This is a genomic window from Amycolatopsis alkalitolerans (assembly GCF_006152065.1).
GTDB lineage: Bacteria > Actinomycetota > Actinomycetes > Mycobacteriales > Pseudonocardiaceae > Amycolatopsis_E > Amycolatopsis_E alkalitolerans.
The window spans coordinates 111,207-168,159 of sequence record NZ_VDFW01000005.1 but is presented as its reverse complement, the minus strand read 5'-3'; the positions used below and the strand labels follow the sequence as shown (position 1 = coordinate 168,159).

53 protein-coding genes and 1 pseudogene (2 of these 54 only partly in view) are annotated in these 56,953 nt (G+C 70.4%); 26 read left to right on the top strand and 28 right to left on the bottom strand.

Annotated features, from left to right (window positions below):
- Both FG385_RS08415 and FG385_RS08410 read right to left on the bottom strand, forming a co-directional pair.
- Positions 1–1,294, bottom strand: partial view of an MFS transporter gene (locus FG385_RS08415; protein ID WP_139096056.1) — the 5' portion only. Its footprint begins 26 nt before the window's first position; only the first 1,294 of its 1,320 coding nucleotides appear in the window; the start codon lies at positions 1,292–1,294; its stop codon lies beyond the left edge, outside the window.
- 30 nt (positions 1,295–1,324) lie between these two features.
- The gene (locus tag FG385_RS08410) at positions 1,325–2,083 is read right to left on the bottom strand and encodes a 3-hydroxybutyrate dehydrogenase (RefSeq protein WP_139096055.1); all 759 of its coding nucleotides are present in this window, start codon (positions 2,081–2,083) and stop codon (positions 1,325–1,327) included.
- A gap of 169 nt (positions 2,084–2,252) precedes the next feature.
- Between FG385_RS08410 and FG385_RS08405 the strand changes: the two genes are divergently transcribed.
- Positions 2,253–3,143 (top strand): bifunctional helix-turn-helix transcriptional regulator/GNAT family N-acetyltransferase, encoded by an 891-nt coding sequence (locus tag FG385_RS08405; protein ID WP_139096054.1) that lies wholly within the window; start codon positions 2,253–2,255, stop codon positions 3,141–3,143.
- Here the strand turns inward: FG385_RS08405 and FG385_RS08400 are convergent.
- From FG385_RS08400 to FG385_RS08375, 8 genes and pseudogenes are all read right to left on the bottom strand, one after another.
- Positions 3,082–3,657 (bottom strand): cysteine hydrolase family protein, encoded by a 576-nt coding sequence (locus tag FG385_RS08400; RefSeq protein WP_139096053.1) that lies wholly within the window; start codon positions 3,655–3,657, stop codon positions 3,082–3,084. The genes FG385_RS08405 and FG385_RS08400 overlap by 62 nt on opposite strands.
- A gap of 54 nt (positions 3,658–3,711) precedes the next feature.
- Positions 3,712–4,176, bottom strand: coding sequence for a DnaJ family domain-containing protein (locus FG385_RS08395; RefSeq protein WP_139096052.1), 465 nt, complete (start codon positions 4,174–4,176; stop codon positions 3,712–3,714).
- A 16-nt stretch (positions 4,177–4,192) separates the two neighbouring features.
- Entirely contained in the window at positions 4,193–4,792 is a 600-nt protein-coding gene (locus FG385_RS08390; RefSeq protein WP_139096051.1) for a class I SAM-dependent methyltransferase, read from the bottom strand.
- The gene (locus FG385_RS08385) at positions 4,792–5,799 is read right to left on the bottom strand and encodes an NAD(P)/FAD-dependent oxidoreductase (RefSeq protein ID WP_139096050.1); all 1,008 of its coding nucleotides are present in this window, start codon (positions 5,797–5,799) and stop codon (positions 4,792–4,794) included. The genes FG385_RS08390 and FG385_RS08385 overlap by 1 nt, the downstream gene beginning before the upstream one ends.
- Positions 5,800–5,850: 51 nt before the next feature.
- Positions 5,851–6,105 (bottom strand): hypothetical protein, encoded by a 255-nt coding sequence (locus FG385_RS34725; protein ID WP_235022449.1) that lies wholly within the window; start codon positions 6,103–6,105, stop codon positions 5,851–5,853.
- An 18-nt stretch (positions 6,106–6,123) separates the two neighbouring features.
- On the bottom strand, positions 6,124–6,285 hold the full coding sequence (locus FG385_RS34720; RefSeq protein WP_235022448.1) for a hypothetical protein: 162 nt from the start codon (positions 6,283–6,285) through the stop codon (positions 6,124–6,126).
- Between the two features lie 116 nt (positions 6,286–6,401).
- Positions 6,402–6,728: pseudogene (locus tag FG385_RS35575) on the bottom strand (alpha/beta hydrolase); the annotation flags it as partial.
- Entirely contained in the window at positions 6,725–6,955 is a 231-nt protein-coding gene (locus FG385_RS08375) for a hypothetical protein (protein ID WP_139096049.1), read from the bottom strand. The pseudogene FG385_RS35575 and the gene FG385_RS08375, both read right to left, overlap by 4 nt.
- A gap of 260 nt (positions 6,956–7,215) precedes the next feature.
- On the opposite strand from FG385_RS08375, the gene FG385_RS08370 reads away from it, so the two are divergent.
- The 3 genes from FG385_RS08370 to FG385_RS08360 all read left to right on the top strand — a co-directional run bounded on the left by FG385_RS08370 (position 7,216) and on the right by FG385_RS08360 (position 10,236).
- Positions 7,216–8,295: a transcription termination factor Rho, short form gene (locus tag FG385_RS08370; RefSeq protein ID WP_139096048.1), complete on the top strand. Its 1,080-nt coding sequence runs from the start codon at positions 7,216–7,218 to the stop codon at positions 8,293–8,295.
- A 353-nt stretch (positions 8,296–8,648) separates the two neighbouring features.
- A complete protein-coding gene (locus FG385_RS33810) occupies positions 8,649–8,999 on the top strand; it encodes a hypothetical protein (protein WP_160148746.1) in 351 nt (116 codons plus the stop codon).
- A gap of 64 nt (positions 9,000–9,063) precedes the next feature.
- The gene (locus FG385_RS08360) at positions 9,064–10,236 is read left to right on the top strand and encodes an acyl-CoA dehydrogenase family protein (protein ID WP_139096047.1); all 1,173 of its coding nucleotides are present in this window, start codon (positions 9,064–9,066) and stop codon (positions 10,234–10,236) included.
- Here FG385_RS08360 and FG385_RS08355 read toward each other — a convergent pair.
- On the bottom strand, positions 10,220–12,154 hold the full coding sequence (locus FG385_RS08355) for a S9 family peptidase (RefSeq protein WP_139096046.1): 1,935 nt from the start codon (positions 12,152–12,154) through the stop codon (positions 10,220–10,222). The two genes, FG385_RS08360 and FG385_RS08355, sit on opposite strands and share 17 nt — an antisense overlap.
- Before the next feature lie 9 nt (positions 12,155–12,163).
- Complete coding sequence (locus FG385_RS08350) at positions 12,164–13,561, bottom strand: MFS transporter (RefSeq protein ID WP_139096045.1); 1,398 nt, start codon at positions 13,559–13,561, stop codon at positions 12,164–12,166.
- Positions 13,562–13,585: 24 nt separating this feature from the next.
- Here FG385_RS08350 and FG385_RS08345 point away from each other — a divergent pair, with 24 nt between their 5' ends.
- Together FG385_RS08345 and FG385_RS08340 are read left to right on the top strand one after the other, a co-directional pair.
- On the top strand, positions 13,586–14,011 hold the full coding sequence (locus FG385_RS08345) for a MerR family transcriptional regulator (RefSeq protein WP_139096044.1): 426 nt from the start codon (positions 13,586–13,588) through the stop codon (positions 14,009–14,011).
- 120 nt (positions 14,012–14,131) lie between these two features.
- The gene (locus tag FG385_RS08340) at positions 14,132–15,364 is read left to right on the top strand and encodes a glycosyltransferase family 87 protein (RefSeq protein WP_139096043.1); all 1,233 of its coding nucleotides are present in this window, start codon (positions 14,132–14,134) and stop codon (positions 15,362–15,364) included.
- On the opposite strand, the gene FG385_RS08335 is transcribed toward FG385_RS08340, so the two are convergent.
- Entirely contained in the window at positions 15,357–16,193 is an 837-nt protein-coding gene (locus FG385_RS08335) for an SDR family oxidoreductase (RefSeq protein WP_139096042.1), read from the bottom strand. The two genes, FG385_RS08340 and FG385_RS08335, sit on opposite strands and share 8 nt — an antisense overlap.
- Positions 16,194–16,271: 78 nt before the next feature.
- On the opposite strand from FG385_RS08335, the gene FG385_RS08330 reads away from it, so the two are divergent.
- Positions 16,272–16,712: a MarR family winged helix-turn-helix transcriptional regulator gene (locus tag FG385_RS08330; RefSeq protein ID WP_139096041.1), complete on the top strand. Its 441-nt coding sequence runs from the start codon at positions 16,272–16,274 to the stop codon at positions 16,710–16,712.
- A 37-nt stretch (positions 16,713–16,749) separates the two neighbouring features.
- Here the strand turns inward: FG385_RS08330 and FG385_RS08325 are convergent, their stop codons facing one another.
- The 6 genes from FG385_RS08325 to FG385_RS08300 form a co-directional block, all read right to left on the bottom strand.
- On the bottom strand, positions 16,750–17,943 hold the full coding sequence (locus tag FG385_RS08325; RefSeq protein WP_235022447.1) for a glutamine synthetase: 1,194 nt from the start codon (positions 17,941–17,943) through the stop codon (positions 16,750–16,752).
- Positions 17,940–19,676 (bottom strand): IucA/IucC family protein, encoded by a 1,737-nt coding sequence (locus FG385_RS08320; protein ID WP_139096040.1) that lies wholly within the window; start codon positions 19,674–19,676, stop codon positions 17,940–17,942. Before FG385_RS08320 ends, FG385_RS08325 begins: the two co-directional genes overlap by 4 nt.
- Positions 19,673–20,953, bottom strand: a complete 1,281-nt coding sequence (locus tag FG385_RS08315; protein WP_139096039.1) for a lysine N(6)-hydroxylase/L-ornithine N(5)-oxygenase family protein — start codon at positions 20,951–20,953, stop codon at positions 19,673–19,675. The genes FG385_RS08320 and FG385_RS08315 overlap by 4 nt, the downstream gene beginning before the upstream one ends.
- A complete protein-coding gene (locus FG385_RS08310) occupies positions 20,950–22,329 on the bottom strand; it encodes a pyridoxal phosphate-dependent decarboxylase family protein (RefSeq protein WP_139096038.1) in 1,380 nt (459 codons plus the stop codon). The genes FG385_RS08315 and FG385_RS08310 overlap by 4 nt, the downstream gene beginning before the upstream one ends.
- A 355-nt stretch (positions 22,330–22,684) precedes the next feature.
- Positions 22,685–23,635, bottom strand: a complete 951-nt coding sequence (locus FG385_RS08305) for an LLM class F420-dependent oxidoreductase (RefSeq protein WP_139096037.1) — start codon at positions 23,633–23,635, stop codon at positions 22,685–22,687.
- A complete protein-coding gene (locus tag FG385_RS08300; RefSeq protein WP_139096036.1) occupies positions 23,632–25,701 on the bottom strand; it encodes a S9 family peptidase in 2,070 nt (689 codons plus the stop codon). Before FG385_RS08300 ends, FG385_RS08305 begins: the two co-directional genes overlap by 4 nt.
- A gap of 128 nt (positions 25,702–25,829) precedes the next feature.
- On the opposite strand from FG385_RS08300, the gene rocD reads away from it, so the two are divergent.
- Together rocD and FG385_RS08290 are read left to right on the top strand one after the other, a co-directional pair.
- The gene (rocD, locus tag FG385_RS08295; RefSeq protein WP_139096035.1) at positions 25,830–27,032 is read left to right on the top strand and encodes an ornithine--oxo-acid transaminase; all 1,203 of its coding nucleotides are present in this window, start codon (positions 25,830–25,832) and stop codon (positions 27,030–27,032) included.
- Positions 27,033–27,204: 172 nt separating this feature from the next.
- Positions 27,205–27,786 (top strand): phosphatase PAP2 family protein, encoded by a 582-nt coding sequence (locus tag FG385_RS08290; RefSeq protein WP_160148745.1) that lies wholly within the window; start codon positions 27,205–27,207, stop codon positions 27,784–27,786.
- Here the strand turns inward: FG385_RS08290 and zapE are convergent.
- Complete coding sequence (gene zapE, locus FG385_RS08285; RefSeq protein ID WP_139096033.1) at positions 27,683–28,699, bottom strand: cell division protein ZapE; 1,017 nt, start codon at positions 28,697–28,699, stop codon at positions 27,683–27,685. The two genes, FG385_RS08290 and zapE, sit on opposite strands and share 104 nt — an antisense overlap.
- Positions 28,700–28,740: 41 nt before the next feature.
- Between zapE and FG385_RS08280 the strand changes: the two genes are divergently transcribed.
- From FG385_RS08280 to FG385_RS08255, 6 genes are all read left to right on the top strand, one after another.
- On the top strand, positions 28,741–29,484 hold the full coding sequence (locus tag FG385_RS08280; protein WP_139096032.1) for a pyrimidine reductase family protein: 744 nt from the start codon (positions 28,741–28,743) through the stop codon (positions 29,482–29,484).
- A 9-nt stretch (positions 29,485–29,493) separates the two neighbouring features.
- Positions 29,494–30,018 (top strand): GNAT family N-acetyltransferase, encoded by a 525-nt coding sequence (locus tag FG385_RS08275; RefSeq protein ID WP_139096031.1) that lies wholly within the window; start codon positions 29,494–29,496, stop codon positions 30,016–30,018.
- Between the two features lie 14 nt (positions 30,019–30,032).
- On the top strand, positions 30,033–31,091 hold the full coding sequence (locus FG385_RS08270) for an ATP-dependent DNA ligase (RefSeq protein WP_139096030.1): 1,059 nt from the start codon (positions 30,033–30,035) through the stop codon (positions 31,089–31,091).
- 163 nt (positions 31,092–31,254) lie between these two features.
- Positions 31,255–32,817, top strand: a complete 1,563-nt coding sequence (locus FG385_RS08265) for an alpha/beta hydrolase (protein WP_139096029.1) — start codon at positions 31,255–31,257, stop codon at positions 32,815–32,817.
- 66 nt (positions 32,818–32,883) lie between these two features.
- Positions 32,884–34,179: a glycosyltransferase 87 family protein gene (locus tag FG385_RS08260; RefSeq protein ID WP_235022446.1), complete on the top strand. Its 1,296-nt coding sequence runs from the start codon at positions 32,884–32,886 to the stop codon at positions 34,177–34,179.
- 4 nt (positions 34,180–34,183) lie between these two features.
- Positions 34,184–35,077 (top strand): LLM class flavin-dependent oxidoreductase, encoded by an 894-nt coding sequence (locus tag FG385_RS08255; RefSeq protein WP_139096028.1) that lies wholly within the window; start codon positions 34,184–34,186, stop codon positions 35,075–35,077.
- Here FG385_RS08255 and FG385_RS08250 read toward each other — a convergent pair.
- Positions 35,007–36,059 (bottom strand): phosphotransacetylase, encoded by a 1,053-nt coding sequence (locus FG385_RS08250; protein ID WP_139096027.1) that lies wholly within the window; start codon positions 36,057–36,059, stop codon positions 35,007–35,009. The genes FG385_RS08255 and FG385_RS08250 overlap by 71 nt on opposite strands.
- A 97-nt stretch (positions 36,060–36,156) precedes the next feature.
- Between FG385_RS08250 and FG385_RS08245 the strand changes: the two genes are divergently transcribed.
- The gene (locus FG385_RS08245; protein WP_139096026.1) at positions 36,157–36,957 is read left to right on the top strand and encodes an IclR family transcriptional regulator; all 801 of its coding nucleotides are present in this window, start codon (positions 36,157–36,159) and stop codon (positions 36,955–36,957) included.
- Between the two features lie 9 nt (positions 36,958–36,966).
- Here the strand turns inward: FG385_RS08245 and FG385_RS08240 are convergent, their stop codons facing one another.
- Positions 36,967–38,292, bottom strand: coding sequence for an MFS transporter (locus FG385_RS08240; protein ID WP_139096025.1), 1,326 nt, complete (start codon positions 38,290–38,292; stop codon positions 36,967–36,969).
- A 280-nt stretch (positions 38,293–38,572) separates the two neighbouring features.
- Between FG385_RS08240 and sauS the strand changes: the two genes are divergently transcribed.
- The 3 genes from sauS to FG385_RS08225 are packed head-to-tail and all read left to right on the top strand — an operon-like array spanning position 38,573 to position 42,024.
- Positions 38,573–39,985, top strand: a complete 1,413-nt coding sequence (gene sauS, locus FG385_RS08235; protein WP_139096024.1) for an acylating sulfoacetaldehyde dehydrogenase — start codon at positions 38,573–38,575, stop codon at positions 39,983–39,985.
- 3 nt (positions 39,986–39,988) lie between these two features.
- Positions 39,989–41,137, top strand: a complete 1,149-nt coding sequence (locus FG385_RS08230; RefSeq protein WP_139096023.1) for a succinate--CoA ligase subunit beta — start codon at positions 39,989–39,991, stop codon at positions 41,135–41,137.
- Positions 41,137–42,024, top strand: coding sequence for a succinate--CoA ligase subunit alpha (locus FG385_RS08225; protein WP_139096022.1), 888 nt, complete (start codon positions 41,137–41,139; stop codon positions 42,022–42,024). The genes FG385_RS08230 and FG385_RS08225 overlap by 1 nt, the downstream gene beginning before the upstream one ends.
- A gap of 69 nt (positions 42,025–42,093) precedes the next feature.
- Here FG385_RS08225 and FG385_RS08220 read toward each other — a convergent pair whose 3' ends face one another.
- The 4 genes from FG385_RS08220 to FG385_RS08205 all read right to left on the bottom strand — a co-directional run bounded on the left by FG385_RS08220 (position 42,094) and on the right by FG385_RS08205 (position 46,909).
- Positions 42,094–43,368, bottom strand: coding sequence for a hydroxyacid-oxoacid transhydrogenase (locus FG385_RS08220; RefSeq protein WP_139096021.1), 1,275 nt, complete (start codon positions 43,366–43,368; stop codon positions 42,094–42,096).
- Between the two features lie 97 nt (positions 43,369–43,465).
- A complete protein-coding gene (locus tag FG385_RS08215) occupies positions 43,466–45,142 on the bottom strand; it encodes a cobaltochelatase CobT-related protein (RefSeq protein ID WP_327436819.1) in 1,677 nt (558 codons plus the stop codon).
- A 4-nt stretch (positions 45,143–45,146) separates the two neighbouring features.
- A complete protein-coding gene (locus tag FG385_RS08210) occupies positions 45,147–46,082 on the bottom strand; it encodes an AAA family ATPase (protein ID WP_139096020.1) in 936 nt (311 codons plus the stop codon).
- A gap of 11 nt (positions 46,083–46,093) precedes the next feature.
- Entirely contained in the window at positions 46,094–46,909 is an 816-nt protein-coding gene (locus FG385_RS08205) for an IclR family transcriptional regulator (RefSeq protein WP_139096019.1), read from the bottom strand.
- Positions 46,910–47,086: 177 nt separating this feature from the next.
- Here FG385_RS08205 and xsc point away from each other — a divergent pair, with 177 nt between their 5' ends.
- From xsc to FG385_RS08190, 3 genes are all read left to right on the top strand, one after another.
- Entirely contained in the window at positions 47,087–48,895 is a 1,809-nt protein-coding gene (xsc, locus tag FG385_RS08200; protein WP_139096018.1) for a sulfoacetaldehyde acetyltransferase, read from the top strand.
- A gap of 134 nt (positions 48,896–49,029) precedes the next feature.
- Positions 49,030–49,719 (top strand): hypothetical protein, encoded by a 690-nt coding sequence (locus tag FG385_RS08195; protein WP_139096017.1) that lies wholly within the window; start codon positions 49,030–49,032, stop codon positions 49,717–49,719.
- Between the two features lie 70 nt (positions 49,720–49,789).
- A complete protein-coding gene (locus tag FG385_RS08190; RefSeq protein ID WP_139096016.1) occupies positions 49,790–51,649 on the top strand; it encodes a TIR domain-containing protein in 1,860 nt (619 codons plus the stop codon).
- A 205-nt stretch (positions 51,650–51,854) separates the two neighbouring features.
- On the opposite strand, the gene FG385_RS08185 is transcribed toward FG385_RS08190, so the two are convergent.
- Positions 51,855–52,376, bottom strand: coding sequence for a COG4315 family predicted lipoprotein (locus FG385_RS08185; RefSeq protein ID WP_160148744.1), 522 nt, complete (start codon positions 52,374–52,376; stop codon positions 51,855–51,857).
- Positions 52,377–52,560: 184 nt separating this feature from the next.
- On the opposite strand from FG385_RS08185, the gene FG385_RS08180 reads away from it, so the two are divergent.
- The gene (locus FG385_RS08180; RefSeq protein ID WP_235022445.1) at positions 52,561–53,070 is read left to right on the top strand and encodes a sigma-70 family RNA polymerase sigma factor; all 510 of its coding nucleotides are present in this window, start codon (positions 52,561–52,563) and stop codon (positions 53,068–53,070) included.
- On the top strand, positions 53,067–53,681 hold the full coding sequence (locus FG385_RS08175) for an anti-sigma factor family protein (protein ID WP_139096014.1): 615 nt from the start codon (positions 53,067–53,069) through the stop codon (positions 53,679–53,681). Before FG385_RS08180 ends, FG385_RS08175 begins: the two co-directional genes overlap by 4 nt.
- Before the next feature lie 118 nt (positions 53,682–53,799).
- On the opposite strand, the gene ligD is transcribed toward FG385_RS08175, so the two are convergent.
- Positions 53,800–54,813 (bottom strand): non-homologous end-joining DNA ligase, encoded by a 1,014-nt coding sequence (gene ligD / locus FG385_RS08170; protein WP_139096013.1) that lies wholly within the window; start codon positions 54,811–54,813, stop codon positions 53,800–53,802.
- Between the two features lie 53 nt (positions 54,814–54,866).
- Between ligD and FG385_RS08165 the strand changes: the two genes are divergently transcribed.
- Positions 54,867–55,595: a TVP38/TMEM64 family protein gene (locus FG385_RS08165; protein ID WP_139096012.1), complete on the top strand. Its 729-nt coding sequence runs from the start codon at positions 54,867–54,869 to the stop codon at positions 55,593–55,595.
- Between the two features lie 20 nt (positions 55,596–55,615).
- On the top strand, positions 55,616–56,953 hold the 5' portion of the coding sequence (locus tag FG385_RS08160) for a serine/threonine-protein kinase (RefSeq protein ID WP_139096173.1). The gene runs 180 nt beyond the window's last position; 1,338 of the gene's 1,518 nt are visible here — the first part of the coding sequence; its start codon is at positions 55,616–55,618; its stop codon lies off the right edge, out of view.

Here is a 56,953-nt window from a genome sequence, read left to right as displayed (position 1 = left end):
CCGCGTCGTCGTGGAGTGACGTCCGGGTGGTCTCCCTGGCACTGACCACCGCGATCACCGTCAGCACGCACATCGCGACCACGTACAGCGAGACCGCCACCGTGCCGCCGGTGCCCTTGAACAGCGCCACCGCGACGATGGGCGCGATCGCGCCGGCCGCTATGGAGGACAGCTGTCCTCCCACGGAGAGTCCGGTATAGCGGACACGTGTCCTGAACTGCTCGGCGAAGAAGGCGGCCTGCGGGGCGTACATCGCCCCGTGCAGGACCAGACCGATCGTCACCGAAAGCACGATCAGGGCGGGCGACCGCGTGTTCAGCAGGGCGAAGAACCCGAAGGCCCAGCCCGCCATGCCGACCGCGCCGAGCAAGTACACCGGTTTGCGGCCGATCCGGTCGGACAGGGCGCCCCACATCGGGATCGTCACGAAATGCACGGCCGAGGCGATGAGCACCGCGTTGAGCCCGGTGGACTTGCTCAGCCCGAGCCCCGTGGTCACGTAGACCAGGATGAACGCGGTGACGACGTAGTAGGACACGTTCTCCGCCATCCGGGCGCCGATCGTGACCAGCACCTGCCGCCAGTTGTCGCGGAACACCTCGAGCACCGGGACGTGCTCGCGGTTCTCCGCCTTCTTCTGCGCGGCGAGGAAGACCGGCGACTCGGTGACCGTCAGCCGGATCCACAGCCCGATGATCACCAGCACCCCCGACAGCAGGAACGGGATGCGCCAGCCCCACGACGCGAAGGCGGCGTCGGACTGCACGGCCGCCAGGATCGCGAGCACCGCGGTGGCCAGCAGGTTCCCGCCCGGCGCGCCGCACTGGGGCCAGGAAGCCCAGAACCCGCGCCGCCGGTCGTCGCCGTGCTCGGACACGATGAGCACCGCGCCGCCCCATTCGCCGCCGAGCGCGAAGCCCTGGATCAGCCGCAGCAGGGTGAGCAGCACCGGTGCCGCCGCGCCGACCGTGGCGTAGGTCGGCAGGAAACCCATCGCCACGGTCGAGCCGCCCATCAGCAGCAGGCTGAGCACGAGCAGCTTCTTGCGGCCGACCTTGTCGCCGAAGTGCCCGAACACCAGCCCGCCCAGGGGCCGGGCGAGGAAGCCGATCGCATACGTAGCAAAGGAAAGCAGGGTTCCGGTCAGCGGGTCCTCGCCGGGGAAGAACAGTTTGTTGAACACGAGTGCTGCGGCGGACCCGTAGAGGAAGAAGTCATACCACTCGATGGTGGTGCCGATGAGGCTCGCGGCGACGACCTTCGCGATCGGCCGCCGCGCGTGGGGACTGGACAAGATCAACACTCCTTTGTGTCGCAGGGGTTTTCAGGCGGCGGTCCAGCCGCCGTCGAGGGGCAGGGACACGCCGGTGACATGGCGCGCGTGGTCCCCGGCGAGCCACCGGACGACATCGGCGACCTCGTCCGGGCCGATCAGGCGCTTGATCGCCGCGCGCTGCAGCAGCACCTGACCGACCACTTCGGACTCGGGCAGCCCGTGCACGGCGGCCTGGTCACGGATCTGGTCGCGGACCAGCGGGGTGTCGACGTAGCCGGGATTGACGCAGTTGCTGGTCACCCCGTGCGCGGCGCCCTCCAGCGCGGCCACTTTGGACAGTCCTTCGAGCGCGTGCTTCGCCGCCACGTAAGCGGATTTGAACGGGCTCGCGCGCAGGCCGTGCACGCTGGAGACGTTGACGATCCGCCCGTGGCCGCGCTCGTACATATGCGGCAGGACCTTGCGGATGAGCAGGAACGGTGCGGTAACCATGACCTGCTGCACGCGAGTGAAGACCTCGGGCGGGAACTCGGGCAGCGGCGCGACATGCTGGAAGCCCGCGTTGTTCACGAGGATGTCGATCTCGGCGGGCAGCGCGTCCACCGCGTCCGGGTCGGCGAGGTCGGTCGTATGCGCCCAGCCGCCGTACTCGGCGGCGACGCTTTCCACGGCCGCGCCGTCGATGTCCACGGCGTGCACCTTCGCGCCGGTGGCGGCGAGCGCGCGCACGCACGCACGGCCGATCCCGCCGCCGGCGCCGGTGACCAGGGCGATCCGCCCGTCGAGCCGGCTTTCGGAGGAACTCATAGCGACCGACGGTAAGCGGCGGTTCGCGCTGGGACCATGTGGCCGGCCACCACAGCCTGACCGCAGGATATGGCCTCCGGGTCCACCTCGTCGCTGGCGAGCGGCAGCGAACCCGCCCACGACGGGGCGTGACTGGATTTGGGACCAATTCTCTGACTAAAGTCAGGGAATGACGAGGATCGAGCAGGTCCGCCGGTTCAACCGGACCGTCACCCAGCGCATCGGGGCGCTCAACGACGCGTACCTGTCCCAGCGCCGGCCGCTCGGGCAGGCGCGTGTGCTGTGGGAGATCGGCCCGGACGGATGCGACGTGCGGGCGCTGCGGGCAAGGCTGGACGTCGACTCGGGGTATCTCAGCCGCCTGTTGCGCGCGCTGGAAAGCGACGGGCTCGTCGTGGTCGAGCGCAGCGGCGGCGACGGCCGCGTCCGCACCGCGCGGCTGACCGGCGACGGTCTCGCCGAGCGGGACAACCTCAACAGCCGCTCCGACGAACTGGCCACGTCGATCCTCGCCCCGCTCAGCGAAGCGCAGCGCGCCCGGCTGGTCACCGCGATGGCGGAGGTCGAGCGGCTGCTGGTCGCGTCGACGGTCGAGGTCGCGGTGACCGATCCGCGGAGCCCGGCGGCGCGGACGTGCCTGCGGGCGTACTTCGACGAGATCGGCGAACGCTTCGAAAACGGGTTCGAGCACGGGCGGTCACTGACCCCCGACGAGGCCGTGATGACCCCGCCCGCGGGCGCTTTCCTGGTCGCCACCCTGCACGGCGAACCCGTCGGCTGTGGCGGATTCTTGTTCCAGGACAACGATTCCGCGTATCTCAAGCGGATGTGGGTCGCCGGCACGGTCCGCGGCCTCGGGCTGGGGCGGCGGCTGCTCACGGAACTGGAGCGCCACGCCGTCGCGGGCGGCGCCCGCAGGGCACGGCTGGAGACCAATCGCGTGCTGAACGAGGCGATCGGGCTGTACCGGGCGGCGGGCTACCGCGAGGTCGAGCCGTTCAACGGGGAGCCGTACGCCCACCACTGGTTCGAGAAGGAGCTGGCCACTCCGCGCACGTGAGGATTTCCGCTCCCCTGCTGGGAAAGACGGTCTCGACGAGGAGTCCGTGCACCTTGGGATCCGGGTCGGCGCACCCGTCGCGGAGCACGGTCAGCTCGTAGCCCCGGTCCGACGCGTCGTACAGTGTGGCCGCGACCATGGCGCTCGTCGCGAGGCCGGTGAGCGCGAGCGAGCCCACCCCGTTGGCGCGGAGCACCAGGTCGAGATCCGTGCCCGCGAACGCGCTCGTGCGCCGTTTGAGCACGACGACGTCCCCTTCGGCGACCTCCAGCGCGATCTCCGTGCCTGGCGAGCCCTCGTGGAAGATGCCGCCGGGCTGGTCGAACGCGGGCTGGGAGACGGGGGTCAGGTCCGCCCCGTTGGACCGCAGCGCGGTGTGCACGAACACCACGAGCACCCCGGCCGCGCGGGCCCGGGGCAGCAGGCCGGTCAGCGGCGGCACCAGCGTCCGCGCGAACGGGTAGTTCTCCAGGATCCCGGCCTGAAGCTCGCCGACGATCAACGCGTTTCTCATCGTGCGAGCTTCTCCACCCGGCGGCCGACCGTCAACACACCTCGAGCCCGCCGGTCAGCGACGCCACCAGCGACGCCGCTTCGCCGGTTCCGGCGCCGGTTCGGGAGCCGGCGGCCTCCGCCGCGATTCCCGCCACCGCGCCACCACCTCGTCGGCGTCGACCGGCGCCACCGGGACATGCGGACCCGACGGGGCGCGGAGCCACTCGGCGATCCGCCGGTTCAGTTCGCTGACCGCCTCACGCACCAGGCGTTCGGCAGGCAGCGCGCGAACCTTGTCCGGCAGCTCGCCGATCTCCTTGCGCAGCCTTATCGACTCCGGCAACATCGCGTCCGCCGAGAGCCCTTCCGTGGCCATCTTCTGCCGGACCCACCACAGCTCGTCGTACGGCTTGTGCAGCCCTGGCAAGGGTTTTCCTGCTCCCGGCAGGTTGTCGAACTCGCCTCGCTCCTGCGCCTCACGGATCTGCTTGTCGACCCACGACTCGAAGCTGACCCCGGCCGGCTTCCGTTCGGTCATTGTTCAATTATGCCTGCTACGTCTCCGGCGACGGCCGCCCGCGCCTGACGGCCCGGAGCACGGTGTCCTCACCCGGCTGACCGTGCACGATCCGCGGGCGTTCCTCGGCCACCTCGATGGCCCATCCCTCGCCGAGTGACGCCCCGATCACCTTGGCGGTGAAGAACATTTCCGGCGGATGGTGCTCGTGATGGCGCATGGCGGGCCCGGCGTGGCCGACGATCAGCAGTGTCCCGCCAGGCGCGACGGCGTCCGCGAGCCGGGCGAACGCGGCCGCCCTGTCTTCGGGCGGCAACTGCAGGAAATGCCCGGTCACCAGGTTGAACCGCTTCGGCGGCGTCCACGAGGTGAGATCCGCGTGCACCCATTCGACCTGGACCCCGGCGGCTTCGGCATGCTCTGCCGCCCGCTTCAGCGCGATGGTCGCGAAGTCCGCACCCGTCACCGTCCAGCCGCGCGCCGCGAGCCACAGCGCGTCACCGCCTTCACCGCAGCCCGCGTCGAGCGCGGTGCCGGGCGGCAGATCCGCGACCTCCGCGACAAGCTGCGCGTTCGGCTGCCCGCTCCACAACTCCGTGCTGCGGTACCGCTCTTCCCAGGACTTCTCGTCGTACATCACGCCTCCACCCCGTGCCTGCGGTCACCGAGAACCCGTTCGGCCACCGCGCGCTCGGCGGGCGCGGTGAACCCGGTCTCGCGGGCGTCCTCGCCGAGCAGGTCCGCGTTGATCGCCGCGCCGGCGGTCATCCCGCTGCCGGCCGCGACGATCACCTGCGCCATCAGGTTCGCGACGTTCCCGGCCACCCACACCCCGGGCACCGCGGTCGCGCCGGCCGGGTCGGCCGCGACATAGCGGCCCAGGACTTGCCCGCCCATCTCCAGTTCCGTGGTCTCCAGGCCCAGGGACACCAGCACGTCGGCCCGCGCGGTGAACTTCGGCTCGACGACGACCGCCGCGCGGGGCACGACCTCGCCCGAGGCCAGCAGCACGCCGGTCAGCCGGTCGCCGGTCACGTCCAGCCCGGCGACCTCGCCTTCGACGATCCGGATCCCGCGTGCTGCGAACTGTGCCCGCTCCTCCTCGCTCGGCTCGGGAGCGGTGTGGCGGAACAGGATCACGTCCTCGGTCCACTGCCGCCACAGCAGCGCCGCATGCGCCGCCATCGGTCCCGTACCGAGGATCCCGACGGGCCGGTCACGCACCTCCCAGCCGTGGCAGTACGGGCAGTGCAGCACCTCCCGCCCCCAGCGCTCGGCAACGCCGGGCAGGTCGGGTAGCTCGTCGACGAGACCGGTGGTGACCAGCAACCGCCGCGCCCGCACCTCCCGCCCGTCGGCGAGGGTCACCAGGAAACCGCCGCTGTCGAGGGGTTTCGCCGAGGTCACCGTGCCGTCCGCGAACTCGCCGCCGTAGCCGGCGACCTCCGCGCGCCCGGCCGCGACCAGTTCGAGCGGCGGGGTGCCTTCGCGGCCGAGGTAGTTGTGCACTCCCTCGGCCGGTGCGTTGCGCGGCGAGCCCGCGTCGATCACCAGAACCGATCTCCGCGCCCGCGAAAGGGCCAGCGCTCCCGAGAGCCCGGCCGCGCCCCCGCCCACGACGACCACGTCGTATTTCGCCTTCACCTTGCGTGCCTCCCGTCAGTCCGCCTGCTCTGCGGCCGACTATCCGCACGCTCAATGAATCTGACAAACAAGTTTGCTGTTTTCGCAAAGACTCACAGGTGCCGGTGCAGCCGCCGCAGCGCGAGCGCCACCTGCAGTGGCCGCCGCCCGCAGGCTCGCCGCGCCCGCGACGGTGACGAGCGTCGTGAGCACCCACGGCCCGGCAGTGGCCGCCCGTTCCAGCGCCCGCACGTCGGGCACCGGTTCGGTGTCCGGCCCGACCGCCGCGGCCAGCATGGCCAGCCCGCCCAGCTCGTCGGCGTGCACGACACGCGGCCCCGGATCCTATTCGGTGCCCTCGGCCGCGAACCGCAACGCGGTCTTCGCCGCCGCCCACGACTCCGGCAGGCCGAGGACCTCCACCGCCGGGCCCACGCCGAGCCGCCCCCTCGACGGCAGCGCCTCGGCGTACCGCCGCACCATGGCTCCCCCGTCTTGCCGCGCCACGGCCCGCAAACCGTTACCCGGCAAGCCCATCCGCCGCGCCGCGTGCAGCCGGGACTCGGTCGGCTCGTCCGCGTCGCCGGATCGTGCCCGGCCAGGCCACGCGTCCGGTCCAGCACCCCGCGCGCGGCCGCGGCGGCCAGCCCGCCACCAGCCCTGCTTCCGGCGACCACCACCCTGTCCACGTCGGCACCGAGTTCGTCCGCGTGCTCGACCGTCCACACCAGACCCGCGTAACAGTCCTCGACCGGTGCGGGATGGGGGTTTTCCGGTGCGAGCCGGTAGTCCACCGACACCACGGCGAGCTCGAGCTCCGCGGCCCATTCGACCGCCTCGGTGATCCCGGGGCCCAGATGATCGCCGAGGATCATGCCGGCGCCGTGGATGAAGTACACCAGCCCGGTCGGGAGCACCGCGGCGGTGGGGCGGCAGATCAGCAGCGTCACGTCCGGCGCGCCGGGACGGCCTGCTCCTCGATCTCGAACCGCCCGCCTATCCGCAGCTCTGCCGGATCGACCCGCATTTCGGCGGCACCCGCCCGGCGCTCGCCGATCATGTCCGCGGTGAAGCTCGCCGGGATCCGCTGCCGCAGTACGGTCAGCGCGGCCGCCAGTTCGGGATCGAACGGGGGCGGCGAGCCCAGCTGCTCGTCGCTGGGAACGGTGCTCGTCATCGGGCCTCTCCCCTCGTCCGGGGCCACCGCGGCGTGGCCGAATAGCCGCTATTCTCGCCCGATCGCGGCGCGCCAGGCGGCGGGAGTCACCCGCCGGGTGGCGGCCGGTGCTTGCGCGAGGCTGCGGCGCCGGGTACCGTTCACGGCGTCTGCTTCTCGTGGTCGCGGGACTCTCCCCCACGAGGACCTTCCCGGAATTCTTCGTAATTCCTCGTGCCGTTCGCGGCTCTTCACTCATTTTCCCAGAAAGACAAACGCATATGACCAACTCCGATCAGTCCTCTGTGGACATCACTGGAATCCTCGACGTCACGGGCACCAGCGCCCGGATCCGCGCCGAGGGCTACGTGCCCGGGCCGGGCGACGTTCCGGTTCCCTGGAAGCAAGTGCGCGCGCTCGATCTGCGCCGCGGGGACACCGTCACGATGCGCGGCCACGAGGTCGCCGCCGTGAACGGGCAGCGCCCGAACTACCCGAGGCCCGCGTTCGCCGACCTCATTCCCTTGTACCCCAACGAAAGGTTGCGCCTGGAAACAGAGCCACACCAGCTGACGGCCCGGGTGACGGATCTCGTCATGCCGGTCGGCAAGGGGCAGCGCGCGCTGGTCGTCGCGCCGCCTAAGGCCGGCAAAACCTCCGTGCTGCAGGCGATCGCGCACGGGATCAGCAAGAACCACGCCGAATGCCACCTGATGCTCGTCCTGGTCGGCGAGCGTCCCGAGGAGGTGACCGACCTGGCGCGCGCGGTGCCCGGCGAGGTCGTCGCGGCCACCTTCGACCGCCCGCCCCGCGAGCACATCGCGCTCGCCGAACTGGCCATCGAACGCGCCAAGCGGCTTGTCGAAATGGGGCGGGACGTGGTGGTGCTGCTCGATTCGCTGACGCGGCTGGGCCGCGCGTACAACCTCGCCGCGCCCGCGACCGGCCGGATCCTGTCCGGCGGCGTCGATTCGACCGCGCTGATCCCGCCCAAACGATTCCTCGGCGCCGCCCGCAACATCGAGGACGGCGGCTCGCTCACGATCTTCGCGACGGCACTGGTCGAGACCGGCTCGGTCGGTGACACGGTGATCTTCGAGGAATACAAGGGAACCAGCAACGCCGAACTGCGTCTCGATCGGGCGATCGCGGCCCGGCGGACGTATCCGGCCGTCGACATCCGGAAATCGGGCACCCGCAAGGAGGAGCTGCTGCTGAGCCCGGCCGAGCTGGCGGCGACGCGGGGCCTGCGCCGCGCCCTCGACAACCGGGAAGGCCCGCAGGCGATCGACGTCCTGCTCGACGGCCTTCGCCGCACCCAGACCAACGCCGAGTTCCTCGGCCAGCTAGCCACGAAATGAGCGCCGTGCCAAGGTTGGGGCATGCCCCGGCTCGGTATCCGCATCTCCCACGACGTACCCGCCGCCCGCCTGGTCGATCTCGCCCGCCGTGCCGAGCGGGCCGGGCTCGATGAGGTGTGGGTGGTCGAGGACTGCTCTCTACGCCGGTGTCCGCGGGCCGAAATCCCTTGCCGTGGGCGGAAAGCACGCCGACGGGACACTGCTCGCCGAGCCCGCGGCGGCCGAGTATGTCGGCGCCACACGGGAAATCGTCGGGCCGGAACACGCGATCGCCGCCTACAACTGGTTCCCCCTCGACCGGGACTCGCAGCGAGCCGTTCGAACAGCAGGTGCAGCTGCCGCGGCGAGATGTAGTGCGCGGCCGCGATCCGCACCGGGCCCAGCGCGGGATCGCCGAGGTTTTCCTCGATATAGGCCTGAATCTCCCCGAGCAGCACCTCGCGGCGCCCGGGCAGCCGGTGCCCGAGGTCGGTCCGCAACATGGTCACCACGAGGTCCATCACGTTCCGCACCGCGGCCCGCCCGTACCCGCCGAGCGACTCCAGGTTCCGGTTGAGGCTGATCGGCATGCCCCAGACCGCGGCCGGCTGCCCCGGTTCGCCGGATTCGCCCCGCAGGTCGTCGAGTTCCTGAACGCCGCGGGCGCGCGGGCGCGCCAGCTGCATCTGCCGACTACGGCGTCACCGGCAACGGCCACGGGCTGACCTTCGAAACCAACTCGGACGAGACCGTGAAACCCGTCATCGACTGGATCCTCGAGGAGACGTCGTGAGCGAACTGCACATCAGCGACGAGTTCGACAGCGTCCTCGCCCGGCTGGACGAGATCACCCCGGTGCTGCGTGAGGACGCCGAAAAGGGCGAGGAACTGGGCCGGCTCACCGACGCCGTCGTCGATGCCCTGTCCGGAAGCGGCGTGTTCAAGGTCGGCCTCCCGCACGAGCTGGGCGGGTACGAGTTCTCACCGCGCCAGATCGTCGAGACGATCGCGAAGATCAGCTACGCGGACGCGCCGGCGGGCTGGTCGGTCATGGCGGTGCAACTGGTCAGCGGCACCACGGCCGCCTACCTGGGACCCGAGGGAGTGGCGGAGCTGTACCCCGACGTCCCGGGCGGGCGGTACCCGCTGATCGCCGGCCAGGGCACGCGCATGGGCACGGCGGTGCCGGCCGAGGGCGGCTACCGGATCAGCGGGCAGTGGGGCTTCGCCTCCGGGATCTCGATGGCCAGCCATATCCACACCGCCGCGTTCTGCGAGGAGACCGGGCAGGCACTGGTGTTCACGCTGCCCAAGGAACAGGCGACGCTGCAGGGCAACTGGGACGTGCTGGGTCTGCGGGCCACCGGCAGCATCGACTACCGGTGCGACGACGTGTTCGTCCCGTCCACCCACGTGTACGAAGTGTCCACAATGGAGGCCAAACACGGCGGGGCGATCTACCGGCTCGGCCTGGCGAACATGGCCGGCATGTGCCATACGGGCTGGGCGCTCGGCGTCGGGCGGCGGCTGCTCGACGAGCTGAAGGTACTGGTATCCAAGAAGACCGGCACACCGGGCGCCACAGTGGACACCGGGCAGTTCTACGCCGAGTACGCCCACGCCGAGCCGAAGCTGCGCGCCGCGGCCGCGTGGTCGATGGAAGTGTGGGCGGGCAACCAGGAAACCCTCGACCGCGGAGGGCTCCTGTCGACGGAGGAGGAAACGCTCAGCCGCCTCGCGCTCAACCACACCACCTGGTCGGTCCAGTCCGTCGGCGAGACGGCGTACAAATGGGGCGGCACGGCGGCGTTGCGCCGCGGCGATCTGCAGCGGTTCTTCCGGGACCTCAACGCCGGCACCCAGCACGTCACGTCCGGGCCGTTCGCGCTGCAGAACTGCGGCAAGTGGCTCGCCGGGCTCGCGCCGGGTGCTCGCTGGGTCTTCCTCAATCTGCAGGAGTAGCCGCGTTGGACGGCTGAAGGTTCTCCACCTGCACCGGTTCCACCCCGCCGGGAGCCGGGAAACCGAGGATCTGGCTGTAGAAGCTCAGCTCCGCCTCCAGCGCGCGGCGGATGTTCTCCGCGCGCCGGAACCCGTGTTGCTCACCGGCGAACAGCAGGTACGCCACCGGGAGTTCCCGTGCGCGCAGGGCTTCGACGATCAGCTCCGACTGGTTGGGCGGCACCACCGGATCGTCCGCGCCCTGCAGCACCAGCAGCGGCCGTGTGAACCGGTCCGCGCGGTGGATCGGTGAGCGCTCCACATACGTCGCCCGCTCTTCGGGGTACGGGCCGACCAGCCGGTCCAGATAGCGGCTTTCGAACTTGTGCGTGTCACCGGCCAGCACCTCCAGGTCGGCCACCCCGAACAGGTCCGTGCCGCCCGCGAACGGCGTGTCCTCCCGCGCGAGCGCGGCGAGCGTCGTGTAGCCGCCGGCGGAACCGCCGCGGATCAACAGCTTCTCGCCGTCCACCCGGCCCTGTCCGGCGAGCCACCGCGCCACCGAGACGCAGTCGTCGACATCGACCACGCCCCAGGCGCCCAGCAACTGCTCGCGGTACGCGCGGCCGAATCCGGTGGAGCCGCCGTAGTTCACGTCGACGACAGCGAACCCTCGGCTGGTCCAGAACTGCACGGCGAGCGACAGCACCGGCACCGCGTTCGACGTGGGCCCGCCGTGGATCATCACGATCAGCGGCGGGCGCGTGCCCTCCGGAGCGGTGAACTCCGGGTTCGCGGGCGGGTAGAACAGGGCGTGCGCGGTCCGGCCGGCCGAGGGGAACGAGATCGCTTCCGGCACGGAAATCCAGGCCGGGTCCAGGTTCAGTTCGCGCGGCCGGCAAAGCGTGCGCACGGCGCCGGAAGCGGAGACCAGGTGCACGGCCGGTTCCTCGGTGGGTGAGCCCGCGACCACGACGAATCCGTCCGGCCCGGCCTCGCATACCGCGTCGATCGCGGAGAACGGCACCGCCAGGTCGGTCACCTTGCCGTCCTCCGCGACCGCGAGCCCGTCGTACCCCTGCGACCATCGCGCGAACACGATCCGCCCGTCGGGCAGGGTCGCGTAGCGCCGGCCGCCCAGCCGCCAGCCCGGCACCCCGATCTCGGCGTCCAGCACGATCACCGGTTCGACCCCGGCGGGCGACCAGCGGTAGAGGTTCCACCAGCCGGTGCGGTCGGACAGGAAGAAAAGGCTGCCATCGGCCTGCCAGCGCGGTTCCGAGACCGACTCCCCCGCCCCGCCCGCGACTACCGTCTCCTCGCCCGTGTCGAGGTTCCGCACGGTGAGCACGGTGTCGTCCCACGGCATCGACGGGTGGTTCCACGAGATCCACGCGAGCGACCGCCCGTCCGGTGAGAACCTCGGGCCGGCGACGAAATCGGGACCGGTGACGAGCACTTGGGGCTCGCCGGGCCGATCCGCGGGCAGGCGCACGATCTCGTTGCGGACACCATCGCCGTGGCGCTCCCGCACGGCGACGAGGAAGGCGCCGTCCGGGCTGACGTCTCCGTCGGCGAACCGGTCGGCCCGAGGCGCCGCGGGCTCGGGCGTGAGCGGTTCGGGCACGCCGGAAGCCACACGGTAGAGCCGCTGATCGCGCCAGTTCGCGAACCAGACGACGCCATCGCGGGCCCACCAGTCGCCGCCGCCGTACTCGTGCACGGCGGTGCGGGCGTCGAAGCCGTCCGGCAGGAGTTCGGTCGTCGTACCGTCCGCCTCGCGGCGGACGATCCGGTTGCGGCCGCCCTCGCCGGGGCGGCGCTCGGACCAGATGACGGTTTCCCGGTCGACCTGGACGTCGGAGATGCGCACGGCCGCGTCGACGACGAGGTCAGCGGTGACCGGAGTGGTCCAGGACCCGAATGCGGAGATCTGCACGGGCCCACGCTAACGAATCGCGGCAGGGTCGCGTTCGACGTCCTCGAACAGCGCCGCCGCCCGCGCCGCGGTGCCCAGCGCCCGGCGTCCCGTGCTGAGCACCGCCAGGATCAGCACACCGGCGCCCAGCCCGCAGATCAGCCACCACACGCTGTCGCCCCCGATCGTCCCGGCGAGCGCGACGCCCAGCGTGGTACCGGTCTGGCGGCCGGTGGAGGCCAGCGAACCGGCGACCCCGGCCATCGACCGGGGCATTCCGGCGACCGCGGCGTTGGTGATCGGCGGGTTGACGGCGCCCAAGAAGACACCGAACAGCAGGTACGTCGCGAGCACGGCCGGCAGCGGGGTCGCCGGTCCGAGCCAGAGCTGCGCGGCCCCGCCCAATGCCAGCGCGGCGCCGGACACCACCAGTGGCAGCCGGGGGCCGCGCGTGCCTACCCATCGGCCGGCGACCGGCGAAAGCACGAGGACCAGGCCCCCGACCGGGAGCAGGCTCAGCCCGGTGGCGAGCGCCGGCATCCCGCGCACGTCCTGCAGGTACTGGGTCGTCACGAACAGGAAGGCGCCGAACCCGCACAGGGCGAACAGCGCCATCAGGATGGCCGAACTGAACGGCACGCTCCGGAACAGGCGCAGCTCCAGCAACGGGTCGGCGCGGCGCGGTTCGTACCGGGCGAGTGCGAGCACGGCGACTACCGCGACGCCGAGACAGCCGAGGATGACCGGCGAGGTCCAGCCCAGCGAACGGGATTCGATGATCGCGTAGATGAGACCGCCGAGCGCGAGGATCGTCAGCAGCTGCCCGGCCGGGTCGAACCTTCGTGCCCGGCCGGCGCGCGATTCGGGCACGAACAGCGCGGTACCCACGATCGCCAGCGCCGCGACCGGCACGTTGACCCAGAACACGGCGTGCCAGCCGAACCCGTCCACGAGCGCGCCGCCCAGGATCGGCCCCAGCGCCAGCGAAAGCCCGGACACCGAGCCGAAGACGCCGATCGCCCTGGCCCGCTCCGACGGTTCGGCGAACGTGTTGACGACGATGGCCAGCGCCACGGGGTTCAGCATCGTGCCGCCCACGGCCTGCACTGCCCGCGCCGCGATCAGCCAGCCGATGCCCGGTGCCAGCGCGCACAGCAGCGAGCCGAGCCCGAAGACGGACAGACCGGTCAGGAACACGCGACGGCGGCCGAACCGGTCCGCGGTGGACCCCGCGAGAACCAGGAAACCGGCCAGCACCAGGGTATACGCGTCGATTGTCCATTGTAGACCGGAAACCGGGGCGTGCAGATCGCGGCGGATCGCCGGCAGCGCGACGTTGACGATGGAGATGTCCATGATCACCAGGACCATGCTGGCGGCGCAGATCGCGAGCACCAGGTGGCGGCGGGCGGGCGTTGAGGCGTTCACGGGAACGACGTTAGGATTTAGAGTGTGCTCGAAGTCAAACCAGTACCCGACGCGGGCTTGAGCATCGCCGAGGCCGCGGACCGCACCGGCGTCAGCGTGCACACCCTGCGCTATTACGAGCGTGCCGGCCTGGTCGTGAGCCCGGTCGGCCGCACTTCGGGCGGGCGGCGGCGCTATCACAAGCTCGACCTCGACTGGATCACGGTCTGCACCAGGCTGCGGGCCACCGGGATGCCGATCAGGACCATCCGGCACTACGCCGAACTCGTCGCGGCGGGGCGGGGCAACGAGAAGGAACGGCTCGCCCTGATGGAGGCCCACCGCGCCGACGTGCTCGCGAAGCTCGCCGAACTCCAGGAGAATCTCGAGCTGATCGACCACAAGATCGACGTCTACCGTGGCCGCCTCGTCGCGGGTGACGCCGACCGGCTGTGGGCCCCCCGGGCCTGACGGGGTGGCTTGGTCCGCCGCTCCTTGCTGCTCGCGGTGCCCACAGCTCGTGCGCATCCGGCGCCGCCGCGCTGGCACCGACCGCCGCGCCGCGGACACCACCACCTAAAGTGTCCGGCGATGCGTAAACACCTCTGGGTCATCCCTGTGCTGTGCGCGGTCTGGCTGTTCTTCGCGTTTCGCGGGATGTTCACGGCCATGCCGACACGGCCGCAGATCGACTTGGAGGTCTACCGCTACGGCGTCCAGGCCTGGTGGGACGGCCACAGCCTCTACGGCGCGCTCCCGCCGGTCGCGAACGGCGCCGAACTGCCGTTCGTGTACCCGCCGTTCGCGGTGCTCATCCTCAGCCCGCTGGTCCTGCTGCCGTGGGACGCCGCGGTCGTCACGCTGTACGTCCTGAGCACGATCTGCCTCGCGTTGACGCTGTACCTGGTCTCGCGCGTCGCCTGGCCGCCGCTCGGGCGCAGCGGCGGCATCGTGGTGACTTCGCTCGCCCTGCCGCTGACGGTGTTCCTCGAACCGGTCAGCCAGACCTACCAGTTCGGCCAGGTCAGCCTGGTGATGATGGCGCTCGTGGCGATCGACTGCCTGGCCGGGAAGACGCTGTGGCCGCGCGGGTTCGGCATCGGACTGGCCGCCGCGCTCAAGCTCACCCCCGCCGCGTTCATCCTGTTCTTCCTGATCCGCAAGGACTACCGGTCCGCCGCACGGGCGGGCATCACGTTCGCCGTGGCCGCGGTCGTCGGGTTCGTCACCGACCTCCGCGCGTCGGTCCAGTACTGGTTTTCCGGCGGCCTGTCCGGCGGCGGGGTCAGCGGCACCGCGTTCAAGACGAACCAGACCATCGAGGCCGCGCTGGTGCGCACCGGACTGTCCGGCGTGCCGGAGAAGGCGGTGTGGATCGTCGTGATCGCGGCACTGGTCGCGCTGGTCGCACTGGCCATGCGCCGGGCCGAACCGGCGCTCGCGCTGATGGCGAACGCCGGGCTGGCCCTGCTGGTCTCGCCGACCTCGTGGTCGCACTACTACGTGTGGGTCGCGCCGGCCCTGCTGGTCGTGCTCGCCTACGGCGCGCGGCGCGCGTATGACCGGTCCTGGCTCGCGGCGGCGTGGTTCGCGTGGGCCGTGCTGACCGCGACGCTGTTCTACCTCGCCCCGTTCCACCACCTGCCGGATACGGACTTCCCCGTCGTTCACATGCACTGGAACTGGCCCCAGCAGCTGTCCGCGGCGACGTATCCCCTGGTCGGGATAGGTCTGCTGCTCGCGTTCGCGATCCCGCGCCTGCGCCGGCCCAAGCCGGAGCCGCTGCCGTCGCTGCCGGTGAAGGAACCGGCCAGGGTCAGCTGAACGCGCCGGCGTTGCGCGCGCACCAGTCCGCGAACGTCCGGGGCTTGCGGCCGAGCAGCCGCTCGACGGTGTCGGTCCGGAAGCCCTCGGTGTCGGCCCGCATGAGCCGGAACCCCTCGACGATCGCGTCGGCGAGGGCCCTGGGCGCCCCGGCGGGGAAGCGCGACCGGACGGCCTCTTCGGGAGTGGCCACCTCCCGGACCTCGAGATCGCGCCCGATCGCCGCGGCGAGGACACGGACCTGCTCGGCGACGGTGAACGTTTCCTCACCGGTGAGCACGTACGCCTCGCCGTCATGGCCGCGCTCGGTGAGGACGAGTGCGGCCACCGCCGCGATATCGGCCGGATCGATGGGCGCGAACCGGCCCGGGCCGGCCGGATCGAGGACGAAACCGCTTTCGCGGATCGTGGGCAGCCAGTCGAGGGCGTTGGTCATGAAGCCGCCGGGGCGCAGGAACGTCGCCGGGATCCCGGACGCCCGGATGAGCTCCTCGCGTTCGTGGTGCCACCGCGCCATCGCGGGCATCGGGTCGAACACGACGTGCGCCGAGGACAGGAAGACGATCTGCCGCACTCCGGCGTCCTTCGCGGCGGCGACGGCGTTGGTGGCGAACTCGAGACCGATGCCCTGCGTCAGCAGGAACAGCCGGTCCACGCCGTCGAACGCGGGCAAGAGCGTCGCGGGCTCGCCCAGGTCGCCCACGACGACGCTGCCGGGCAAGGCGGCCGCGGGATCGCGAACGAGCGAACGGAACTTCACGCCCCGCTCGTCCAGTTCGCCGACGAGCGCACGGCCGATATGCCCGGTGGCTCCTGTGACCAGTATCATCGCAACCCCTCGGGTTCATTTGCCGACTAACGTTAGCCGGTTAATGATTAGCCGTCAATCGATTGCCGGGAGGTCACCGTGACCGAGTTCCTCGACCTGCACGGCGCCACGTCGAAGGTGGTCCGCGCGCTCGCGGACGCGGACCTGCGGCGGCACGGCCTGCACCTGGGTCAGAACCACCTGCTCGCGGCGCTGTGGGAGGAGGACGGCCGCACCCCCGGCGAGATCGCCGCGGCGGTGAGCGTCACGACGCCCACCGTCGTCAAGATGGCGACCCGGATGGCCGCGGCGGGGCTGCTGACGCGCCGTCGTGACGATCGGGACAGCCGCCTAGTCCGGCTCTGGCTCACCGACGCCGGACGTGCCCTGCAGCGACCGGTCGAGGCGGACCGGCGCGCGCTGGACGAGAAGCTGACCGCGGGCCTCACCGACGCCGAGCGCACCCATCTCCTCCGCGCGCTCGCGAAGATCCACCACACCGCCACCGCCCTACTGGGCCACCCCGTCACCCCTCCCTAACCCCACTCCGCCCCAGCCCGCCCCCCGAGATCTACATTCAGGCCCGCAGCGCCCCGCGCCGCCGCTGCCAGTCCGTGACCGCGTCGCAGCCCGCGTCGATCTCGGCTCGCAGCAGCGCCGACTGATGCTCCACCAACTCCGCGCTCAACACCCTGCTTTCGCGCAACGCGGCGAGCGCCTCCCAGGGCGTGAGGCACAGCGTGCCCACTTCCTCGCCTTCCAGCGGCGGCGTCAGTCCCGCCTCGATCCCGGCCCTGCCGGCCGCGAGCAGTGCCGCCACCACGAGGTGCACCTGCGCGTCCGCGCCCGCGAACCGGAACTCCAGCCGCCTCCCGGCCCCGCGCCCCGCGATCCGCACCGCTGACGTCCGGTCGTCGGTGCCCCAGCGGATCGAGCGCGGCGAGAACGGTCCGGTGCGCAGCCGCACGTAGCTGTTCCAGGTCGGAGCCCAGATCGCCGTGAGCGCCCGCGCCTCGGCCAGTACCCCGGCCAGAAACGCCTCCGGCGCGGGCGGCGACAGTGACAGGTGCACATGACACGAATTGCCCTGACCGGTCCGCGGCGCGGCGAGATAGTTCGCGGTCACACCGTGTTCGGCTGCCGCGGCACGCACGATCAACTGCTGCAGCATGGCATCGTCGCAGGCCGCGACGGCTTCGCGGTGGCGCAGCACGATCTCGTACTGCCCGGGGTGGCACTCCCCTCGCGCGGATTCGACGCCGAGGGGAGCCAGCTTCGTTCGCAGATCCCGCAACAGCGGCCGCAAGCGCTCGGTGCCGCCGACCGCGTAGTCGACGCCGTGTCCAGTCAGCGGCTCGCCGTCCGGGTCGAGGAACGTGACCTCGTGCTCGATCCCGATCGACGGGGTGAAACCCAGCTTCCCCAAGGCATCCAGCTCGTCGGCCAGCACCTGCCGGGGTGCGACGCGGACAGGTTCACCGCTCGGCCATTCGACATCGCAGACGACCGCGTACACCCCGTTCTCGATCGGCGTCACGCTCGCGAAATCCGGCCGCATTCGTAAGTCCCCGTAACCGCCGAGATAGCGTGACAACGACGAGACAGGCTCTCGCTCGGGATCCCAGGCGAAAACGTACGTGCACAAGCCGTAATCTGCGCCTCGCACCTCGTCCTCGACGAACTCGCGTGACAGTTCGACTGCCGCGAACCGCGCGTGCGGGTCCGGCACCAGCAACAGCACGCGCGAAACGTCCGCTGGAAGCGCTTTCACCACGCACCGTCCGGATCGGGAGCATGCAACGGATTCGGCACCCGCCCCCAGCGAACGTCGAACTCGTCGTCGCGCTCGACCTTGTCGAACCCGCCGCCCGCCAGGTGTTCGCGGTTCAGCGTGACGCGCTCGACGTCCGGCGCGAACAGGCGGCACGCGTCGAAGCGGGCGGCCACATCGGGATTGTCCTTGCGGTACCCGCCGACGACGTCGCGCACCAGGGCCCAGAAGCGAGCGCGGGGGAACGCCAGATCATCGGAGATGATCTCGGCCCAGAACCGGAACTGCCCCGAAAACACCGAACTGAACAGCGACTGGGCGAGCAGGTGCGCCGGCCAGCGCAGCATTTCCGCGTCCGGATCGAGCAGGCCGTAGCATTCGAGGTCTTCGTCGAGCAGATCCACGCCCTGCGCGAAATCCTTGATCGCGACGCGCACAGGGCGACCGGTTCGATCGACGATGAGGACCAGGTTCTGGCCGTGCGGGCAGAATCCGACTCCGTAGCGCAGCAACCATTGCAGCAACGGAGTAAGCAGGAGGTCGAAAATCCGTGCACACCACCCTTCGGTGCCGAGGCCGCTGCGCTGGATGAGCCCGGTGATCACGGTTTGGCCCTGGAGATCGCGATAGGGCAGCGCGGCGAAGGAAAGCGCTTGCTCACCCTCGGCCAGCCGCTGCGTCAAGGGTTCTCGCCACAACGCGCCCAGCGTTTCGTGGAACCGGTACGGGAGTTCTTCGAGCGCGCCGAACAGCGGATGCCGCACGGACACGCTCGCCACCTCGCCGAGCAGTTCGAACCGATATTCTCCCGACAGCAAGGGATCCGCGGCATTGATCCGCTTCAGCCAGGCGGTGACCGCGGGCCCGGCAAGCGTTGCCGCCGAGTCCAGACCACGGTAGACGAGCGTGTTGCGAACCGAGACAGCCGTCTTCACGTCTCGCCGGTTTGGCGTGCTCATGTTCGCCAGCGTTCGCACCGTCTGATGTGGACTGTACTCGTCGCGGCCTTCACCGAGGTCGATCAACGCGCCCGTCGCGAGTTCCCCGGCATAGAGGGTGCCGACGATCTCGTCGGCCTGCCACGGATGCACCGGAACGAAGACATACTCCGCCGGATCCGCCTTCGCCTGGAACTCCGCCACCTGATCGGGGTCGAGCTCCTGCCGCAGCAAGGTCTGCTCGTCCAGGTCCGCGATGGACCGGTACTGGGCGTACTCGCGATGCACGCCGAACCAGCGCAGCCGGAACGGCTTGCCCGATTCGGGCGCGTACTTCTGCCTGTCCCGCATCGAGAAACCGACCCGGCCCTTGTTGACGACGATGCGCGGATGCCCGGTCAGCCGTCCATCGGCAAGGTTGTAGTCCATCATGGACAGTTCGGCGGCGCTCGGCGCGTGCGCGAGGCGCGCAGCCTCGTTCGCGACGGTCGCGGTGAGCTCCGACAGCACGTCCGCCAGCCGCAGGCCCGAAAGTCCGAGGACGGTCCGCGCATCCACGACGAGCATCCGCGGATCATCGGCGGGAACGCCTTGCCGTGTAGCCGTTCCTGTGACAACGGTCCATGAGTCGAACGCGCCCCGACGCGCCTCGAATTCGTAGGTGACGTCGCCGGGCAGGCGCAGGCGCCAGCCGCCCTCGACCGGCTCGGGTTCGAACAACCCCTCGTAGGAGAGTTCGCCGAGCATCTTGTGCACGATGAAAGAGCCGGCCTGCCGCCACGAACGCTCGTTCATGATTCCTCCAGTCCGAACCTGGTGAACGCGGTGCGGGAGGGCAGGCGGTAGACCTCGCGACCACAGACCGAGTTGATGATCGACGCCGCCCGCCAGGCCGCGAGCCCGAGGTCCGGCGCGCCCACCCCGTGCGTGTGCCGTTCGGCGTTCTGCACATAGATCGCCCCGGCCACGCCGTCGAGCCGCAGCCGGTAATCCCGCTCAACGACCGGACGCCCCTGCCCGTCGGTGACCAGCCTGTCGGCGAGCGGGCCGAGCAGCCCTTCGAGGGAGGTCTCGGTGTAGCCGGTGGCGGAAACGACGGCATCGGTGCGCCAAACGGCGCTCGTGCCCTGCTGGCGGTGATGCAGGCCGAGCGCGATGCGGCCGTTCTCGGCGCTTGCCGAGACCACCTCGACCCCGGGCGTCATGGTGACGTCGGGCCAGGTTCCGCCGATGCTCTTCCGGTACAGATCTTCGTGGATCTCCGCGATCGTGCCACTGTCGATCCCCTTGTACAGCTGCCATTGCGCGGGAATCAGACTGTCGCGTATGGACTCATCGAGGCCGTGAAAGAACGATGTGTAGTCCGGCGTGAACTGTTCCAGCCCAAGCTTCGAGTACTCCATCGGGGTGAACGAGGACGTACGCGCGACCCACCGCAGCCCGCTTGGGTGGTCGCGGTGCCGCAGCAGATCGAGAAAGACCTCCGCACCCGACTGCCCCGAGCCGACGACCGTCACGCTCGGCACGGTGAGCAGCCGTTCCCGCTCGGCAAGGTAGTCCGCGGAGTGCACGACCGGGAGCTCCGGATCGGATATCAAGGGGCGCAAGGGTTTTGGCACCCAGGGCGACGTGCCAATGCCGAGCACGACGTTGCGGGCGACGACCGGTGCGCCTTCGCTCGTGGACAGGCAGAAAGCGCTTTCTCGCCACTCGATCCCGGTGATCTCGACCCCGAAATGGCAACCTGGCAGTCGTTCGGCGACCCAGCGGCAGTAGTCGTCGTACTCGGTGCGTTCGAGATGGAACTTTTCGGCGAAGTAGAACGGAAAGAGCCGGCCATGCTCCCGGAGATAGTTCAAAAAGGACAATCGACTGGTGGGGTCGGCGAGGGTGACGAGATCGGCGAGGAAGGGCACCTGGATCGTCGCGCCCTCGATGAGCAGGCCGGAATGCCAGCGGAACTCCTTGCGACGCTCGAACATTGCGACGTTCAGCTCCGCCACTGGTTCGGCGAGCGCGGCGAGCGACAGGTTGAACGGGCCGATCCCGGCTCCCGCGAGATCCAGCCTCATGACGCGACCGCACCTTCGGGTGCCTGTGCGCGGGCGGCGACCGCGTCCAGCAAGCCCAGGTAGTCTGCCGCGCTGGCGTGCGGGTGCAGCAGCGTCAGCTTGAGCCACACCTCACCTGGGGCCATCGTCGCGCGCCCGACGATCGCCGTGCCGGTCTCCAGGAGCGCACGCCGGACTCGCGCAACGTCGCCGAACCGCGGCCGGAAGAGCACAGTGGACAGTGTGGGCTCACCCCACAGCTCCAAGGCCGGGTGCCGCCGGACGGCGTCAGCGACCTCACGCGCGGTGGCGCAGCAGCGTTCCACCAGTTCGCCCACGCCGTCGATGCCCAGGGCCCGCATGGTCACCGCCATCCGGAATGCGTCGGGGCGGCGCGAAGTGCGGATCGAACGGCCGAGCAGGTCCGGCAGTCCCGCTTCGGTGTCGTCATCCGCGTTGAGATACTCGGCGCGGACGGTAAGCGCTTTCAGGTCCGCGGCTTCCCTGACAGCGAACAGACCGGCGGCGACGGACTGCCAGCCGAACTTGTGCATGTCGAGCGCGATCGTGTCGGCCTGGTCGATCCCGTCGAGCAGCGGGCGCAGTGTTTCGCTGCACAAGGCCAAACCGCCGTACGCTGCGTCCACATGCAACCGTGCACCGTGTCGGCGACAGATCCGCGCGAGCTCGCGGAGTGGATCGATTTCGCCGGCGTTGGTGGTACCGGCGGTCGCGACCACCACCGCCGGTCCGGTTTCGCGCAGTACCGCGTCGAGGGACGCCGGGATCATGCGCTCGCCATCGCACTCGACGAGCAACGGCGTGCGCAGTCCGAGCACCCACGCCGCACGGGCAACGCTGTGATGGGCGTTGCGACCGCAGACCGGTTGGCGTTGATGCTCGCGGGCCAGCAGGAGGGCGAGCAGGTTCGACTCGGTGCCGCCGGTGGTGACGACGGCGTCGGGCTCGGACGCGCCGGGGTAGCACTGGCGGGCGATCGCGGCGAGGAAGGCGCGTTCCAGTTCGCTCGCGACCGGGGCCTGGTCCCAGGAATCCATCGACGGGTTGAGGGCGCCGGCCGCCACGTCCGCCGCGACCCCGACGGCCAGCGGCGGGCAGTGCAGGTGGGCGGCACACCACGGATCGGCGGGGTCGACCGAGCCGGCGGCCAGCAGTGCGGTCAGCTCTGAAAGCGCTTTCTCGGCGCCGACGCCGCGCGCCGGGACGAGGGGTTCGAGTGCGGCCACGCTTGCCGCGACCGGGGCGGGGCCACCGGCCGGTCCCGGCGCCGCGCGCTCGGCGGTGCCCGCGGCCAACCCTTGTAGCACCAACGGAATCAGCTCCGCGAGCCGCTCGTGCCCCTGCCGCCCACCGGCCAGCGCCGTCGAGTCGCCCATTGATCACTCCCTTAGGTAAGCCTACGCTAAGCAACCATACGGATACCGCGGCTCCGCTCGCACCACCTCCGGCGCACTTTCCCACAAAAGTGCCGTCGTGAACGGCTCCGATCGAGTGGCGTGCGCCCGCCGTGTTGGTCCGCCACGCGGGCGTGTTGGCCCGCGACGGCAGTGAGCTGGCCCGCTGCGACGGGGCCGGGCAAGAACCAACACACCCGCACACGCAGCCAACACCGACCGAGCGGCCAACACGCCGACCCGAGCGGCCAACACACCCGCACACGCGGCCAACACGCCGACCCGAGCGGCCAACACGCCGGCGCGGGCAGCCAACACGCCGGCGCGGAGCGGCGGGCTACCGGGGGGCGAGGGACGTGGCGTGGTCCAGGGGGTCGCCGCCGGTGGGGAGGACCGAGATCACCGGGGTGGTCAGCCCGTTCTCCACATAGGACTCCAGGCGTTCGCGGCATTCGGCCGGGCTGCCGTGCACGATCAGCTCGTCCACCACCTCGTCGGGGATCGCGGCGTTCGCGCCCTTGCGGTCGCCTGCCGCCCACAGCTCGTTCATCTCGGCCAGGGCGTCGCCCCGGCCGAGCCACTCGTGGAAGGCCGCGTACACCGGCACGGTCAGATAGCTGCTGATCAGCATCCGCCCGAGCGCCCGCGCCGCGTCCACATCCTCGGTCGGCGCCACGAAGATCCGCGCCACCAGCTCCACGTCCGGCCCGATCTCGCCGCGCACCTTCGGTACATCCGACGGGGCGAGCCAGTTCGTGATCGCGCCGTCCGCCTCCTTCGCGGCCAGCCTCAGCATCCCCGGCCGCAGCGCCGCGAGCATGATCGACGGCGGTACCGGCGGCACGCGCTCCAGCTTGAAGCGGTTCACGGAGAACGTCGAATACTCCTGCGTGACCTTCTCCCCCGCCAGCGCCGAGCGCAGAAACCGCAGCGTGTCCCGGTTCCGGCGGTACGGCTCGGTGAACTCCGCCGCGTTCCAGTTCGATACGATCACCGGCGACGAAGCCCCGATCCCCAGGACGAACCGTTCCGGCGCGAGCTCTGCGAGCGTCGCCGCACTCATCGCGAGCAGGCCCGGACCGCGGGTGTAAACCGGCACGATCGCCGTGCCCAGCCGCAGTTGCGGCGCCCACTGCGACGCGAGTACCAGCGGCGAGAACGCGTCCGTGCCGGCCGTTTCCGCGGTCCACGCGTCGGTGTAACCGAGATCGGGCAGCCGCTCGATCAGCTCCCGGTGCGCCGTCAGCGGTACCTCGCCCAGCGGGATCGTGATACCCCACCGCTTCACGCGTCCAACTCCTTCCGCAACCACTCCGCCTGCATCCTCATGAGGTTCTCCGCGAGATCCTCATCCTGCGGGGTCATATGCGTCGTCCCGACCAGCGGCAGGAACGTATGCGCCCGCCCGGCCGCGAGCAGCGCCGACGACAGCCGCAGCGAATGCGCGACGAACACGTTGTCGTCCGCGAGGCCGTGCACGATCAGCAGCGACCGCTCCAGGTTCGCCGCGTCGGCGAGCAGCGAATTCCGCTCGTAGGCCGCCGGATCGTCCTGCGGTGTGCCCAGATAGCGCTCGGTGTAGTGGGTGTCGTACAGCGTCCAATCGGTGACCGGAGCGCCCGCGACCGCCGCCCGGATCACGTCCGGCCGCCGCAGCACAGCCAGCGCGGACAGGTACCCGCCGTAGGACCAGCCGCGGATCGCCACCCGCGACAGGTCGAGCTCGGGATGTTCGGCGGCGACCGCGTGCAGCGCGTCCACCTGGTCGGTCAAGGTGACACTCGCCAGTTCGCGCGAGACCTCCCGCTCCCACGCGGGCCCACGCCCCGGCGTGCCGCGGCCGTCGGTGACGAGCACCGCGAAACCCTGGTCGGCGAACCACTGCGAGGTCAGGAACGAGTTGCGGCTCTGGATCACTCGCTGGGCATGTGGCCCGCCGTAGGGGTCGAGCAAGACCGGCAGGCTCGTGCCCGGTTCGTACCCGCTCGGCAGCAGCAACGCCGCCCGCAGCCCACGCTCGCCGACGGTGAGCCAGATCGGCCGCGGTTCGATCCCCGGATCCTCGGGATACGACCGGATTTCCAGCACCGAGCCGTCACGCAGCACCGAGACCTTCGGCCCGCTGTGCGCCAGGCTCCACGACGACAGCACCGCCACCTCCGCCGTGCCGGCACCGACATGAACACCGTCCGAAGCAGACAGACGCGTGACCCCACCGGGGCCGGTGCGGTAGACGTGGATCTGTGTCGGATCCGCGCCGGAGGCGCTGAAAAGGACCTCGTCACCGACGTCGAGCACCGAGCGCACCTGCAACTCCGGCCCCGTCACCGGCACCCCGTCGATGAGCAACCGGTAGCTCCCATCCGCGGCGCTGACACGCACGAGACGCCCGTCGCTCGTCCACGCGGGTGCGCCGGGCACCAGCTCGACCCACCGCGGATCGGTTTCGCTGTGCAGCAGTTTCGTGGCGCCGGTGGCCGGATCCACCGAGTGGATCTCGAACGTCCGCTGGTCACGGCTCTGCACGGCGAGCACCGGCGGCCCGCCGGCCGACCAGTGCACCGCGGCCAGGTACTCCCAGTCGCCGCTCTCCACGTCCACGCGCGCGCCGTCGAGACCGAGGATTGCCAGCGACACTCCGACGTTCTGCTCGCCGGCGGCCGGGTACGCGACCGTGTTGACAGAGTCGCCGGGGTTCGCCGGGTCCGCGATGGTCCAGCGCGGGACACCCGCCCGGTCGCTGCGCTCGACGAGCAGGCTCGTGCCGTCCGGCGACCACCAGAAACCGCGGGTGCGCCCCATCTCCTCGCCCGCGATGAACTCCGCGAGCCCCCACGCGATGTCCTCGCCCTCTTCGTCGACCAGCGGCCGGTCCTGCCCGGTCGCCAGTTCGATCACGCGCAGCCGCCGGTCACGGACGTAGGCGACATGCGTGCCGGCCGGGTTGGGTCGCGGGTCGACGACGGAGCCCTCGACCAGTTCGGCGACCTCCTTGGTGGCGAGATCGACCGTGTAGAGCTTGCCGGACAAGGAAAAAGCCGCGATACGCAGCTCGGCGTCGGTCGCGTAGCCGACCACGCCGCCCGCGCGCTCCCGGGTCCGTTCACGGCGCGCCCGCTCCTCGGGCGGCAGGTTCTCTTCGCCGGGCAGCAACTCGACGGCGTCGACGATCTTCGTCTCGGTGCCGGAGCTCAGATCCAGTTCCCACAGGCTGTTGCGGCGGTCCACCCCCGACTCCGATCGCAGGAACAGCAGCCGGGAGCCGTCGGGCGCCACCCGGAACTCGCGGGGCGTGCCGAGGGTGAAGCGCTGTGTGCGGGCCTGCTTACGGAGGAAGGAGAGCTCGTCGGTCACGTCCGCACTCTGTCAGACCGCCCGGTATGTTGGCGAGCCAACCCGTACGCAACGATCGACTGTCCAGAGCAGGAAGTACGCAACGAAGCCGTCCTGATCAGTGCGGTCTCCGGCCCTAATCTGTGGATATGACGACCACCGCAGAGTTCATCGCGCTCGACGAACGCTGGAGCACGCACAACTACCACCCGCTGCCGGTGGTCATCGCCGAGGGTGAGGGTGCCTGGGTCACCGACATCGAGGGCAGGCGTTACCTGGACTTCCTGTCGGCGTACTCGGCACTGAACTTCGGGCACCGCCATCCGGCGCTGGTCGAGGCGGCGATCCGGCAGCTGGACCGGGTGACGCTGACCTCGCGCGCGTTCCACCACGACCAGCTGGGCTTGTTCTGCGCGGAGCTGACCCGGCTCACCGGGACCGAGATGGTGCTGCCGATGAACTCGGGCGCGGAGGCCGTCGAGTCGGCGTTGAAGGTCGCGCGCAAGTGGGCGTACGAGGTGAAGGGCATCCCGGACGGCACGGCCGAGATCATCGTCGCCGGATCCAACTTCCACGGCCGCACCACGACGATCATCTCGTTCTCGACCGATGAGACCGCGCGTACGCACTTCGGGCCGTTCACCCCGGGGTTCGTCGTGGTGAAGTACGGGGACGCGGTCGCGCTGCGCGACGCGATCACCGACCGGACGGCGGCGGTCCTGCTGGAACCGGTACAGGGCGAGGCCGGGGTGATCGTACCGCCGGACGGCTACCTCGCGGAAGCGCGGCGGCTGTGCGACGAGCACGGCGTGCTGCTGATCGCCGACGAGATCCAGTCGGGGCTGGCGCGCACCGGCACGCTGCTGGCGCTCGACCACGAGCACGTTCGCGCCGACCTGTACACCCTGGGTAAGGCGCTGGGCGGCGGGATCGTGCCGCTGTCGGCGGTGGTCGGGCGGCGAGACGTGCTGGGTGTGCTGAAGCCGGGCGAGCACGGGTCGACCTTCGGCGGCAACCCGCTGGCGTGCGCGGTCGGGCGCGCGGTGATCGAGTTGCTGGCGACGGGCGAGTTCCAGCAGCGCTCGACCAGGCTGGGCGCGCACCTGCACACGCGGTTGGCGGAGCTGATCGGGCACGGGCTGGCCGAGGTCCGCGGCCGCGGCCTGTGGGCGGGCGTCGACATCACGCCCGGCGGCCTCTCGGGCCGGGAGGCGTCAGAGGCGCTCGCCGGGAAAGGCGTGCTGTGCAAGGAAACGCACGGCAATACCCTGCGTATCGCGCCGCCGCTGGTGATCAGTGAGGAGGATCTGGACCGCGGGATCGATGCCATCGCGGAGGTGGTCAAGCGCTGAGCGCGGGACTCGCGGGCGGCGAGGGTCACTCGCGGGCCGCGGAAGCCCAACTCACCCGCGGCGAATTCCGACTCACCCGCAGCGAAAGCCGGACTCACCGGCGGTGGAAGCCGGACCCGCGGGGGTGGGTGGTGTGGGGGACGGGGCTGGGGTACGGCTTAGGGTCGGGGGTGTGAGGGCGGGGATCGCGGCGGGTGGGGTGCTGGTCACCGTCGTGCTGGGGGTGTGGGCGCCCGGCTTCCTCCGGCGCGGGCTTGGCCACGGGAGCCCCGAAGTCCTGCTGCTGCCGACCGAGCCGTACGTGCTCATCCCGGTCATCGCGCTCGCCACCGCGTTCTGCCTGGTCAAGCGCCGCCGGGCGGGGGCCGTGCTCTGCGCCGCCGGGACGGTCGTGCCCGTCGTGCTCAACTCCTGGGTGCTCAAGCCGCTGTTCGATCACCACCTCAGCGGCTACCTCGCCTACCCCAGCGGCCACACCGTGAGCCTCGTCGCAACCCTCACCGTGCTGGTCCTCCTGGCGCGGCACCAAATCGTGGCGATCGCGGCCGCGGCGGCGATCACCACGGCCGCGGGCATCGGGCTCGTCGAGGCCGGCTACCACTACCCCGTCGACGTCGTCGGCGGCGCGTGCTTCGCGGTCGCCGCCGTGCTCACGCTGTCGCTGGCGACGACGCGTCTCGCGCGAGCGCCGTCAGCCGGCTCACCGCCCGCAGATACTTCTTCCGGTAGCCCCCCTGCAGCATCTCCTCGGTGAACACCGCCGAAAGCGGCTGGCCCGACGAGAGCACGGGAATCGCCCGGTCGTAGAGCCGGTCCGCGAAGGCCACCAGCCGCAGCGCGACGTTCTGATCGGGCGCCGCGTGCACCCCGCGCAGATGCACCAGCGGCACCCCGTCCACCAGCCGGCCGTACTTCGACGGATGCAGGCTCGCGAGATGCGAGCACAGGGCATCGAAGTCGTCCAGCGAGGAGCCCTCGCGCGACGCGGCCGACGCGAGAAGATCCGAGTCAGCCATCGGCTGAGGCGGCTCGGGCAGCCCGCGGTGCCGGTAGTCCGGGCCGTCCACGCGCGTCACCGAGAACCGCGCGGACAGCGACTGGATCTCTCGCAGGAAGTCGTCCGCGGCGAACCGGCCTTCGCCGAGTTTGTCCGGCAACGTGTTCGAGGTCGCCGCGACATACACCCCGGCGTCGGTCAGCTCCCGCAGCAGCCGGTTGACCAGCATCGTGTCGCCCGGGTCGTCGAGCTCGAACTCGTCGATCGCGAGCAACCGGTGCGCCGAAAGCCGCCGCACCGCCTCGGTGAACCCGAGCGCGCCGACCAGGTGCGTCAGCTCGACGAACGTGCCGTACGCCTTGGGCGACGGCGCCTCGTGCCAGGTCGAGGCGAGCAGGTGCGTCTTGCCGACGCCGAACCCGCCGTCGAGATACAGCCCCGGCTTCCCGGCGGGCTCGCCAGTGCCGAACAGGCGGAACCGCGACTTCTTCGCCGGCGCCGAAATCCGCGCCGCGAACGCCGAGCAGGACCCGACCGCCTGCGCCTGCGAGAGCTCGTCCGGATCGGGCACGTACGTGTCGAACCGGACGGCGTCGAACCGCGGCGGCGGGACGAGCGAGGAGATCAGCTCGTCCGGCCCGATCTCCGGGCGGCGGTCGGTCAGGTGCATGAAGCCGAGGTTATCCGGGACGGCTCAGTACGATCCGCGGCATGCGCATGCTGTGGCCGACCCCACTCGACGACGTCACCGACGACGACCTCGCGCGGATCTACGGCTTCCCCGAGGATCTCGACCGCCCGTGGGTGCAGGTCAACTTCGTGTGCTCGGCCGACGGCGCCGCCACCCTCGAAGGGCTCTCCGACGGCCTGTCCAATCCGGCGGACAAGCGCATCTTCCTGCTCGGCCGCGACCTCGCCGACGTCGTGCTCGTCGGCGCCGGCACCGCGCGTGCGGAGAACTACCGCGGCGCGCGCACCAACCCGGAACGACAGGCACGACGAAAGGCGCTCGGGCTCGCGCCCCTGCCGCCGATCGCGGTGGTCAGCGGCAGCGCCCGCATCGACCCGGCCTCGCCCCTGCTCACCGACACCCGGGTGCCGCCGATCGTCATCACCACCGAAAGCGCCCCCGAGGAGCGGCGCGCCGTGCTCGCCGAAGCCGGAGCCGACCTTCTCGTCGCCGGCGAGGAGAAGGTCGATCTGACCGCCGCGCTCAAGGAACTGGCCGCCCGCGGTCTGCGCCGGATCGACTGCGAGGGCGGGCCGCACCTGTTCGGCGAGCTCATCGCCGAGGATCTGGTGGACCAGCTGTGCCTGACGGTCGCCCCGGTGCTCACCGGGCCGGGTGCCGGCCGGATCGCCGAAGGCCGCACCGGTCAGGCGCGGCGCCTCCAGCTCGCGTCGATCCTGCTCGAGAACGGCTTCACCATGTTCCGCTACCGCAAGCACGAATAGTCTTGGGATATGCCCGCCATCCGGTCCGCGCGCCTGGATCTGGTGGAGCTGACCGGAGAGCACCTGCGGCTCATCGCGGAAGGCGAACTCGACGCGTTGTCGTCGCGGCTTGGTGCCGCGGTGAGCCCGGAATGGGCGGACATCATCCCGGCGGCGGAGAACCTGAAGTCGCTGCGCGACGAGCCGTCCCCCCAGCCGTGGCTTTCACGCGGGATCCTGCTGCGCGAGGCCGGGGCGATGGTCGGCGAAGTCGGCTTCCACAACCCGCCGGACGAGCTCGCCGTGGTCGAACTCGGGTATGAGGTGCTGGCCGGTTTCCGCAGGCGGGGCATCGCCACCGAAGCGATCCGGGCGCTCACCGACTGGGCGTACTCGACCGGCGAAGCCTCGACCGTGTACGCGACGATCGCGCACCACAACGCCGCGTCGATCGGGCTGGTCCAGGCGCTCGGCTTCTCGTTCGGAGACGACTACCACGACCCGGTGGACGGGCACGTCGTCTTCTACGAACGCACGCTCCCACTGCCGCGCTGAGGCAGGATGGACCCATGCTGCCGCTGAGCCCGCCGATCCAGCCGATGCTGGCGCGCGCCGCGAAGACCATCCCCGACGCGGCCGACATGCTGTTCGAGCCGAAATGGGACGGGTTCCGCTGCCTGGTCTTCCGGGACGGAGACGACTTGACGCTGCAATCGCGCGCGGGCAAGCCGCTCAACCGCTACTTCCCGGAGGTCCTTGCCGAACTGGCCGCCGCGCTGCCCGAGCAGGCCGTGCTCGACGGTGAGCTCGTCGTCGCCCGCGGCGGACGTCTCGACTTCGACGCGCTCACCGAACGGATCCACCCCGCCAAGAGCCGCATAACGCTGCTCGCCGGGCAATCGCCCGCCACGTTCGTCGCGTTCGATCTGCTCGCCCTCGGCGCCGAGTCCGTAGTGGACGAGCCGACGAGCGCGCGCCGCGAGCGGCTGGAACAGGTGACCGGCGTCAACCTCACCCCGGCGACGCGCGACGCAGCGACGGCCCGCGAATGGTTCACCCTGTTCGAAGGCGCCGGGCTCGACGGGGTCATCGGCAAACCACTGGCCGCCCCGTACCAGCCGGGCAAGCGGATCATGGCCAAGTACAAGCACGCCCGCACCGCCGACTGTGTGGTCGCGGGCCTGCGCTGGCATGCCGACTCCACCCCGGGCGAAGCGGTCGGCTCGTTCCTGCTCGGCCTCTACGACGGCAACGGGATCCTGCACCACGTCGGGGTCGTCGGCTCGTTCCAGGCCGCGCGGCGACGCGAGCTGGCGACGGAACTGGCCGAGCTGATCACCGAAGGTGCGCACCCATGGCTTGGTGACGCGGTCGTCGACGGGCAGCGGCTGCCTGGCGGCATCACGCGCTGGCGCAGCACGGAACAACCGTGGGTGCCGCTGCGGCCCGAGCGGGTCGTCGAGGTCGGCTACGAGCACACCGAGGGTGGGCATCCCGCGCGTTTCCGGCATACCGCCCAGTTCGTGCGGTGGCGCCCGGACCGTGAGCCCGCGTCATGCGGTTACGCGCAGCTGGAGGAACCCGCCCGCTACGACCTGGACGCGCTCTTACCAAGGCGACCAAAGTAGGCCAACCCGACCAACCGCCGGCCCGCCTGCGTCCGGCTGAACGCCGTGACTGCCGATCGGCTTGGTAACAACGGCACAGCCAAGGGAGAGGTCCGGCTTCCCTGACCCGCTTACCGGCCGCTCACCCGGTGCGTGCGAAGGTCGGGACGGAACGTGGACCGACATGAGGGGAACCGTCTTGCTCCGCCGGCATTCCTTGCTGTTGCTCGCCGTGCTGGTGCCGGCCATGGCCGCCGGCTGTACGGCGGGGCCCTCGCAGCGCCCGGCGGTGGTGGAGAACGACGAGCCGTCCGCCCCGAGCGCGGTGAGCGCCCCCAGCACCGTGCCCCTGCCCCCGCTGACCGAACCGCGCTCACCGTCGATCGACTGGACCGACTGCGACCAGCAGACCCGTGCCCAGCTCGACCCGCCGCCGGTCCCCGGCACGCTCAAGTTCAGCTGCGCGGACGTGCGGTCCGTACTCGACGCGCCCGATCTGCCCGGTCGCGTCCAGACGCACGTCGCGCTGCTCAAGGCCGGCGACGGACCGATCCCGCTGGTGGTGCTCAACGACATCGAGGGCGAGAGCGGCACCCTCTACGCCGCGCATCTCGCCGCGATGCTGCCGCCCGCGCTGCTGCAACGGTTCTCGCTCATCGGCATGGACCGCCGCGGCACGGGTGGCTCCGATCCGATCGGCTGCATCCAGGACGACGTCCGTGGCGCGCTGCTGAGCCAGGACCCGGCCGGCGGCGATCTCGAGACCGTGCTCGACGCGGCACGCGACGCCGGGCAGCAATGCGCCATCGAGCTCGGCTCGGCCCGGCAGGCGCTGGACAGCTGGCGCACCGCGGGCGACCTCGACCAGGTTCGCGACGAGCTGGGCGTACCGAAACTCAACGCGATCGCCCGCGGCGAAGCCTCCGACGTGCTCACCGCGTACGCCAACCGCTTCCCCAGCCGGGTCGGCCGGTTCGTGCTCGACGGCATCCCGGACCCGTCCTCCGACCAGACGACCGTGCTCGGTGACCTCGCCACGGCCCAGCAGAACACGCTCGCCGCGTTCGCCGCCGACTGCGTGGCCCGCGGCTGCGCGCTCGGAAGCGACGCGGCCGGCGCCGTGTCGAGCCTGCTCGACCAGTTGCGGGCGTCCCCGCCGAAGCTGCCCAGTGGCGTCACGTTCACGCCGGGCGTCGCGCTCAACGCCGTCGTGGCCGGTCTCGCGGAGCGCGCCCGCTGGCCGGAACTCGCCGACGCGATCCAGGCCGCCCGCGCCGGGAACCCGACCCAGCTCGCCGCGTTCGCCGCGCCGCTGCTCAACAGCTCGGAGCTCGCGCCGTCACGCCTCGACGGGGCGCTGGCCACCGAATGCAACGACACCACGACCCGCCTGCCCGCCAACCAGATCAGCACGCTGACCGACACGCTGCGCAAGCAGTCCCCGCTGTTCGGCGGCCTGATCACGCAACGGCTCCTGTGGTGCCTGCCGTGGCCGGGCCCCATGGACACGGTGCCGTCGCTCGGGTTCCCCGGTGTGCCGCCCATCCTGGTGGTCAGCACGAAGACCGATCCGGTCACGCCCGGGACCGGCACCACGCGGGCCGCGGAGCAGATGACGAGCGCGGCGCAGATCTCGTGGCAGGGCACCGGGCACGGGGCGCTGTCGTCGCACTGCGTCGGCGAAGCGGTGCGGGCGTTCCTCGCCGACGGGAAAGTGCCGGCCGACGGCACCCTCTGCCCCGCTTAGGGGACCCGGCCGGGGGCCGTTACGCTTGGCAGTCGCCGTTGGTCAAGTCCCACACTGGGGGTAACCGTGTCGTCATCCGCCGTCGAGGCCCCGGCTGCCGCGCCGCTGCCCTCGGCATCGGAGAGACGAGCCATCCCCGCGCCCGTGTTCTGGACCGTGCTTGCGCTCGGGATCGTGGCGGGCGGCTGGTACCTCAGGCAGCTGCTGGCCGATATCGGCTCGATGATGCACCTGCTGGACCTGGGCGTGTACAAGATCGCCGGGGAACGCGTGCTCGACGGCACGTCGATCTACGACACACCGCTGCTCGGCCATACGCGCGGGGTGTGGGAGTTCGTCTACACGCCGTTCGCCGCGCTGCTGTTCGTGCCGCTGGCGAAGCTCGACGGTGACGTGTTCAAGTACGTCGGCGGCGTCGGTGACTTCGTCATCCTCGTGGCCGGGGTGTGGGCCGCGCTGGCCCTGCTGAACTTCCGGCGCGACGTCAAGCTGGTGATCTTCAGCCTGCCGGTCGCCGCGCTGCTGCTGTGGTGCGAGCCGGTCCGCGAGACGATGGCGTTCGGGCAGGTCAACATCCTGCTGATGACGATCGTCCTGATCGACATGACCCTGCCCGACTCGTTCCGCGGCAAGGGGGTGCTCACCGGGATCGCCGCCGGGATCAAGCTGACGCCCGCGCTGTTCCTGGTGTACTTCCTGGTCACCAGGCGGTACCGGGCGGCCGCGGTGTCCGCGGGTTCGCTGGCGGGCACGGTCGCGCTCGGTTTCCTGATCATGCCGCACGATTCGAAGACCTTCTGGTCCGGCGCCTTCGCCGACCCTACCCGCGTCGGTGTGCCGGAGAACCCGTCGAACGAGTCGCTGCGCGGGATGTTCGCGCGCAGCGTCGGTCTCGACAGCGGCTGGACGCTCGTCTGGTTCGCCGCCGCCGCGCTGCTCGCGCTCGCCTGCCTGTACCTGGCGCGGCGGCTTTCCTCCGGCCGGCAGGAACTCCTCGCCGTGACGCTGTGCGGCCTGGCCACGACGCTCGTCTCGCCCTACAGCTGGGTGCACCACTGGGTGTGGTGGGGCGCGCTGCTGATCTGGCTGCTCGACGCGGCACGGCGGCGGTGGGCCGTCGGCACCTGGTTCGCGCTGGCGCTGACGTTCTTCGTCACCTCCGGCGGGGTGCTCACGCTGCTCGGCTCGACCGAGAGCACGGTGCTGACGTTCCCGTCCTGGGGGCATCTGGGCGTCGTGTACCACAACGCCTACATCTGGCTGACCGTCGCGGTGTTCGCGGTGGTGGCGCTGCGGTTGAAGAAGCTCACGGAGAGCCGTTCGCACGAGCCGAGCCCGCCCGCGGATTCCCCGCTAGCTTGAACCCATGCGCTACGCCATCGCCCTTCCGCAGAACAGCGCCGACGGTGAATTCGACCCCGCGGCCTTCCGCAGCTACGTCCAGCGTGCCGAGGCGCTCGGCTTCCACAGCGCCTGGACCCAGGAACAGACCCTGACCCTCGGCGGTCTTCCCACGCTCAGCCCGATCGAGACGATGACCTACGCGGCCGCGTACACCGAGCGTCTGCGGCTCGGTTGCGCGGTTTTCGTGTTCCCGCAGCACATTCCGGTCCAGCTGGCGAAGAGCCTGGCCACGCTGGACCAGCTCAGCCGCGGCCGGCTCGAGGTCGGGCTCGGCGTCGGCGGGCGGCGCCCGTACGCCGCCTTCGGGCACGAGGGCGACGCGCTGGTCGCCCGGTTCACCGAGGGCCTGTCGGTGATGCGTGCACTGTGGACACAGCGGGAGACGACCCTCGACGGGCGGTTCTGGCAGCTGACCGGCGCGGCGATCAGTCCGGGGCCGTTCCAGAAGCCGGGGCCGCCGGTGTGGTTCGGTGGCAGCCATCCGAACGCGCTCAAGCGCGCGGTGCGGCTCGGCGACGGGTTCTTCGGCGCGGGTTCGACCACCACGGAGAAGTTCGCCGAGCAGGTGCGGATCGTCCGCGCCGAGCGCGCCGGCTTCCCCATCGCGAAGCGGATCTACCTCGCGGTGGACGACAACGGCGACCGGGCCCGCAAGCAGATCGCCGACGGCCTCGAAGCGATCTACGGCACGCGCGGGCTGGAAGCCGTCTCGGTGGCCGGTACCCCGGCCGAATGCGTGCGCGGTGTTCAGGAGGTCGCCGACGCGGGTGCGGAACTGATCCTGTTCACGACCGTCGGGGACCAGGCGGAGCAGATGGAACGGCTTGCGGCCGAGGTGCTGCCTCAGCTGTCCTGACGCGCCCCGCCCGGCCGTCGAGCGCCTGCACGGCACTGATCATCGCCATCACCTCGATGTCACGGCTGCTGCAACCCCGCGACAGGTCGTTGAGCGGCGCGTTCAGCCCCTGCAGGATCGGCCCGAGCGCGACCGCGCCGCCCAGCCGTTCGGCGATCTTGTAACCGATGTTGCCGGCGTCGAGATTGGGGAACACGAGAACGTTCGCCTGACCCGCGACGGCCGAACCGGGCGCCTTCGTCCGCGCCACCGCCGCCACCAGCGCGGCGTCCAGTTGCAGCTCGCCGTCGACCGGAACGCCGGGCAACCGGTCGCGAACCAGCGCGGTCGTGGTCCGGACCTTGTCCACACTGCGGTGCCGGGCGCTGCCCTGGGTGCTGAAGGACAGCATGGCGACCGCGGGCTCGCGACCGGTCAGCGAGCGGTAGCTGTGCGCCGCCGCGACCGCGATATCCGCCAGTTGCCGGGCGTCCGGTTCCGGCACGACGGCGCAGTCGGCGAACGCGAGCACCCGGCCGTCCGCGAGCATCATCAGGAACACGCTGCTGATCTGGTGCACGCCCGGCGCCGGGCCGATCACCTTGATCCCGGCCCGCAGCACGTCCGCCGTCGCGCGGGCGGCCCCCGCGACACAGCCGTCGACGATCCCGGCGCGCAGGGCGGCGGCCGCGAGCCAGAGCGGATCCTCCTCGTCGCCGGCGGACGCCGCGTCGAGGGCGCGGCGGACGGCCGGTTCGGCGGACAGCCGTCCCGGCTCGACGACCATCTCCCCCGGCACGGGTGCGACCGCCTGAACGCGCTCGCGCCGGCCGAGCAGGCGAGGGCGCACGAGCCCGGCGGCGCGCAGATCGAGCGCCGCCTCGATCGCGCGGGGGTCCTCGCCGTCGGCGAGCAGAACCGTTTGCGGCGCACCCGTCAGGCGGTCGCGCCAGAGCCCGAGCAGATCCGGGGAATCCACCCCGGCATCTTCACCAGTTTCCATCATGTGGTATTCGATTCCAGATCGATGGTCAGCGCAGCGGACGAGGCGGTGTCAGCGCCAGGAGTAGACTTCTTCCAACATATGACAGGGAGGTGTCATGGCGAGTGACGAGGCGGCGGAGCGAGCCGGGAACCCGGTACTGGGGGCGCAGACGATCTCCCGCGCGTTCGCGGTGCTGCGCCTGTTCCGCGACCGCCGGGGCGATCTCGGTGTCGGCGCGGTCGCCAAGGAGCTTGATCTCAACCTGAGCACCGCACACCGGATCGTGCGCGCGCTGGTCGCCGAGGGGTACCTCGCGCAGAACACCGACAGCGAGCGCTACTACCTCGGCACCGGCGCGCTCCTGCTCGGTCAGGCCGCGCATCGCAACTTCGGGCTCGACGTCGTCTACCCCGTGCTCCAGCAACTCGCCGCCGCCACCGGGGAATCGGTCAATCTCGGCGTGCTCGCCGCCGACGCCGCCGTCGTGGTCGAACGCATCGAATCCGCCAAGCCACTGCGATTCACCCAGCCGCCCGGCACGCGCGTGCCCCTGCACGCCTCCTCGATGGGCAAGGTGCTGCTCGCCTTCAACCCCGAGGCGGAGGAGCGCACCCTCAAAGGGCTCCGCCGATTGCCCCGGATCAGCGCGAAGACCCAGGTCTCGCCCCGGCAGCTGCGCTCCGAACTGCAGCAGATCCGGGTCCGCGGCTGGAGCACCGACGACGAGGAGTCCAACGTCGGCGTCCGTTGCGTCGGGGCGCCCATCCGGGACGGTGCCGGTGTGGCGCGGGCCGCGATCGCGGTGCAGGCCCCCGCCGTCCGGGTGCCCGACGGGCGGTTCGACGAGCTCGGGCCGGAAGTGACCAGGGCGGCCAAGGAAATCTCGTCCCTCCTGCCGCCCGGGCACAGTTTCTGACCGCATCCCTCAGGCCGCTTCCGCCGGTACCGGCAGCTTCTTGTCCGGGTCGATCCGGGACGCGATGATCCCGCCGACCAGCAGCAGCCCCGCGGAAACCGCGAACGGCACCACCCAGCTGCGGGTCTGGTCGACCAGCAGCCCGAAGATCGCCGGTGAGGCGATGCCGGCCAGACCGAAACCGGTGTTCATCAGCCCGCCCGCGGTGCCGGCGTGCTCCGGCGCGATGTCCATCGGAATCGACCACAGCACCGGGTTGGTCAGCTCCAGGAAGAAGAACGCCAGCGCCAGGCATACGGTCACCAGCCCGAGCTGGTGCACGAACAGCGTCGGCAGGATGAACACGAACGAGCCGAGCAGCCCGCCGACGAGCACCAGCCGCCGGGCGATCCGCAGGCTGCCGGTCCGGCGAAGCAGATGGTCCGAGAGGAGTCCGCCGACGGTGTCCCCGACGACGCCCGCGAGCAGGACCAGCGTGCTGAACAACGCGAAGGTCTTCAGCTTCAGGTCGTAGCTCTCGGAGAAGAACGAGGGGATCCAGGTCAGGTACACCCACAGCATCCAGCCGTAGGCGAAGTCGACGGCGGTGACCGGCAGGATGCGGCGCAGCAGCGCCGGCCAGGGGATGGGCGGGCGCTCGTCGGCGCGCTGGCGCGCGTCGAGCTCGCTCAGCTCGGCCTCGGTGATACGCGGGTGGTCCGCGGGGCGGTCCCGGTAGCTCAGTATCCAGGCGACCGCCCAGATCAGACTGACCGCGCCGAGCAGCCAGAAGGACATCCGCCAGTCGAAGGCGGCGATGATCGCGGCGACCGCCAGCGGCGCGACCGCGTTGCCGAGCCTGGCGAACGCATGCGTGATGCCCTGCCCGAAACCACGCTGGTCGGCCGGCAACCACCTCGACATCGCCTGCGTGGCGCCGGGAAAGGAAGCCCCTTCGCCGAAACCGAGCGCGAGGCGAGCCGCGAACAGGCTGGCCAGGCCGGTGGCGAACCCGGTACAGGCCGTGGCCAGCGCCCAGACGATGCCGACGATGAACAGCAGCTTCCGCGGGCCGAACCGGTCCGCGAGCAGGCCGCCGAAGATCTGGAAGAAGGCGTACGGGATCGCGAACGCCGACAGCACCAGGCCGAGCTGCGTATTGGACAGGTGCAGGTCGTGGCGGATGAACGGGGCCGCGGTCGAGATGTTCACGCGGTCGACGTAGGTGATGAAGTACATCCCGCACAGCAACAGCAGGATCCAGCCACGAACCCGCCGCCGGTAGGCCCGCAGGAAACCGGTGTTGGGCGTCGTCGCTTGCGCGCTGGCAGAAGTCGTGTTTGTCGGGTGGGGCATCGTTGCACCGCCTCCGGCTGGTATTCCAATTTATGGAACGCGATGTCAAAGAAAGTTAGACAGCGCGCGGTGGCGTGTCAACAGTCACACCCCCTTCGCAGGGTGACCCAGGGCACAAAGCTGGGCGCCGGATCCACATTGACTGGCCGGGGTTGGGCTCTTACCTTGAGATGACCTCCCACAATATGAAAGTCGCCGGGCGAGCCTGGCCGGCGACGACTTTTCCGTCTGTCGCAGCGTCGCGGCGACGCGCGGCCATGTCAGTGAAAGGGCGCAAACCATGCCCACGGTCCAGGACAGGCAAGACGCAGGGATAGTCGAGCAGCTAGTCGCCAACGCCCGCGCGGCACAGGCGGTCATCGCCGGTTACGACCAAGATCGTGTCGACGACGTGGTCGCGGCCGTCGCATGGGCGATCTACCGGTCCGACCGGGCGCGGGAACTCGCCGAGATCTCGGTCCGGGACACCGGACTGGGCAACGTCACCGACAAGATCGTCAAGAACCAGCGCAAGACTCTGGGCACCCTGCGTGACCTGATCGGCGCGAAATCAGTGGGGATCATCTGCCACGATCCCGAAAACGGCATCACCGAGTACGCCAAGCCGGTGGGCGTGGTCGCCGCCGTCTGCCCGTCCACCAACCCGGCCGCCACGCCGGCGAACAAGACGATGATGGCGCTCAAGGGCCGCAACGCGGTGATCCTGTCGCCGTCCCCGAAAGGCGAGTCGACCTGCCGGCTCCTCGTCCGCTACATGCACGCGGAACTGGAAAAGGTAGGCGCCCCAAAGGATCTTGTGCAGTACGTGGCCTCGCCGACGAAGGAACTGACGAACGAGCTGATGCGGCAGGCCGATCTGGTCGTGGTCACCGGCTCCCAGCGCAATGTGCGGCAGGCCTATCGCAGCGGCACGCCCGCTATCGGCGTCGGGGCCGGAAACGCGCCGGTGATCGTCGACGCGGACGCGGACGTCCCGGACGCGGCCGAAAAGATCCGCCGCAGCAAGACGTTCGACAACGCCACCAGCTGTTCCTCGGAGAACTCGGTACATATCCACACCGACGTCTACGACGCGACGCTGCGCGCACTCCGGGAACAGGGCGGCTACCTGCTCACCGAAAGTGAGAAGCGTCGCCTGCAGACCGTGATGTGGCCCGCGGGCAAGCTGAACACGGCCATCACCGCACAGTCGCCCGAGAAGATCGCGGCGGTGGCAGGCCTGGATTCGCCGGAGGCGCGCGACGCGAGCTTCTTCCTCGTCGAGGAGGAGGGGGTCGGCCCGGATCATCCCTTCAGCGGGGAGAAGCTCTCCGTGGTCCTGACGGTGTACCGGTTCGACACGCTGCCCCACGCGCTCGACCGGATCCAGCGAATGCTCGACTACCAGGGAGCCGGGCATTCCTGCGGGATCCACACCCGGACCGAGGCCCACGCACGCCTGGTGGCCGAACGCCTGCGCGTGGCCAGGGTCCTGGTGAACCAGGCGCACTGTTTCGGCACCGGTGGCGGATTCGACAACGGGCTCGGCTTCACGCTGACGATGGGTGCCGGTACCTGGGCCGGTAACAGCATCAGCGAGAACCTGTCCTACCGGCATTTCCTGAACATCACGCGGTTGGCGCGCACCATCCCGCCGCGGATACCGCGAGAGGACGACCTCTGGCGGCGCTACTTCGAGAAATACGGGCGGTGAGCGATGAAACTGCTGGAACATCAGGGAAAGCGGCTCCTCGGGCAGGCCGGTGTCCGGGTGCCTCTCGGCCGGGTGGTGACCACACCGGACGGCGTCCGCGAGGCCGCCGAGGCACTCGGCACCCGGGTGGCGCTGAAAAGCCAGGTCGCGGCGGGGAAACGAGGGAAATCGGGTGGCATCCGCTTCGCCGCCACACCGCAGGAGGCCCGGCTGGCCGCCAGCTACCTGCTCGGCACCGGACTGGGCGGATCCATTGTGGACACGCTGCTGGTCGAGGAGTGCGCCGACATCCGCACGGAGCTGTACGCGGCCGTCCTCAACGATCCCGCCACCAAGGGGCCGCTCCTGCTGTTCTCCACCTCCGGCGGCATGGACATCGAGGAGGTGAGCGCGCGGGACGCCACCGCGATCCGCCGCGCCGCGATCGACGTGCGCACCGGGCTGACCGCAGAAACGGTGACCACGCTGCTCGACGGGCTGGAGCTACCCGCGGAGCTGATCACCACGATGCTCGCGATGTACCGCCTCTACCGTGATCTGGACGCCGAACTGGTCGAGATCAACCCGCTCGTGATCACCACCGCGGGCGAGGTGATCGCGCTCGACGCCAAGATCTCGCTCGATCCCGGCGCGCTCGGACGGCACGAGGAGCTGCTGTCCGAACTGGACCTTTCCCCGCGGCCGGAGGGAACGGAGCTGGAACAGCGCGGCCGCGCGCTCGGTCTGCAGTACCTCGAACTCGACGGCGAAGTCGGCGTGCTCGCCAACGGTGCCGGGCTCACGATGACGACGCTGGACGCGGTGAACCACTACGGCGGCAGGCCGGCGAACTTCCTGGAGATCGGCGGCGACGCCTACACGAAGGCGACTCCGGCGCTGCAACTGGTACTCGACAACCCGCGGGTGCGGAGCCTGGTGGTCAACTTCTGCGGCGCGTTCGCCCGCACCGACGTGATGACCGAAGGCGTCCTCGACGCGATCGAGCAACTGCGGCCCGAGGTGCCGATCTTCTTCTCCATCCACGGTACCGGCGAGGAGAAGGCCGTCGGGCTGGTGCGTGAACGGCTCGGCGTCGAACCCTACGACACGATGGATGAAGCAGTGCGAGCCGCGGTGGCCGCGTGCGCGCCGACTCAGAAGGTGATGTCCTGATGCTGGTTTCGTCGGAGGAGTCCGTCGTCGTCCAGGGGCTGACCGGGCGCCAGGGTTCGTTCTGGGCGGAGCGGATGGCCGAATGCGGCACCCGCATCGTCGCCGGTGCCAGCCCGGGCAAGGGAGGCAGGGAGATCGGCGGGGTGCCGGTGTACGACTCCGTCGCCGAGGCGGCGCGCACGCATTCGCTCGATGTCAGCGTGCTGTTCGTGCCGCCCCTGGCGGTCCGCGCCGCGGCGACCGACGCCATCGAGGCCGGTGTGGGCAAGGTGGTCGTGCTGACCGAGCACGTGCCCTACCAGGACGTCATGCACGTGCTGGCCGAAGCGCGCGATCACGGCGCGCGGGTGCTCGGTCCCAACACGGCCGGGCTGGTGGTGCCCGGCGCCGCGTCGGTCGGGATCATGCCGGGGTTCGCCGGCAACATCTTCGCCCCCGGCACGGTCGGCGTGGTCTCCCGTAGCGGCAGCCTCGGCACGCTCGTCGCGCTGAACCTGGTGCAGGCGGGGTACGGCCAGTCGGCGTTCATCGGCATCGGCGGCGACCCGATCCTGGGCACCACGACGCTGGACGCGGTCCGCGAACTCGACGAAGACGACCGCACGGAGGCCGTGGTCGTCGTCGGGGAGATCGGCGGCACGATGGAGGAAGAAGCTGCCGGCTACATCGCGACCATGAGCAAGCCCGTGGTGGCGTTCATCGCCGGCCGCAGCGCTCCCCCGGACCGCCGGATGGGGCACGCAGGGGCGATCGTGAGCGCCGGACGCGGTAGCGGGAAGTCCAAAGTGGAGGCACTGCGGTCGGCGGGCGTCACCGTCGTCGACCTGCCGAGCGAGATCGGTCCCGCGCTGCGGGCACACGGCGTGCGGCCGGCCGCGCTCCAGTGATCTCCCGGTCCGCCGCCGCGATGGACTTCACGTCGCGGCGGCGGCCGCCGAAAGCACGAACGCGACCGGTCACAGCGAAGCCGAGAAAACGGCCGCCACGGCGCGGCGGTCGAGCGGCCTTGGCACGACGGCGAGCTGCCGGGTCTGCTTGAGCGTGCCCTCTGTCAGCGTGTCGATGTCGTCCTCGGTATAACCGAAACCGCGCAGCCCCGCCGGAATCTCGATGTCCCGCATGAGCTCGGTCAGCACCTGCGGAAGGGCCTCCGCGCCGTCGGTCGCGGTGAACCGCTGTCCGGAAAGGATTTCCGCGGCACGCAGATGCCGCTCCGGGTCCGCCGGATAGGTCCATCGGAACACGGCCGGAGCCGTGACCGACACGGCCTGGCCATGCGGCACCATCGGCATCTCCGGGTAACCCTCGGCCCGGTAGCCGCGCACCGCGCCGGCGATGGGATACGCGTTCGCATGCGGCAGATGCGTGCCGGCGTTGCCGAACCCGGTTCCCGCGTAGGTCGAGGCCAGGGCCATGGCACTGCGCGCACCCAGATCGCGCCCGCTGCAGACGGCCTTGCGCAGGCTCTGGCCCACCAGCCGGAGCGCGGCCTCACACCAGGTGTCGCTGATCGGGTTCCCGCCACAGAACGCGGGGCGGCGCATCGGATCCTCCGGCGCGGGCTTCGCGTCGTACCGGAGGCTGGTGAAGCTTTCCAGCGCATGGCACAGCACGTCCATCCCGCTCGCGGCGGTGACCTGCGGGGGAAGGCTCATCGTGGTCACCGGGTCGACGACCGCGAGCGACGGCCTGAGCTTCGGATGGCTCACCCCGGCCTTGAGGTGCAGGTCCAGCAGGTCCACCACGCAGATGGTGGTCGACTCGGAGCCGGTTCCCGCCGTGGTGGGAACCGCGATGAGCGGTTTCAGCGGGAGCCACGGAGCCTTGCCCGCACCGATCGGCGGCGTCACGAAGTCCAGCAGGTCACCGGGATGCGTGGTCAGCAGGTTCACGGCTTTGGCCGTGTCGATCGCCGAACCACCGCCGACGGCGACGAAGCAGTCCCACTCCCGTTCGCGCGCGAAGGCCACCGCCTCGGCGATACTGCGGTCCGTCGGTTCGACGGCCACGCGGTCGAAGACCTCGGCCTTGAGGCCGGCCCCCAGCAGTCCTTCCCGGACCCGGTCCGGGAAACCGGTGCCGCGCACGCCGGGATCGGTGAGCACCAGCGCGGATTTCGCGCCCATCGCGGCGACCTCGGCGCCGATCTCGTCGATCGCACCGTGACCGAACTTCAGCGGCGGGGCGGCCCAGGTGAAGACGCTTTCGTTGCGGTGGATATCCGGCAGCATCGACGGCTCCCCTCGTTGGCAATATATGGGATCAGCTCCCACTATATGACAATAGGTGCCACCGGCCACTTTGTGAAGGGCAACCCCGGCACGGTGTCTACAAAGGACGCCGCCGTTTCGCGATCAGCTCGAGGATCTCCCGGAACACGCGGTAGCCTGCCGCGTCGAGTTCGCCGAGCGCGTGGAAGCGGCGGTAGAACGGGCTCAGGTCGAGGCCCGCGCCCAGCCCGAACACCTCGATGTCGCCACGCTCGCCGATCTCGTCGACCACGGCGGCGAGATCGGCCGCCAGATAGTCCTCGCCGTTCGCGAGCGCGGTCGCCGTGTCCATCGGGCTGCCGTCCGACACGACGAGCAGCAGCTTGCGGCGCTCGTCGCGAGCCCGGGCCCGATTCGCCGCCCACGCCACGGCTTCGCCGTCGATTCCCTCTCGGTACCCGTCGGTCCTGAGCAACGCGGCGATGCCGCGGCGGCTCTGGCGCCAGGTCGCGGCCGCGTCCTTGTACACGAGATGGCGCACTTCGTTCAGCCGCCCCGGATTCGCCGGCCGCCCCGCGCGGAACCAGTCCCGGCGCGCCTGGCCCCCGTTCCACGCCGCCGTGGTGAATCCCAGGATCTCGCACGCGAAACCGGCCAGTTCGAGCGCGCGGGCGAACACGTCGACGAGCACGGCCACCGCGTCCCGGTGCTGCTTCATCGATCCGGAGCAGTCGATCAGGAAGGTCAGCAGCGTGTCACCGGCCGGTACGGAACGGGGACGCTTGAACACGGCTCGCTCGGCGGGCGAGGACACCAGGCGGGGCAGGGCGCGCGCGTCGACATACCCCTCCTCCAGGTCTCCTTCCCAGCCGTCCGTGGCGGGTACGGCGAGCAGCGCCCGCAAGTCACGGGCGAGCCGCACGTGATGCGCTCCGCGGTCGAGCACCAGCCTGTCGAGCCGCGCGCGGTATTCCTGTGCCAGAGCCGGCCGCATCAGCGACGAAGCGGCGACCTCGCGGTCGTAGGCGGTGGTGAAGATGCGGTAGCCGACCCCGGCGCCGGGCCCGCGACCGCTTTCCGCCCGCGCGATCCCGCCGTCAGCGCCCTCCTCGAAGTCGAGAAGGAAGGCGAACTGCGCGGCCGTCTCGGATTCGCCGCGGTCACCGGACCCCGACCCGGCTTCGGCCAGCATCGCCGCGACCTTCTCCGCCAGCGCACGGGCGTGCCTGCCGAACGCCGCCTGGTCGGTGCGAGTCTGCCGCAGGCCGCGCAACTGTGGCCCGAGCGCCGCGCCGACGGCGGCACGCGTGGGCTCGATCAGGTCTTCGGTTTCGGCGAGGACGGGCTCGCCGGTGATGCGGGCGCGGCAGACCTGGCCCACGGTGTAGATCAGCAGGCCCGCGTCGGTCTCGGTGAGCCCCGAGTGGTGCGCGTCCAGCGCCCACCGGCGATGGCGGTGCCGCACGTTGCGCCCCGTCCCCGGCATGACCGGCGAGACCAGCGATTCCACCCGGAACTGTTCCAGCATCTCGAAAACCAGCCGGGCGATCCCGTTCTCCGGGCGCAGCCGCCGGTGCAGGCGCGGATCCGAGCCGGTCACTCTCAGCGCCAGCCCGTCGGCGACCCCGCGGAACGAACCGCGGTCTTCGTCCGCCGGGAAACTCAGATGCGGTGCGTGCGCGGGGACCGCGCGGTGTCCTTTGTGGAGTCTGCCACCCCGGAAGTGCAGAGCGGGCTCGCCGGACAGCGCCCGGACCGCGGCGGCCGCGAGCGCTTCCATCCGCGTGCCGTCCACCGTTTCAGGCCGTGAGCGCGAGCTCGGTGTCGAAGCAGCGCTGGTAGTACTCGGCCACCACCGGCCGTTCCGCCTCGTCGCACCGGTTCACGAAGGACAGCCGGAACGCCAGCGCGCAGTCGCCGAAGATCTCGGTGTTCTCCGCCCAGGTGATGACGGTCCGGGGCGACATCAGAGTCGACAGGTCACCGCCCCGGAAGCCCGCGCGGGTCAGATTCGCCACCGCGACCATCGCGGCCGCGAGCTCACCGTCGAGCCGCGGCACCCGCGCCCGGACGATCGCGATCTCCTCGGCCGGCGGCAGGTAGTCCAGCGCCACCACGATGTTCCACCGGTCCAGCTGGGCGTGGTTGAGCCGCTGGACCCCGTGGTAGAGACCGGTGAGATTGCCGAGCCCCGCGGTGTTCGCCGTCGCGAACAGCCGGAAACCCGGATGCGGGCGCAGCACCGTGTGCTGATCGGGCAGGGTGAACATGCCGTCGCGTTCGAGCAGGCGCTGGATCACGAACATGACGTCGGGGCGGCCGGCGTCGTACTCGTCCAGGATCAGCGCGACCGGCCGCCGCAGCGCCCACGGCAGGATGCCTTCCTGGAACTCCGTCACCTGCTTGCCGCCCCGCAGCACCACCGCGTCCCTGCCGACGAGGTCGAGCCTGCTCAGCTGCCCGTCGAGATTCACCCGCACGCAAGGCCAGTTGAGCCGCGCCGCGACCTGCTCGACATGCGTCGACTTCCCCGTCCCGTGCAGGCCCTGCACGAGCACGCGCCGGTTGCGGGCGAACCCGGCGAGCACGGCACGCGTCACGTCGGGGTTGAACCGGTACACCTCGTCGATCTCCGGCACGTGCTCGCCTCGCTCGCGGAAGGCGGGCACGGCCAGCCGCGAATCGAGCCCGAACACGTCGCGAGCGGAGACGAGGTGCTGGGCCGGATCCGTCACGAGGTTTCCCTTCACGAGGGGATTTCTTCGACGTTGTCCGCCGCCGCCATGGCTTCGACCTCGCTGATCGCGTTCGCGGCCCGCCGCAGCGCGGGCAGCGTGTCCGGTGCCTTGTCCGGGGTCAGCCGCATCACCGGCGCCTGCACGGCGACGGCGAGGTTGGACCGGCCGTTGCGCGCGGGCACCAGCACCGCGACGCAGACGAGCCCGGGCAGGAACTCCTCCCGATCGAGCGCGAAGCCGTCGCCCCGGACGCGGGCGAACTCGGCTTCGAGCCGGTCGAGGTCGGTGACGGTCTTGGGCGTGTAGGAACGCAGTGGCGCGGCGCCGAGCAGGCGGCGGCGCTGGGCCGGGGTGAACTGCGACAGGATCATCTTGCCGGTCGCCGAACAGTGCACCGGCACCCGCGAACCCGGCCGCAGGTAGAAGCGCAACGGCTCCGAGGTCTCCACGCGGTCCAGGTAGACGATCTCGCTGCCGGACAACGCGGTGATGTTGCAGCTTTCCCCCAGCTCGTCGACGAGCCGCGCCAGGATGGCATGCCGGGCACCGTGGTGCGTCGCGTTCAGCAGCAGGTTCTCGGCGAGCCGCCGCAACCGCACCCCGGTGCCGTAGTGCCGCCCGTCGGCCTGGCGGATGAGCAGCCCGCCCGCCTCCAGTTGCTGGAGCATGCGGTGCACCGTCGGCTTCGGCAGGCCGGTCTCCTCGACCAGACCCTGCAGCGTGACCAGCTGGTCTCTGCCGGCGATTCGCTCGATCAGCGAGAACAAGCGCAGGGCCGGCGTGTCGCCGCTCACCGAGCTGTCGGGCTCGCGTATCAGCTCCACAGCGTCTCCCAGAGTCGTCGGGACGTCTCGTTCTCAGAAACTAGCACATCTCGTCTCGTTTTCCGGAAGAAGTCATTGACCCAACGTCACCGCCCGCTTATGGTCAGTCTCATCATCCTGATTTCAGGAACGCTCCATACCGATTTTCGCAACACAACGGCGTGAAGGGGTGCATCCATGGCGGACAGGAAGACAGCGGACGGTCGCACGGTGGCGAGCGGGCCGACGAAGATGACTCCGTCCGAGGCCTTCGTCGAAACGCTGGTCGCCAACGGGGTCACGGACATCTTCGGCATCATGGGCTCCGCCTTCATGGACGCCATGGACATCTTCGCGCCGGCCGGAATCCGGCTCGTCCCCGTCGTGCACGAGCAGGGCGCGGCGCATATGGCCGACGGGTACGCGCGGGTCAGCGGCCGGCACGGGATGGTCATCGGCCAGAACGGCCCGGGTATCAGCAACTGCGTCACGGCGGTCGCGGCCGCCTACTGGGCCCACAGCCCCGTCGTCGTGGTCACCCCGGAAGCGGGCACGATGGGGATCGGGCTCGGCGGCTTCCAGGAGGCCCACCAGCTGCCGATGTTCCAGGAGTTCACCAAGTACCAGGCGCACGTCAACAACCCCAAGCGGATGGCCGAACTGACCGGCCGCGCCTTCGACCGGGCGATGTCCGAGATCGGGCCGACGCAGCTCAACATCCCGCGCGACTTCTTCTACGGCGAGATCACCGCCGAGATCCCCGAACCACGGCGGCTCGACCGCGGCCCCGGCGGGCAGCAGAGCCTCAACGAAGCGGCGGAACTGCTCGCCGCCGCGGAGTTCCCGGTGATCATCTCCGGGGGTGGCGTCGTGATGGCCGGCGCCGTCGAGGAGTGCAAGGCGCTGGCTGAGCGGCTCGGCGCCCCGGTCGTCAACAGCTACCTGCACAACGACTCGTTCCCCGCGAGCCACCCGCAGTGGTGCGGGCCGCTCGGCTACCAGGGTTCGAAGGCGGCCATGAAGCTCCTGGCCCAGGCCGACGTGGTGATCGCGCTCGGCTCCCGGCTCGGCCCGTTCGGCACGCTCCCCCAGCACGGTCTCGACTACTGGCCGGCCAACGCCAAGATCATCCAGATCGACGCGGACCACAAGATGCTGGGCCTGGTCAAGAAGGTCACCGTCGGCATCTGCGGCGACGCCAAGGCGTCCGCGCACGCGCTGTCCGAACGGCTGGCCGACCGGACACTGGCCTGCGACGCCACCCGCGACCAGCGGATGGCGAAGCTGCGCGCGGAGAAGGAAGCGTGGGAAAGCGAGCTCACCGCGTGGACGCACGAGAAGGACCCGTACAGCCTCGACGTGATCAGCGAAGCCGAGCACGAGGAAGGTCGCTGGCTTCACCCGCGTCAGGTGCTGCGGGAGCTCGAGCACGCGATGCCCGCCGACGTAATGGTGTCCACGGACATCGGCAACATCAACTCGGTCGCGAACAGCTACCTGCGCTTCGAACGGCCTCGCAGCATGTTCGCCGCGATGAGCTGGGGCAACTGCGGGTACGCCCTGCCCGCCATCATCGGCGCGAAGGTCGCCGCCCCGGACCGGCCGGCGGTTTCCTATGCCGGCGACGGCGCGTGGGGGATGAGCATGGGCGAGATCCTGACCTGCGTCCGGCACGACATCCCGGTCACCGCGGTGGTGTTCCACAACCGGCAGTGGGGAGCGGAGAAGAAGAACCAGGTCGACTTCTACGACCGCCGTTTCGTGGCCGGTGAGCTGGACAACCCGAGCTTCGCCGGGATCGCCAGGTCGATGGGCGCCGACGGGGTCGTCGTGGACGAACTGGACCAGGTCGGCCCGGCGCTCCAGCAGGCTGTCGACGCGCAGATGAACCAGGGCCGCACCACGGTGCTGGAGATCATGTGCACCCGCGAGCTGGGCGACCCGTTCCGCCGCGACGCGCTGTCGAAACCCGTCCGGTTCCTGGAGAAGTACAAGGACTACGTCTAACCACGCCCCAGGGCGCGGCGGCTACCGCCGCGCCCTGCCCGGCTGCACTGGCCTCCCCCAGGACATCCTCGATACGATCAGCAGGGCGCTGATGACGGACCGTGTCGGGACGGCCGGAGCGAGGGGGGAGCAGCGTGGGAAAGTCGCTTGCCTGGGCGGGCTGGTGGACCCGCTACCGCCTGCTGGCACTCTTGGTCGCCGCCGTCGCCGGAATGGCCATCGGCGGGCTCGCATACTACGCGTCGCGGTTGAGCGGCGTCGCCCTCTACGTGATCACCGGTGGCGTCACCGCCGCGCTGGGCGCGGTCATCTGGGCCTGGTTGACCAAGTCGGCCGCCGTCTCCGAGGTGGAGGTGACGGTGCCACAGTTCAGCAAGGTGAAGTTCGCGGTCACCAAGGACCACAAGGTGATGGCCCGGCGCATCGTCGTGCAGATGGCGACGAGGGTCGCCGTCCAGCCGCTGGACGACGACGCCGGGCGCGTGGATGAGGCCGTCGCGTCACTGCACTCACTGTTTCGGTTCGTGCGTGAACTGCTGGACGAAGACGCCGGCGCCCGTCCGACACCCGGCAGGCCGAACGTGGACGTGCTCGCGATGAACATGCTCACCTGTCACCTTCGCCCGTTCTTGAGCACGTGGCATCGGCGGTACTCTGACTGGCGTGCGGCAAATCCCGGTCAACCGGAGTCGGAATGGTCCGACGACAAGGCGTTCCGCACCGAGTTGCGCGACCTGCAGGCCCAGCTGCGGCCACAAGCGATCGCATTCGCCAAGATGGCGGAATACGACGGCTATCTGGACGTAATCGGGCTTGCCGAATGACAATCGCGGAAATGGTATACCCCCCCCCCGTCGCATTTGACGTTCCCGCCGCACCATCGAGGCGAGGCGCATGAACGACGCGGCAGGGCAAACCTGGGATGTCTTCGTCAGCCACGGCCACGCCGACGAGGCCGCGGCTGCCACCGTCGCGGCCGCCTTGACGGAGGCGGGACTGCGAGTGTTCCGCGCCGTCGGCGCGGTCAATCCCTTCACCTCGATCTCCGACTCGATCCTGCGGGCCCTGCGCGCCAGCCGCGTGCTGCTGGCCTGCTACTCCGCCGACTACCCCACCCGCTCAGCGTGCCAGTACGAGTTCGCCACGGCGTACCTGACCGGCCAGGCCGAGGGCGACCCGCTGCGCCGCGCCGTCGCGATCAACCTCGAACGGACCGTCGACCACATCGAACCCAGGCACCTGCGCGACGTCCTGCTCCCTCCCGCGTCCGCGTCACTGGACGAGGTGGTCAAAGCCGTAGCCGATCGGCTCGCGGACGTTCCCGGCCCGATGGGCGAGGTTCCCGAACGCCCACCACGGTGGCTGTCCGGCACGGTGATCCGCCCGCTCAACGATTTCGTCGGCCGCTGGCGTGAACTGTGGTGGCTGCATTCCGCCCTGCATCCGGACGTGGGCCCGCTCACCACCCGGCCGAGCACCCCGGTCGTCGTCGTGCACGGTCCAGCCGGAATCGGCAAGACCGCCCTGGCCGCACAGTACGTCCGCCGCTTCGGCGCGGCCTTCTCCGGCATCGTCTGGCGGTCGGCGACCCGCCCCGCCCCTGCTCCGCCCGGTACTCCGGGCACCGCCCTGTGGGTGCTCGACGATGCCGAGGGCGATTTCGAGCGCGTGCTCGCCCATTTGCCGCCCGAGCCCGGCAAGCCGTGTCTCGTCCTGACGCGCGATCCGAGACTGGCGGCATTCGGCAACGCCCTCGCCCTCGACGACCTCGACGACGACGAGTCGGCGCACCTACTAAGCGCGCACGGGCTCACGCCTGACACCGTGACGCTGCGGCAGCTCACCCAGTCGACGGCGGGAAGTCCCTATCTGCGCAGCCGAATCGCGGAACTGGCGGCACGCGACGGCGTCGACACTGCCCTTACCAGGCTGCACCAGCCGGCCTCTCCGCTGCTGTCCGCGCTGACCGAACGGCTCACGCCGGTACTGGATGGACTCGACGACAACCACTGGGACGTCCTTCGCGTCCTCGCCGCGGCCGCCCCCACGAAGGTCTCGCTCCTTCATGTGGCCGACATCGTTGGCTCCCTGCACGGCACCGAACGGCTGCACGAGTTCGTCCCGGTTCAGCATGCCGCGACCGACCTGCTCGCTCGCGGCGTCGTGGCCGCCCGCCCCGACGCGGTCGAGCTGACGCTCCCGAACGGGCTCGTCCTTGCGCTCCGTCGCCTCGACGCCGATCCCTATCGCGCCGAGCTCATCCGGGCACGCACCATTCAGTGGCTCACCCAGCCACACCCCGCACCCTCACGCGCGGCGAGACCGGGAAACCGGGAGCAAGCACGAGCAGCTCACCGGATCCAGACCGAACTGCTCCACCGGATCACCGGGCACCCGCTCACCGATGACGAAGGCTCACTGCGGGATGCACTCACCTCCCTGTACGAGCTACTGAAAACGACCCGCAGTGTCTACGGCGACGTGCCGCCGCATTGCCTGCACACCACAACCTCCGGCGCCGACCTCTCCGTGCTCGTCCACCGCCTCATCAACGACACCCTCCGCAGCAGGCTGACCCACTGGCACGTCGACCTCGCCGCGCATGAAGACCTCCGCCCCGGCGGCGTCAGCCGCATCGAGCACGAACGCCTTTGGCCACACAACCGCAAGCTCCGCGAGGAACTCCACGCCATCCACCGCGAAGCGCTCGACATCGCCGACCAACTCGCACTGATCGCAGACCAGCGAGACTGATCATCAGGCAGCGCCGAACCCCGCCGTCGATCCGAAACCCGCTTCGGTCTCTCGCTGAGTTGGCTCGGGGCGTTATCGAGTTGGCCGGCCGCTGTCGCCGGGGGCACAGTCAGCGACCGGACCAGCCAACTCGACACCGCAGCGGACAAACCCACCGACCCTACGGGCAAACACGGCAACGTAAACCGGACAGGATCACACGACACTAGTACCCGTAACCACTGTCGCTTTGCGACGGTGGCGCGGGGTTGACTTGCCGGGGAGCCCCGACAGTCGCCGCGTGCCAGGTGAAATGCCGCCCGTCGAAGTCGTCGCTGAAATTGTCGCCCATGTGCTTCCCAGGGCTGTCGTCGAGCCCAAACGTGTAGAGAGGTTTTCCTTGGTAGGTAATCTGTTGCTTGCCGTTGTCGGGCCGTCGCAGTGACGCCAGGCCGGGCGCCTGAGCATCGGCAGCGGTCGCATCACCTGCGGTGGCCGGGAACCAGAAGCCGAGGCAGCCACCCACGCAGTGGACCGAGCCGCCGGACTCCTGGTCGCTGAAGTACAACGTCTTCCCGGTTCCGTCCACCAATGTCGGCCCGAGCCCGCTGATGTCGTGCACGTTCACCACGCCCGTCCGCGCCCCGCCGCCGCCCTGTGCCGGGGCGCCGTAGCCGGTCGAGCCCGTCGAGCCGCCGCAGGCGACAAGAACCGAAGCGGCGGCGACCGGTAAACCCAGGAAGGCCACGGCAACCGGTGTCCGGTTTGACTGTCCCTTTTGGACTCTGAGTCGGATCCCCTTCATTCGTGCCCCTTCCAGGTGCGGTGCTTCTCCGGCTGGTCACGTGTATTACGCGGCGGTTGCGCGGCCGGTTCACCGGGAGCGTGCTGAACCCGATGTGGTCCCGCGGCGTAATACGGGTGTGGAACATGTGGGCGCGCATGACGACGAGGTCATCCAGGCCCTCTACCGCCGATACCGAGCGCCGCTGATGAGCTACGTGCTCCGAGCCGTCTCCGGCGACTACCAAGGCGCGGAGGACATCGTTCAGGAGACCCTCGTGAGGGCCTGGCGGCAGCGTGCGACGCTGGACCCGGCACGGGCGGGCCCGTGGCTCTACACCGTCGCGCACAACCTGATCGTCTCGGCACATCGACGCCGAGACGCCCGGCCCACCGAGGTATCGACCATCGAGCTCGACTGTCCTACCCGCGATGACAACCTCGAGCGCGTCCTGCAGGCCTGGCAGATCACCGAAGCCCTCCAGGAACTGCGCGCGGAGCACCGGGCGGTGATCTTCGAACTGTTCTACCGGCGCCACAGCGTCTCGGAGACCGCCGACCTGCTTGGCGTGCCAGCCGGCACGGTCAAGTCGCGCAGCTTCTACGCGCTCAAGGCGTTACGCCAGGCCCTGGAAAAGCGAGGGGTGACAAGCCCATGAACTGCCCATACACAAGCTCGGTCGCCGCCCACGTGCTCGGCGCACTGGAGCCCGGCGAGTCGGTCGAGCTGGAACGCCACTACCGCACCTGCCCCCAGTGCCGCGAAGAGCTGGTCATGCTCGCTCCCCTGCCCGGACTGCTGGTGCGCCTTTCCCCAGAGGACACAGGACCCCAGCCTGCCAAAGCCCACCGTCCAGCGCCGCGTCGAGCCCGCAGGCTCCACGTGATCGCCGCGGCGCTGGCATTGATCGCCGTCGCCGGTGCGGCCGGCTACACGGCCGGGCATGACACGTCAGGTACGCCCGCGGCGGCCACGGTCAGCTGGTCCCGCACCGTCTCCGCGACGCCCACGATGCGGGCGACCGCGGACCTGACCGCCCGGCCGTGGGGCACACAGGTCGGCCTGCACCTGGCAAACCCGCCGTCGGGCAAGCAATGCCACCTCGTCGCGTTCACACGCGACGGGAGCCAGCAGACCATCGGCTGGTGGACCACTGGGTACTACACCGACGCATACATCACGACCAGCACCTCGGTCCCGCTCACCGAGCTGAGCCGGTTGGAGGTGCGCGACGCGACCGGCACCGCACTGGCGGGAATCACGAAATGAACCTCCGACCCACCCACCATCACGACACGAGGCCGTCGCGAGCGACGACCGAAGTCGTCGGGCGAGTGAGCGGGTGTGCGAACCACCGCACCGGCCCGAGACGCGGCGTTTCCGCCGGTCAGTCACGCGCCTTGCTCGGCTGCACCCGCTTCGGCTCGCCGGGCATCTTCGGATAGTCCGGCGGGTAGGGCATCTCACCCAGCCCGTGGTCACGTTCGTCGCGTTCGTACCACTCCAGGGCCGTCTCCAGTCCGAACGCCGTCGACTCGAGCCCGGCGCTCGCGTCCCCGTGCTCGGCGTACCAGCCGGGCACCGTGAGCACGTCGAAGTCGTCGGGCTGGACCTCGGTCAGCTGCTCCCAGGTCACCGGCGTGGACACGGTCGCGCGCGGGGTGCCGCGCACGGACCACGCCGACGCGATCGTGCGGTCCCGGGCGGCCTGGTTGTAGTCGATGAACACCCGGCCCTCGCGTTCTTCCTTCCACCACGCGATGGTCGCGAGCTCCGGGATCCGCCGCTCGACCTCGCGGCCGAGAGCGATCACCGCATGCCGCACCGCGACGAAATCCCATTCAGGCCGGATGCGGACGCGCACGTGCACCCCGCGCCCGCCGGAGGTCTTCGGATACCCGGTCAGACCCGCGTCCGCGAGCACCTCGCGCACTATCTGCGCCACGCGCACCGCGTCGGCGAACCCCGTCTCGTCGGACGGGTCCACGTCGATGCGCAATTCGTCGGGATGGTCGACGTCGGGCCGGCGCACGGGCCACGGATGGAAGTCGAACGTGCCGAGGTTCGCCGCCCACAGGATCACCGCGGGCTCGGTCGGGCACACCTCTTCCGCGGTCCGCCCCGACGGGAACGTGATGCGCACCGACTCGACGTACGGCGGCGCACCCTTGGGCACCCGCTTGGCGTAGAAATGCTCGCCGGTGACCCCGTCCGGGTACCGCTTGAGCGTCGTCGGCCGGTCACGGATCGCCGCGAGCAAGGGCTCGGCGACGGCGAGGTAGTACTCCGCCACCTGCCGCTTGGTGATCTCGCGCTCCGGGAAGTAGACCTTGTCCGGGCTGGAGAGCCGGACGGTCCGCTCCCCGACCTGGTATTCGACCGGTTCGCCGTTCTTGGGCACGGGATCACCGTAGCGGCGCGAGACCGGAATTCGCGTGCAATACCGTGGAGCGCGTGCCCCGCCGGACAAAACTCGCCCTCGCGCTCGCCGTGCTCGCGGCTGTCGTCACCGTCGCGTTCGTGGTGCCGCTGCCCACGCCCGCGCAATTGCGCGACTGGGCGGCGGGCACGGGCCCGGCGACAGCGCTGCTCTTCCTCGCCGCCTATTCACTTCTCACCGTGATTCCCATTCCACGCACGGTGTTCAATCTCGCGGCCGGGCTGCTTCTCGGTACCGCGGCGGGGATCGGCGTCTCGATCATCGCGACCGCGGTCTCCGGGCTGCTCGGCTTCGGGCTGGCCCGGTTGCTCGGCCGCGACCTGGTTTCGGCGCACCTGGGCCGGAAATCCGTGCGCGCGGTGGACGAACGCCTGGCCGGCGGCGGGATTCTCGCGATCACCTCACTGCGGCTGATCCCCGTGGTGCCCTTCGCGCCGTTCGGGTACTGCTGCGGGATCCTCTCGGTACGGCCGTTTCCGTATCTGGCAGGCACCGTTCTCGGCAGCCTGCCCGGCACGATCGCGGTCGTCGTGCTCGGTGACGCGCTCACCGGCGGCACGCCCCCGGCCCTGCTCGCGTGCTACCTCGGATTCGCGCTGGTGGGGGCGCTCGGATTGATCAAGGTCGCGCGCGGGGCGTCTTACGGGAGGCCGACGGAACAGCCCGCTACACTCGACGCGGTGCGCGAGGAGGGTGTGCGCGCTCGATCAGACCCAGAAATGCAGGCAGTTTCCGAGGAGTAGTCGCCATCGACACCGGTCAGCTGATCGCAGGGCACTATCGCCTCGTTGAGCACATCGGCAGCGGCGCCATGGGCGTCGTGTGGCGCGCGGTTGACGAGCGCCTCGAACGTGCCGTGGCGGTAAAGCAGATTCTCGCCCAGCCGGGGATGTCCGAGGCCGAGCGCAGCAGCATGCGGCAACGGGCGATGCGCGAGGCGAAGAACGCCGCACGGTTCCAGCATCCCAACGCGATCGTCGTCTTCGATGTCGCGGAGCAGGACGGCGACCCATGCCTCGTCATGGAGTACCTGCCGTCGAAAAGCCTGTCCGCGGTGATCGCCGGGCAGGGCACGCTCCCGCTCGGCCAGGTCGCCCGCATCGGTGAGCAGGTCGCGTCGGCGCTCGTCGCCGCGCACCGCGCCGGCATCGTGCACCGCGACATCAAGCCCGCGAACGTCCTCCTCGACGAGCACGGCACCGCGAAGATCACCGACTTCGGCATCTCCCGCGCGGCCGGTGACCTCACCCTGACCCAGACGGGCCTCATCGGGGGCACCCCCGCGTACCTCGCGCCGGAACTGGCCCGCGGCTCGGACCCGTCATCGGCCTCCGACGTGTTCTCCCTCGGCGCGACGCTGTACCACGCGCTGGAGGGCCAGCCGCCGTACGGCAACAGCAGCAACCAGCTCGCGCTGCTCTACACCGCGGCGAACGGCCAGGTCATCCCGCCGCGCCAGTCGGGCAAGGCGACCGCGCTGCTGATGAACCTGCTGCGGGTTGAGCCGGACGAGCGCCCGAGCATGGCCGAGGCGCGTGACAGGCTGGCCGCGCTCGCCTCGGGTGAGCAGGAGGACACGGCGGCCACGCGCGTGTCCCCGCCGCTGTACGGCCCGGGTCCGAAACCGGCCGCCATCCCGATGGACCCGGCGCCGGCCGAACGCCCGCCGTGGCAGCGCACCGCCGCCCCCGTCCAGCCGCGGTCACCGCGCACCCCCACCGCGGCGTTCATCCCGCCGGACCGCCCGGCGAGCCAGGCCAATCCGGCTGCGGCGCGGCGCAAGGGCATCCTGATCGGCTCGGTCGCGGCCGCCGTCGTCGTGGTCGGGGTCGTGCTGTTCCTGGTGCTCAACTCGGGCGGTTCGGGTGACAACGGGGCGACGACGACGCCGCCCGGCGGGTCCAGTTCGACCGCACCGCCGTCGAGCTCCGCGAGCCCGGTGAACGCGGCCCCGCTCGGCCAGACGCCGAACACGGGCGGGACCCCGAACTACGGCCAGGCCGGCAACATGGTCAAGACCTACCTGGACGCCGCCGGCACGGCCAACGCCTGGGCGCTGCTGACGCCGGCCGCGCAGGGCGTGTACGGCTCGCTGCAGGAC

What these genes read in the sequence shown, in the direction of transcription:
- FG385_RS08410 (WP_139096055.1), bottom strand. Translation starts at nt 2,083, where the DNA reads ATGAGTTCCTCCGAAAGCCGGCTCGACGGGCGGATCGCCCTGGTCACC.
- FG385_RS08405 (WP_139096054.1), top strand. Translation starts at nt 2,253, where the DNA reads ATGACGAGGATCGAGCAGGTCCGCCGGTTCAACCGGACCGTCACCCAG.
- FG385_RS08400 (WP_139096053.1), bottom strand. Translation starts at nt 3,657, where the DNA reads ATGAGAAACGCGTTGATCGTCGGCGAGCTTCAGGCCGGGATCCTGGAG.
- FG385_RS08395 (WP_139096052.1), bottom strand. Translation starts at nt 4,176, where the DNA reads ATGACCGAACGGAAGCCGGCCGGGGTCAGCTTCGAGTCGTGGGTCGAC.
- FG385_RS08390 (WP_139096051.1), bottom strand. Translation starts at nt 4,792, where the DNA reads ATGTACGACGAGAAGTCCTGGGAAGAGCGGTACCGCAGCACGGAGTTG.
- FG385_RS08375 (WP_139096049.1), bottom strand. Translation starts at nt 6,955, where the DNA reads ATGACGAGCACCGTTCCCAGCGACGAGCAGCTGGGCTCGCCGCCCCCG.
- FG385_RS08370 (WP_139096048.1), top strand. Translation starts at nt 7,216, where the DNA reads ATGACCAACTCCGATCAGTCCTCTGTGGACATCACTGGAATCCTCGAC.
- FG385_RS08340 (WP_139096043.1), top strand. Translation starts at nt 14,132, where the DNA reads ATGCGTAAACACCTCTGGGTCATCCCTGTGCTGTGCGCGGTCTGGCTG.
- FG385_RS08335 (WP_139096042.1), bottom strand. Translation starts at nt 16,193, where the DNA reads ATGATACTGGTCACAGGAGCCACCGGGCATATCGGCCGTGCGCTCGTC.
- FG385_RS08320 (WP_139096040.1), bottom strand. Translation starts at nt 19,676, where the DNA reads ATGAACGAGCGTTCGTGGCGGCAGGCCGGCTCTTTCATCGTGCACAAG.
- FG385_RS08315 (WP_139096039.1), bottom strand. Translation starts at nt 20,953, where the DNA reads ATGAGGCTGGATCTCGCGGGAGCCGGGATCGGCCCGTTCAACCTGTCG.
- FG385_RS08310 (WP_139096038.1), bottom strand. Translation starts at nt 22,329, where the DNA reads ATGGGCGACTCGACGGCGCTGGCCGGTGGGCGGCAGGGGCACGAGCGG.
- rocD (WP_139096035.1), top strand. Translation starts at nt 25,830, where the DNA reads ATGACGACCACCGCAGAGTTCATCGCGCTCGACGAACGCTGGAGCACG.
- zapE (WP_139096033.1), bottom strand. Translation starts at nt 28,699, where the DNA reads ATGCACCTGACCGACCGCCGCCCGGAGATCGGGCCGGACGAGCTGATC.
- FG385_RS08280 (WP_139096032.1), top strand. Translation starts at nt 28,741, where the DNA reads ATGCGCATGCTGTGGCCGACCCCACTCGACGACGTCACCGACGACGAC.
- FG385_RS08275 (WP_139096031.1), top strand. Translation starts at nt 29,494, where the DNA reads ATGCCCGCCATCCGGTCCGCGCGCCTGGATCTGGTGGAGCTGACCGGA.
- FG385_RS08270 (WP_139096030.1), top strand. Translation starts at nt 30,033, where the DNA reads ATGCTGCCGCTGAGCCCGCCGATCCAGCCGATGCTGGCGCGCGCCGCG.
- FG385_RS08265 (WP_139096029.1), top strand. Translation starts at nt 31,255, where the DNA reads ATGAGGGGAACCGTCTTGCTCCGCCGGCATTCCTTGCTGTTGCTCGCC.
- FG385_RS08255 (WP_139096028.1), top strand. Translation starts at nt 34,184, where the DNA reads ATGCGCTACGCCATCGCCCTTCCGCAGAACAGCGCCGACGGTGAATTC.
- FG385_RS08250 (WP_139096027.1), bottom strand. Translation starts at nt 36,059, where the DNA reads ATGGAAACTGGTGAAGATGCCGGGGTGGATTCCCCGGATCTGCTCGGG.
- FG385_RS08245 (WP_139096026.1), top strand. Translation starts at nt 36,157, where the DNA reads ATGGCGAGTGACGAGGCGGCGGAGCGAGCCGGGAACCCGGTACTGGGG.
- FG385_RS08240 (WP_139096025.1), bottom strand. Translation starts at nt 38,292, where the DNA reads ATGCCCCACCCGACAAACACGACTTCTGCCAGCGCGCAAGCGACGACG.
- sauS (WP_139096024.1), top strand. Translation starts at nt 38,573, where the DNA reads ATGCCCACGGTCCAGGACAGGCAAGACGCAGGGATAGTCGAGCAGCTA.
- FG385_RS08230 (WP_139096023.1), top strand. Translation starts at nt 39,989, where the DNA reads ATGAAACTGCTGGAACATCAGGGAAAGCGGCTCCTCGGGCAGGCCGGT.
- FG385_RS08225 (WP_139096022.1), top strand. Translation starts at nt 41,137, where the DNA reads ATGCTGGTTTCGTCGGAGGAGTCCGTCGTCGTCCAGGGGCTGACCGGG.
- FG385_RS08220 (WP_139096021.1), bottom strand. Translation starts at nt 43,368, where the DNA reads ATGCTGCCGGATATCCACCGCAACGAAAGCGTCTTCACCTGGGCCGCC.
- xsc (WP_139096018.1), top strand. Translation starts at nt 47,087, where the DNA reads ATGGCGGACAGGAAGACAGCGGACGGTCGCACGGTGGCGAGCGGGCCG.
- FG385_RS08190 (WP_139096016.1), top strand. Translation starts at nt 49,790, where the DNA reads ATGAACGACGCGGCAGGGCAAACCTGGGATGTCTTCGTCAGCCACGGC.
- FG385_RS08175 (WP_139096014.1), top strand. Translation starts at nt 53,067, where the DNA reads ATGAACTGCCCATACACAAGCTCGGTCGCCGCCCACGTGCTCGGCGCA.